Below are 51115 nucleotides of genomic sequence, written 5' to 3'. Positions count from 1 at the left end.
GCCAGCCTGTGAAAAGCAGTGCAAGAGGCGGGCCCTCTCAGTGCGCCTTCCGGGCGCAAGCAGGGATGAGCCCCTTATAGGGGCAGTGCAAACCACCGGCTAAGCCGGTGGTTATGATTTTCGAAAAAATACCGGTTACAGGCTGTAAAAACTGCACAAAAAGTATAAACTTCCTATTATGAGCATATTTCACAAAAATAAAAAAACTTTTTGAATTCTTTTGCAAATAAATGGGAAAAGTAGTAAAATAAGGACAGAATCCTCAGTGAGAAGCTCCTTGTCTGGATATATACCATGGCAGGGAGTTTTCATTAGAGCAATTCAAGGACATTGAAATGCTTACAGAGCACAATAAGACGCCACGATAACAGAAGAAAAAGCAAAAAAATGAAAGGATGTGGAAAAATGTTTGAAACAGGCGAATATGTTGTGTATGGCCGTACCGGAATCTGCCAGGTGACGGGAGTTACTACAATGAAGATGGACGGTTCCTCCTCGGAGAGACTTTATTATGTATTAAGGCCGGGAGGGGAGACAGAAGGAAAGATCTTTACACCGGTAGAAGGCGGGAAACAGGTTCTCCGTGGAATCATCACGAAAGAAGAAGCAGAGAAGCTGATCGACGAAATTCCTTCTATAGAGACACTGAGTATTGAGAACGAGAAATTCAGGGAAGACAGTTACAAGAACTGTATCCGCACCTGCGAATGCAGAGATCTTCTACGGATCATCAAGACAATCTATATTCGCAAACAGGCCAGATTATCTCATGGCAAAAAAACAACCGCTACAGATGAACGGTATCTGAAACTGGCAGAGGATCATCTCTATTCTGAATTTTCCATGCTACTGGATATTCCCAAAGAACATATGGCAGGTTATATTGAACAGCGGATGCGTCAGCACAGAGAAACAGAAGAACAGGCCTGCGCTGTTTGACAAAGCGAGGCGTATCTGCTATGGTATTTCCGGTAACCTTTCGGGAAATCCTACATTCTGAAAAACTACAGGAAATGGATGCAGGATTGGCCTGAATGCTGTAAAGAAAAGGAGATGCCAGAAGAATGAGAGAACAGCTTACCCGCAAGGATGTTGAAAAAATAGAGCAGGAGATCGAACACCGCAAACTGGTAGTCCGTAAGGAAGCCATCGAGGCAGTTAAGGAAGCACGTGCCCAGGGAGACTTAAGTGAGAACTTTGAGTACTATGCAGCCAAGAAACATAAAAACCAGAACGAGAGCCGTATCCGTTATCTGGAGAGAATGCTGAAGACAGCATCCATTGTATCCGATGATTCCAGATCTGACGAGGTGGGAATGGACGATATCGTAGAAGTGCTTTTTGAAGAAGACAATGAAATAGAAAAGTACAAGCTGGTCACTTCCATCCGTGGAAATTCCATGGAGAACCGCGTCAGCATTGAATCCCCTATTGGAAAAGCGCTTCGGGGACATCGTGTTGGTGACCGGGTTGAGGTGAAGGTTAATGATGACTACAGTTATTACCTTGTGATTAAATCCATTGATAAAACCGGCTCCGAGGATGAGGAGATTCGCGGATTTTGAGAATCGAAGGCAGAAGACCTATAATCAGGTCTTTTGCCTTATTTTTTTACATAGATTTTACATTCCGGTGGGGAAAACTTTACAAAGTGCCGCTATTATGAAAAACGTTGAAATGAGAAAAAAGGAAATCAAACATATCAAAAAGAGAAAGTGAAGGAGAGTATTATGGACTTTTTCAGCGTACTGGCATTGCTTGGCGGCCTTGCCATTTTCCTTTATGGAATGAACTTAATGGGAGACGGACTTGCGAAAGTCGCAGGTGGAAAACTGGAACGTATTTTGGAAACTCTTACATCCAGCCCGATCAGAGCGGTTCTTCTGGGAATGGGCGTAACTGCTGTGATCCAGTCTTCATCAGCAACCACAGTTATGGTTGTAGGTTTTGTAAACTCAGGGATCATGAAACTTTCCCAGGTAGTGGGAATTATCATGGGTGCCAACATCGGTACCACAGTAACCTCCTGGATCTTAAGTCTTACCGGAATCCAGAGTGATAATTTTATTATCCGCCTTTTCAAACCAACATCATTTTCACCGATTCTTGCTCTGGTTGGCGTAATCCTGATCATGTTTACAAAGAGCCAGAAGAAAAAAGATGTGGGAACTATTTTTGTAGGATTTGCAATTCTGATGTATGGAATGAGCGCTATGAGCGGAGCCGTTGAGCCACTGGCAGATGTGCCGGAATTTACCGGGCTGCTTGTGAAATTTTCCAATCCTCTGCTTGGTGTTGTGGCTGGTGCGGTACTTACTGCGATCATTCAGTCATCTTCCGCATCTGTCGGTATCCTGCAGGCCCTCTGTCTTACAGGAATGGTACCGTTCAGTGCGGCGCTTCCGATCATCATGGGACAGAATATCGGAACCTGTGTCACGGCCCTTCTTTCTGCAATCGGTGCGAATGTAAATGCCAAACGTGCGGCAATGATCCACCTGTATTTTAACCTGATCGGAACCGTGCTTTTTATGGCAGTATTCTATACCGTAAATACGGCAGTGCATTTTTCATTTATGCCACAGGCTGCAACACCGGCGGGAATCGCGATTCTGCACAGTACCTTTAATATTACAGCAACACTGGTTCTGCTTCCTTTTGGAAAATGGCTGGAGAAACTTGCCTGTCTTACCATCCGGGACAAAAAAGAAGAAACCGAGACAGCTGTGGCAGCAGATCCGGATTTCATGATCCTGGAGAGCCGTTTTCTGGAAAAGCCTTCATTTGCAGTTGAGCAGAGCCGAAATGCCGCAAAAAAAATGGCAGAGGATTCCCACAGAACTCTGTTTACAGCTCTGGATCTCCTGAAGCATTTCAGTGCAGACGGAAAGAAGGCAGTTGAAGAATCGGAAAAAAAGGTGGACCGTTACGAGGATGAGCTTGGAACCTATCTTGTAAAACTGAACCAGAAAGATCTTTCTGTGCATGACAGCCACAGCATTTCCATTATGCTTCACTGTATCGGTGATTTTGAGAGAATTTCCGATCACGGCGTGAATATTATGGAATCTGCCCAGGAGCTTCATGAAAAAGGACTGAAGTTCTCCGAAAAAGCTCTGGAGGAACTTCGTGTCATGGAACATGCGGTGGAGGATATCGTGGATATCGCCTATAAGGTTTACGAAAATCAGGATGTACAGCTGGCCCGTGAGATCGAACCTCTGGAAGAAGTGATCGATGAGCTGAGCAAGGAGCTGAAATACCGTCATATCCAGCGACTTCGCGCAGGAGAATGTACCATTGAAATGGGATTTATCCTTTCTGATGTGACTACCAGCCTGGAGAGGGTGGCAGACCACTGTTCCAACATCGGCGTCTGTGTAACCCAGGTGCATGAAGATTCCTTTGATACGCATCAGCACCTGAAACAGATCAAGCACAGCCCGGATGAAACATTCTACCGGGAACTGGAGCTGATTCGCAGACAGTATCAGCTTCCAACATTATCCGAAGAAATAGCAAAGGATAAAACAGTAACCGCTGGTGCATAAAAAACAGAATCATAAAAGGCTGATAGAAATGTCGGCTTTCATATGCCCTGGCTATCCGCAAAAGTGTGGAGAACCAGGGCTTGTGCAGTAAAAGGAAAATAGTTATACTGAAAACAGAAAAAATAAAAATACGGCTGACAAAAAAACAGCCGGTGTAACGAACGGAGAGGGATGTGGAATGATCTACTGTGTGGAAGATGAACGAAACATCCGGGAGCTTCTTGTCTATACCCTGGAGACAACCGGATTCGAGGCAGAAGGGTTTGAGACAGGAGTGGAGTTTGACGCAGCGATGAAAAAAAGCCTGCCGGAACTGATCCTTCTGGACATTATGCTCCCGGGAGAAGATGGATATAATATTCTGAAACGGCTGAAAAGCGATACCAGGACCAGGGATATCCCGGTGATCATGGTCACTGCCAAAGAAGCGGAATTTGATAAGGTGAAAGGTCTGGAGGGCGGTGCGGATGATTATATCACGAAGCCTTTTGGAATGATGGAATTTGTAGCCAGGGTAAAAGCAGTTCTCAGGCGCTGCGCAAGACAGAACGAGGAGCGGGAACTGCACTGCAAAGACCTCCGGGTTAATGTAGCCCGTCATGAAGTCAGCTATCAGGGCGAATTGAAAGAGCTTACCAGAAAGGAATTTGAACTGCTGGAGTATCTTCTTGAGAATAAAGGCCTGGTTATGTCCAGAAATCAGATCCTGTGTCATGTCTGGGGATATGATTTTGACGGTGAGACAAGAACGGTGGATGTACATGTGCGAACCCTCCGGCAGAAGCTGGGGGAGGCAGGAAATCTGATCGAGACTGTGCGCGGAGTCGGATACCGGATCGGAGATCACTTATGAAAAAAAAGATCCTGAATCATACAAGTATTATGATCGTCCTTGCTGTCCTGATCACCTTTCTGGCAGCAAGTGTAGTCACTTACAGTAAATTCAACACTTACATGCAAAATGGGGTCCGCGAGGAGGCCAGGTACATCTGCCTTGGCATGGAAGAATGTGGAGATACGTTTCTCTCAAAAAGACTGCGGGCAGTATCCTCCAGCCGTGTAACACTGATCCAAAAAGACGGAACCGTACTTTTTGATTCCCAGACATCCCCGGAAAAACTGGAAAATCACAGCAACCGTCCGGAGTTTATGGAAGCGGAAAAAGACGGAAAAAGTGAAAGTATTCGTTATTCCGAGACATTTGCCAAAAAGACTTTTTATTATGCGGTGCGGCTGAATAACGGGAATGTCTTAAGGGTAGGAAAGACGGTAGATTCTGTATATTCTACCTGGATTTCAAGCCTTGCGGTTCTTGGAATCCTGATGGTACTGGTCCTGATCCTGGAGTTTGCGTTTGTCGAGAGGCAGACCAGGGAGCTGATCAAACCGATCAATGATCTGGACCTGGAGCATCCGCTGAACAATGTGTGCTACGAAGAATTACGCCCCCTTCTTGTGCGGGTGGATGAGCAGAACCGTCAGATCCGGCAGCAGGTAAAAGAGCTGAAAGAGGCCGAAGAAATCCGGAAAGAATTTTCGGCCAATGTATCCCATGAGCTGAAAACACCGCTGATGTCCATTTCCGGATATGCGGAGCTGATGATGAACGGAATGGTTCCGGCAGATCATGTCCAGGAATTTTCCGGAAGGATTTATCATGAGGCGGTACGTCTTTCCAATCTGGTAGCAGATATCATACAGCTGTCCAGACTGGATGAAAGCAACAGTGAAGTTCCTTTTGAGAAAGTGGACCTTTATGAGCTTGCGGAAGATGTACAGAACAATCTCCGTCATCCAGCGGAAAAGAAAAATATATCCCTGGAGCTTACAGGAAGTTCCGAGAAGATCCAGGGTGTCCGTCATGTGCTGTATGAGATGTTTTTTAACATTGCGGATAATGCGGTGCGCTATACAGAACAGAATGGTCATGTGCGTATCATGGTCGGAAACCGTAAGGGAAATCCGTTTTACTGTGTGGTAGACGATGGAATCGGCATTCCGAAAAGTGAACAGGGCAGGATCTTTGAGCGTTTTTACAGGGTGGACAAAAGCCATTCCAGACAGACCGGAGGAACAGGACTTGGCCTTTCCATTGTAAAACATGGTGCAACGCTTCATCATGCACAGATCCATGTGGAAAGTGAGCAGGGCGAGGGAACCAGAATGGAGATCGTTTTTCCGGGAGAAGATCAGGCTCAGGGATAAAGTGGAAAGAATCAGTAGGATTTCCCGGGGAAGTGTAGTATAATAGAACAAGGTTCAAAGGCCGGCCGGATGAGAATCTGACCGGCCCGAACTATGTATGGGAAAAAATCCCTGAATCTCTAAAAATATCAGGAGGAACAAGATTATGAAAGAGCCGGTTCTGGTAGTAATGGCAGCAGGAATGGGAAGTCGCTACGGCGGACTGAAACAGATCGATCCGGTAGATCAGGAAGGTCATATCATCATGGATTTTTCCATTTATGATGCAGTACGTGCAGGTTTTAAAAAAGTAATATTTATTATAAAAAAAGAAAACGAGCAGGATTTCCGCGATGCCATCGGCGACCGTTTAAGCGATAAGGTGGAGATCGTTTATGTACATCAGGATCTGAATAATATTCCGGAGGGCTTTCAGGTTCCGGAAGGACGTGTGAAACCGTGGGGAACGGGACATGCCGTATTAAGTTGTGCTGAAGTTATTGACGGCCCGTTTGTGGTGATCAATGCAGATGATTATTATGGAACACATGCTTTTAAGATGGCATATGATTTTCTGGCCCAGGCACAGGAGGATACCGTTCCTGCCCAGTATATGATGGTAGGCTACCGTCTGGAAAATACACTGACAGACAACGGCTATGTATCCCGTGGGGTCTGCGAGACAGATGCGGACGGTTACCTTGCGGACATCAATGAGAGAACTCATATCGAGAAACGTGACGGCGGAGCAGCCTACACAGAAGACGATGGAAAAACATGGACCAGCCTTCCGGGAGACACACCGGTATCCATGAACATGTGGGGCTTTACCGGCGGTTTTATGAAAGAGCTGGTAAACCGTTTTCCTGTATTTCTCCAGAAGAATATTCCGGAGAATCCTCTGAAATGTGAATATTTCCTTCCGTTTGTAGTGGATGAACTTTTAAAAGAAAAGAAAGCAACCGTCAAAGTCCTTACCACACAGGACAAATGGTACGGAGTCACCTATAAAGAAGACAAACCGGTAGTGGTTGCGGCAATCCAGAAACTGAAAGATCAGGGACTTTATCCGCAGGGACTTTGGGATTAACCGGAAATTTCTGAGAAACTTTCAAAGATATGGGAAAAGTCAGGTAGTAAACCTGGGTTTCAGCTATTGTGGAAACAGTGGAACAGTGCTAAAATAAACAGGAACAGTTAGATCCAGTAGAGGAGGAGAAAAACTATGGCAATTTTAGTAACAGGTGGAGCAGGATACATTGGAAGTCATACCGTTGTAGAACTGCAGAACGCAGGATATGATGTTGTAGTAGTTGACAATTTATGTAATTCCAGTGAGAAGGCTCTGGACAGAGTATCCAAGATCACAGGAAAACCGGTGAAATTCTATAAAGCAGACATCCTGGACCGTGACGCAATGAATGAAGTTTTTGACAAAGAAGAGATCGACTCCTGTATTCATTTCGCAGGACTGAAAGCAGTAGGTGAATCCGTTGCCAAGCCGTGGGAATATTATGAGAATAATATCGCAGGAACCCTGACACTTGTGGATGTGATGAGAAAGCATAATGTCAAGAATATTATTTTCTCTTCCTCAGCGACCGTATACGGAGATCCGGCAATCATCCCGATCACAGAGGAGTGCCCGAAAGGACAGTGCACCAACCCATATGGCTGGACGAAATCCATGCTGGAGCAGATCCTTACAGATATCCAGAAGGCAGATCCGGAGTGGAATGTAGTTCTTCTTCGTTACTTCAATCCAATCGGTGCTCATAAGAGCGGAACCATCGGTGAGAACCCGAACGGTATCCCGAACAACCTGATGCCATACATCACACAGGTTGCAGTAGGCAAACTGAAAGAGCTCGGCGTATTCGGAAACGATTACGATACACCGGACGGAACCGGTGTCCGTGACTATATCCACGTAGTAGACCTTGCAAAAGGCCATGTAAAAGCCCTCAAGAAACTGGAAGACAAATCCGGATTAAGCATTTACAACCTTGGAACAGGTAAAGGCTACAGCGTTCTCGACATTGTTAAGAACTTCGAGGCAGCTACAGGTGTTAAGATCCCATACGTGATCAAAGCACGCCGTCCTGGAGATATTGCAACCTGCTACTCCGATGCATCCAAAGCTGAGAAAGAACTTGGCTGGAAGGCAGAGAACGGGATCCGCGAGATGTGTGCAGACTCCTGGAAATGGCAGAGCCAGAATCCGAATGGATATGAGGATTAAAAATCGGTAAATACATAAAAAAGTGATATAATGGCAGACAGCTTTCCGGGTTGTCTGCCATCTTTTTGTGTAAATGTCTGCTTTCCTCAAGGGTTAAAAAAGAATACTTGCCAGACATACAGCACAGGTGTTAGAATAATCACATCAAATAACAAGGAGAAAACGAAATGTACGATTATCTTATCGTAGGCGCCGGACTCTACGGTGCTGTCTTCGCTCATGAGGCGAAGAAGGCGGGCAAATCTGTTCTCGTGATCGACAAACGCCCGAATATTGCAGGAAACGTATACACAGAGAAGGTTGAGGGAATCAACGTACATAAATACGGAGCACATATTTTCCACACCAATAATAAGAAAGTATGGAATTATATCACACAGTTTGCGGAGTTCAACCGTTTTACAAACAGCCCGGTTGCAAACTATCATGGAGAGCTGTACAGCCTTCCGTTTAATATGTACACCTTCAATAAAATGTGGGGTGTTGTAACTCCGGAGGAAGCTGCGGATAAGATCGAAGAGCAGCGTAAGGCAGCCGGAATTACAGAACCGAAGAACCTGGAAGAGCAGGCAATCAGTCTTGTGGGAACCGATATCTATGAGAAACTGATCAAGGGTTACACAGAGAAGCAGTGGGGCCGTCCATGCACAGAGCTTCCTTCCTTTATCATTAAGAGACTTCCGGTTCGTCTGACTTTTGATAATAACTATTTCAATGCTCTTTATCAGGGAATTCCGGTTGGCGGTTACACGAAGATGGTAGCCAACCTTCTGGATGGCATTGAGGTTCGCCTGAACGAGGAGTATCTTGAGAAGAAGGCAGAATATGACGCAATGGCTGAGAAAGTCATCTACACAGGTGCAATTGACGCATACTTTGACTACAAGCTTGGAACACTGGAGTACCGTTCTGTCCGTTTTGAGAATGAGACTCTTGACAAACCGAATTTCCAGGGCAATGCAGCAGTAAACTACACAGACGTTGAGACACCGTGGACACGTATCATTGAGCATAAATGGTTCGAGTTCGGTAAAGATGAGGAAGGCAATGATCTTCCGAAGACCGTAATCAGCCGTGAGTACAGCTCCGAGTGGAAACCTGGAGATGAGCCGTATTATCCGGTTAATGATGAGAAGAACGGACAGCTCTATGCACAGTATAAAGAGCTGGCTGAGAAGGAGCCGAAAGTAATCTTTGGCGGACGTCTCGGTGAGTACAAATATTATGACATGGATGCGGTTATCGCTTCCGCACTGGATATGTGTGAGAAACAGCTTGCATAAAAACATGGCCAGGTAACATAACAAATGATAAAATCCTCTTATATTTCACATCAAAATCAGAAAAGAAATATAGGGGGATTTTGCATATCAGAAAAACAAAGAGGTACAACTGGGAGATGGAGGAGTATGATGAAAGGATTCATAAGGCTGGCTGCTGCCGGGGCACTGATCTTGAGTTTAAGTGTTCCGGTATATGCAGATAAATCCGCAAAAACGGAACTGCCGGCGGAAACCACGGATTATTATATGACGGTGGATTCCGGCGGAGTGGGAGTGGATATCTATCCGGAAACAGATTCAAAAAGTGAAAAACTCAACGGAACAACCATAGAAGACGGAACGGTTCTTCATATAGAAGGAGAAACGGAGAAGAACGGAGAAAACTGGGGATATACAGAATATAAAGGCGGATATGGTTATGTGCCGCTTGATGAGCTGAGACCGTCCAAGGATGAAGAACTTGCCCAGGCCGAAAAAGAAACAGCAGAAGAACAGCAGACCCCATCCGCAACAGAGACCCCGTCCGCAACAGAGACTCCGTCCGCAACAGAGGCTCCATCGGCAACAGAAAATTCATCAGCAACAGAAACTCCGTCAGAGACACAGATTCCATCAGTAACACAGGAACCGTCCGTAACACAACAGGTAGTAAAAATTTCACCGGTACCTTCTGAAGACGCCGCACAGAAAGAATCCAAACCTGTAAATGGAACAGCGGCAACATCCTTTAAAGAGGACAAAAACTGGTATTCCAGCCCGTTTCTGTGGATCGGGGTGGTAACAGTACTTGCGATAATTGGAATTTTTGGATACCATCTTAAAAAACGTTAGAGAATACAGGAGGATCAGGTGAAGTACTTACAGCTCATAAGAAAAAAGTTACTGCCGCTGCTTCTGAGTGTGGCAGTTATAGGAAGCCAGGTTCCGGTTATGGCCGGAGAGTTTGACACAGAAGAAACAAAAGAAAGTATTGCCGCGGTATCTTCCGGAGAATCTGAGGAAGAAGAGAAGATTTCCGAAAGTGAAGTTCCGGAAATTACAGAGGAAGCAGACGAAATCGAAGCGCCTTCTCCGGACAGTGAGCTGGAGCTTTCCGAGGAGGGGACAGCAGAAGAGTTTTCTGATTCCAAAGATGATACATTCGGAGACGGAAACAGTGAAACTGATGAAGAGGGAATCGAATATATCAAGGGACGCCCTCTTACAGAGGAAGAAGAGCAGGAACAGCTGGCTCCCTTCGATAATCTGCCCGCCTATTCCAAAGCCGTTGAGATTGGCAATGATACTTCGGAAATCCCTATGGGAAGAGCTGTTTCCTATCCATCTTATTATAATGCGGCACAGCAGGGGTATGTAACCTCCGTCAAGGATCAGAATCCATATGGAATGTGCTGGGCATTTGCGATGGCTGCTGTTCTGGAAACTTCTCTGCTGACACAGGGAGCTGGCTCTTACGATCTGTCTGAGGAACATCTGGCATATTTTTTTGCAAACAGAAACAATGACCCGTTGGGAAATACTGCCGGTGATGTCAATCATCATTACGGAACCGATGATTATGGAAATGTGGACTATCATGAAGGGGGAAATGATCTCCTGGCATCCATATTTTTGAGTACCTGGTCAGGAATGACAACGGAGGAAGACGTTCCCCTGGCAACAGATTCCACACATACCCAGAAAACCGGAGTAATTCCGGATGCCTCCAAGGAATATGATGCAGTGGCATATTTGAAAAATGCATATTTTTCAGATTACTCCGTGAACGCATTGAAAAGTCTTCTGACAGCCAACAAGGCAGTTGCTGTGATGTATAATGCACAGAATGCTTATTATAATGCAAATACAGCTGCATATTCTTATCCGGAGGAAACCGATGATGTGAATCATGTGGTTACGGTTGTGGGATGGGATGATAATTATTCCGCAAAGAATTTCAATGCGTCCTCCAATGTGAAGAACAACGGCGCATGGATTGTAAAAAACAGCTGGGGAGCGAACTGGGGAAAAGACGGCTATTTTTATATGTCCTATGAAGATGGTTCTCTCTGTGAACTGGTTTCTGCTACTGCGTCACGGAATCCGGAATATTCCAATAACTATTTTTATGACGGATCCTCCGGTCTTACAAGTATGAAACTGTACGAAGGGGAAAAAGTTGCGAATATTTATAAAGCCACTGCAGGTAACGGAAAGGCGGAACAGCTTGGAGAAGTAACTCTCGCAGCGATGTCAGGCAACAATTCCTATACCATACAGGTGTATACCGATCTTCAGGATTCCGGTGATCCCACCAGCGGAACACCGGCTTATGCAACGCCGTTTTCCTGTACACAGTCCATGGCTGGAGTTATGACGGTTCAGATTCCGAAAGTTGTGATCCGACAGAACAGTCTGTACTCCATTGTGGTGACAAACGCAGGAAACAGTATCGTGCAGTACTGCGTGGAAGCAAGTGCAAATTATGAATGGTGTAAATTCGAGGCATCCGTTCTGAAAGGCCAGGGATTTATTTATTATACGGACGATAATAGCTGGGATGATACTTCTATCTACAGCAGACCGTTGACACCAAGAATCAAGGCACATACCAGAACTCTGAATAACGAGGCCGAAATACAGCTCTCCAAAACATCCATGGAAATGTATGTAGGAGATATGGAAACTCTTACAGCTACTGTTACAAATTCAGAAATGACAGCTTCCGGAATCAGCTGGAAGAGTTCGGATACCAATGTTGCAATTGTCAGTGCAACAGGAACCATTACAGCGAAGCATCCGGGAACGGCAACCATATTCTGCAGTGGCAACAATGCCAAAGGAATCAAAGCCTCCTGCAAGGTTACCGTGAAGCTGAAACAGACCACCGGCCTGAAGGTTTCCTACAGTGCCTACAACAAAATAAAAATAACCTGGGATTCAGTATCCGGTTGTAACCGGTATGTGATCTACCGGGGAGAAAACGGTGGAAAAAAAGTAAAACTGGCAACCATTAAATCCGATACACCAGGCTATACGGATACCACAGTAAAAACAGGAAACGTATATGACTATAGTGTCAGGGCAGCATATGTCTATACCGGAAAAACAACGCTTTACGGAGCTTTTTCCACAACGGTATCCGGAAAGGCGGAACTTGCAAAAGCAGTGGCATCTGCCACAGCAGCCAGCGGACCGAAGAATACAGTTTCCTGGAAAAAAGTCGCCGGTGCCAGCGGATACCGGGTTTACCGCAAAATCAAAGGAAAAAACTGGGAGCGTCTTGCAAAAGTAAAAAGCAATGTGACCAGCTATCAGGATTCCAAAGTACAGGGAATTACAACGTATACCTATTCTGTGCGTGCATATCGCATTGTTGATGGAAAAAAGGTTTTCGGGGGATATCAGGCAAGTGACTATCTTCTGTCCTATCCTGCAACACAGAAGATATCCAGTGTGAAAAAAACTTCCAAGGGACTTAAAATCTGCTGGACTCCGCAGAAACGTGCGACAGCTTATGTGGTATACCGGAAGACAAAAAACAGTACATGGAAGAAAATTGCAACACTTTCCGGAGGAAACAAATCTTCATTTGAAGATAAGACGGCAAAGAAAGGTGTCACCTATTATTACGCAGTGCGCGCCGGAGTGAGAAATTCTCAGAAAAAAGTTCTCTGGGGAAGTTACGTGGCAAAATCCGCAAAAAGATAAAAAATAAAATAAACACAAAAATATAAAACTCCCGGTTTCGGCCCTTTCAGGTATGGAAACCGGGAGTTTTGGATGAATATGTGTATATGATATATCAGGCAGTTCAGAAGAAAAATCAGTCGTTGTTGATGACAACGCCTTTCTGAAGCATTACATTGGCATAAAGTGCTTTCTCACTTGTGGAGATGATGCAGTATGCAGTTTTTGCTTCGTCATAGAATGCAAAACGCTCGATATTTCCGATGGCTTTCTCGCCACGCTCGTCATGTTTGGAAACGATCTCTTTATAGGTATCCCAGATCGGTGTCTCCACATCATCACCAGGCATTACTTCCATCAGGTTTACCGGGTGCTCTACATAAGTATCCAGTGGGAAGAGTTTCAGGATGGCATCCAGGATCTCCGGAACGCCATGTCCGTCACAGCGGATTGTGATGGCATTTTTTCCCATGGATTCTACAGGGAAGTTTCCGTCAGCGATTACAAGACGGTCACTGTGTCCCATCTCACATAAAACTTTCAGTAATTCTGGTGATAAGATTTCAGGAATTCCTTTTAACATAATTCATATCCTCCTAAGATTATTGTGTACTTAATCGTGCCGGTAGTATCAGACGGACCTGCCCGGCCACAGGTTTGTATTGCTTTTAATTATTAATCTAACGGTATTTGGTCTTCTTTTCAAGGTAATATTTTCCTGTAAATGATGAAAATTTTATAGTTGACAGAAACGTTTCGGCGAGTTATGATGAACTCAAACAGAAACGTTTCGGTTTCTAAACCAAATGCAGAAATAATACAAAAAATAAACACAATAATTCCAAGGAGGAAAAGATTATGCCACTGGTTACATCTAAAGAAATGCTGTTAAAAGCACAGAAGGGCGGATATGCGGTAGGAGCTTTCAATGCAGAGAACATGGAAATGGTGAAAGCGATCATCCAGGCAGCTGAGGAGCTGAAAGCGCCGGTTATGATCCAGACAACACCATCTACGATTAAATATGGTACTGTTGAGACTTACGCAGCAATCGTAGCAGCAGAGGCAGCCAAGGCTTCTGTTCCGGTATGCCTTCATCTTGACCACGGCAGCAGCTTTGAGCTTGCAATGCAGGCAATGCATGCAGGTTACACATCTGTTATGATCGACGGTTCCAAACTGGATTTTGAGGACAACATTAAAGAGACCAAGAGAGTTGCAGACGTAGCAGCAGCTCTGAATATCCCATGTGAGGCTGAGCTTGGTAAAGTTGGCGGTAAAGAGGACGACCTTGAGGCTGAGGCAGATACCAACACAGATCCGCAGGAAGCAAAGGAATTCGTAGAGCGCACAGGTGTTACTTCCCTGGCAGTTGCCATCGGAACCGCACATGGCTTCTATGTAGGAACACCGGTTCTTGACAAAGAGCGTTTAAGTGAGATCCGCGAAGTTGTAGATATCCCGCTTGTTCTTCACGGAGCATCCGGACTCAGCGATGAGGATGTCAGCGACTGCGTAAAACGTGGTATCTGCAAAGTTAACTTTGCAACAGAGCTTCGTGCAGCATACTCCAAGGCAGTGAAAGAGACATTTGCAGAGAACGAGAACACCATCGACCCGAAAGCATACGGAAAGAAAGCTATCCAGGCAGTGAAAGAACTAGTTGAGGCACGTATGAAAGTCTGCGGCTGCGATGGCAAGGCAGAATAAGGAATTTCTGTAAAAAGCAGAAACGGAGTGATCAGTATGGCAGCTACCATGAAAGATATTGCCAGGAGGACGGGACTTGGGCTTGCAACGATTTCCTCTTATTTTAATGGCGGAAACGTAAGAGAAAAAAACAGAGTAAAGATCGAGGAAGCCATCGAGGAACTGCACTATGAGGTTAATGAGGTGGCCAGGGGTCTGAAGACCAACGCCACCAAGACCATCGGGGTCGTGATCCCGGAGCTGAACAGTATCTTTTGTGCGGAAATCATCACAGAGATGGAGGATGTGTTAAGGAGTCATGGATATGCCACCATCGTCTGTGACTGCCGTACGGATAAGAAACTGGAGCGGGACGCAGTGGAATTTTTAAGCCGGAAACGTGTGGATGGGATCATCAGCATGCCGGTGGACGCCGAAGGTAATCATCTGAAAAAATTCCAGAAAACAGGGAAGCCCATTGTGCTCATTGACCGTAAGATCCAGGAACTTTCCTGTGACAGTGTCCTTGTGGACAATGAGAAAGCTGCCGAAGATGCCATGAGAGTCTTTTTTAAGGCCGGGCACCGTAAAATCGGGATCATCGGCGGCCCAGAGGGAATTTCCACAGCTCAGGAACGTCTCCAGGGGTACCGAAGCGCATATGAAAAAGAAAATCTTCCGGTGCGGGAATCTCTGATCTATCACGGCGACTATACCATTCAGGGCGGCGTGAGAGGAATTGAGAAACTTGTGGCGGACAATCCGGATATGACAGCCGTATTCGTTACCAACTATGAGATGACCATGGGGGCGGTGATCGGAATGAATGAGCTGAATCTTAAAATTCCGGAACAGCTTTCCATGATCGGTTTTGACAATCTGCAGTTTGCCAGAGCCTGCAATCCCAAACTTACCATTGTGGCACAGCCTACACCGGGCATTGCCAGGGAAGTGGCAGGGATTATGCTGAAACGTCTGGAAGAGGCAGAGAGTGAAGAAACGGAACCGATCACAGAGAAGCTTGGCGCGGAAATTATTATGGGGAAATCCGTGCGTGTGCTAAAGGAGAAGGAGAATTCATAATGAAACCATATTTACTTGGGATTGATATCGGCACCAGTGCCTGCAAGGTTGCGGTTTTTGAGAAATCAGGAAACGTAGTGGCAGCAGCCAATGGTGACTATCCGGTATATTATCCGAAAGAAGGCTGGGCAGAGCAGAATCCGGAAGAATGGTGGAGTGCTGTCTGTCAGGCAGTAAAAAAAGTGATTGAAAAAGCGGGTATCGCACCGGAAGAGATCGCAGGTATCGGTATTGACGGCCAGAGCTGGTCGGCCATCGCCATGGATAAGGACGGAAATGTTCTTACCAACACCCCGATCTGGATGGATACCAGAGCACAGTCCATCTGTGACAGACTGAACGAAGAGATCGGAGCAGATCAGATTTTTGAAGTATCCGGCAATTCCCTTCAGCCATCCTACACAACCGCAAAGATCCTCTGGTACAAAGAAAATCTCCCGGAGGTTTATGAAAAGATTGACAAGATCCTGCAGTCCAACAGTTACATTGCATACAAACTGACCGGTGTGATGAGTCAGGATGTTTCACAGGGGTACGGCCTGCATTGCTTTGACATGAGAAAAGCAGCCTGGGATGAAGACATGTGCAAAAAACTTGGAATCCCTGTAGAATTTCTTCCGGAGATCTGTGACTGTGACCATGTTGTGGGAACGGTTACAGAAAAAGCAGCAGAAGAATCCGGTCTTGCTGTGGGAACACCGGTTGTTGCCGGTGGTCTGGATGCAGCATGTGGAACACTGGGGGCCGGAGTAATCCATCCAGGTGAGACACAGGAACAGGGCGGACAGGCTGGCGGAATGAGTATCTGCATGGATGAGTACAAGGCAGATCCGAGACTGATCCTTGGTTATCACGTTGTTCCAGGACAGTGGCTCCTTCAGGGCGGCACAACCGGCGGCGGTGGTGTCATGCGCTGGTTTGAACGTGAGTTTGCAGATTATGAGCGCTCTGTAGCTGAAGAAAAAGGGTCTTCCCTGAATCAGCTCAATGAGATCGCGGAAAAAATTGCTCCAGGCAGTGACGGTGTGGTATTCCTTCCCTATATGTCCGGCGAGCGTTCCCCAATCTGGAACCCGAACGCAAAAGGTGTATTCTATGGACTGGATTTTGCCAAGACCAAGGCTCATATGGTACGTGCCTGCATGGAAGGCGTGGCACTTTCCCTGAAGCACAACCTTGAGGTGGCAAAAGAGGCAGGAGCAGATGTGGAAGTTCTCCGCGCAATGGGTGGATCCGCCAACTCTCTTCTCTGGACCCAGATCAAATCCGATATTACCGGCAAACCGATCGTAGTACCGTCCTCCGATACAGCCACAACCCTTGGCGCAGCCATCCTGGCAGGTATTGGCGTTGGAATGTATCAGGATTATGATGAAGCCATCCGCCTTACCGTAAAAGAAACAAGAAGACATGAACCGAACCCGGATAACAGGGCCGTTTATGAGAAAACCTATAAAACCTATTTAAATCTCTATAAATCTCTTGAACCTATGATGAGAAATGAGGAGGAAAAATAATCATGAAAGCAGCAGTAGTAGTAGCAAATGAAGATGTCCAGTACCAGGAAGTGGAAGAACCACAGGTAACTCCGGGTCACATAAAGATCAAAGTAAGATATTCCGGAATCTGTGGATCTGATATCCCGCGTGTATTAAACCACGGCGTACATTTTTATCCGATCGTACTTGGACATGAGTTTTCCGGTGATGTAGTGGAAGTCGGAGAAGGCGTTACCAAGGTAAAAGTCGGCGACCGTGTATCCGGTGCACCGCTTCTTCCATGTATGAAATGTGACGACTGCCAGAAAGGTAATTACTCCCTCTGCAAACATTACAGCTTCATCGGTTCCAGAGAGCAGGGAGCAAATGCGGACTATGTAGTAGTTCCTGAGAAAAATGCCGTACCGTTTGCAGACAATGTTCCATATGAGCAGGGCGCTATGTTTGAGCCTGCAACCGTAGCCATCCACGGTGTATTCCAGAATGATTACCACGGCGGTGAGTATGTGGCAATCCTGGGCGGCGGTACCGTTGGTATGTTTACCATGCAGTGGACAAAGATCTTCGGCTCCAAGAAAGTCGTAGTTTTTGATATCAGCGATGAGAGACTTGCCCTTGCAAAACGTCTCGGCGCAGATGAAGTCATCAACACAAAAGAAGAAGGCTACATGGAGAAAGCTATGGCCATCACAGGCGGCAAAGGATACGGCTTCGTATTCGAGACAGCCGGACAGGTTCCGACCATGCACATGGCATTTGAGCTTGCGGCAAACAAAGCACATGTATGCTTTATCGGTACTCCTCATGAGAACCTTACTTTCACACCGAAACAGTGGGAGAATATGAACCGTAAAGAGTTCAAACTTACCGGTTCCTGGATGTCCTACAGTGCACCATATCCGGGACGTGAGTGGGATCTGACCGCGCATTACTTTGCAACCGGCCAGCTGAAATTTGATCCGGGCTTCATCTACAAGAAGATCCCGATGAGCCAGGCACAGGAAGCATTCCAGCTGTTCAAGACCCCGGGCCTTGTAAAAGGAAAGATCCTTCTTTCCAATGAGGAAGACTGATATGATCCTGACTGTAACGTTAAACGCTGCCATTGACAAGCGTTATGTAGTGGATGATTTTAAAGTGGGCGAAGTGAACCGCGTGCGTGAATGTACCTATGTTCCCGGCGGAAAGGGACTGAATGTCTCCAAGCCGGCGTCCATTTACGGTGCCGAAGTGGTTGCCACAGGTTTTGTGGGCGGCCACGCAGGCAATTATATTGAAGATGCCCTGAAACCTTTTGGCATCAAGAGCGCTTTTTACCATGTGGACGCGGAGAGCCGTTCCTGCATCAATATCTGGGATGAAGTGAATCACGTGCAGACTGAATTCCTGGAGCCGGGATTTACACTGACAGAGGCAGACTTTGAGGGATTTGAGAAAAAATTCCGCCAGCTTGTAAAAGACGCTTCTGTTGTGGCAATGTCCGGAAGCGTACCGAAAGGTCTTGACGGAACTGCATACCAGCGTCTCGTGAAGATCGTCAAAGACGCTGGAAAACCGGTGATCCTGGATACCAGTGGAAAGCTTCTGGAAGAAGGAATCAAGGCAGCACCAACACTGATCAAGCCCAATATCGATGAGATCCGAATGCTCACAGGAAAGCACTGTGACGACATCAACGATATCATCGAGGCTGCAAAAGCCATCCATGCCGGTGGTGTGGAGATTGTGACGGTTTCTCTTGGCGCAGATGGTTCCCTGGCAGTTGGAGAAGAGGGAATTTTCCGTGCGGTAGTTCCGAAGATCGATGCAGTAAATACGGTAGGATGTGGAGATTCCATGATCGCAGGCTTTGCCCTTGGATTAAGCGAGGGACTTTCCCTGGAAGAGACCTTGCGTAGGGCCAGTGCGATCTCAGCAGCTGCAGCCATGCGTGAGGAGACAGGATTCTTTGTAATGGAAGATATGGAGAAACTCCTTCCACAGATTGAAATTAAAAAATTATAGAGGCCGTAAAACAAGTTTACAATAAGAAAAATTTTTCATAAAAAAGGAGATGTAAAGATGGCAGAAGTTATCAATCCGGCAATCGTGCCGAAAGTGACACTTCCTTCCGGCGAGCAGGTTCCATGCGTCGGAATGGGAACCTTCGGTTCCGACCGTGTATCCGCAGAGGATGTATCCGCAGCTGTTGCAGGTGCGATCCGCAGTGGTTACCGTATGTTTGACTGTGCTGCATGTTACGGAAACGAGCATGAGATCGGCCAGGTATTTAAGGACGCTTTTGACGAAGGTGTTGTAGAACGTAAAGATCTCTTCATCATGACAAAAGTATGGAACGACATGCACAGAAGAGTCGAGGAAGCCTGTGACAAGAGCATCAAAGACCTTCAGTGTGACTATGTGGATATGTACTACATCCACTGGCCATTCCCGAACTATCATGCACCGGGATGTGATGTAGATTCCAGAAATCCGGATTCCAAACCGTTCAGTGTTGAGGAGTTCATGGATACATACCGTCAGTGTGAGGCACTGGTAGAAAAAGGAAAGATCCGCTACATCGGTATTTCCAACATGACCATTCCGAAACTTGAGGCAGTTCTTCCACTTATGAAGATCAAACCTGCAACCTGCGAGCTTGAGCTTCATGTATGCTTCCAGCAGCAGGAGCTTTATGATTACCTGGTAGCACATAACATCCAGCCGGTAGGTTACATGCCGATCGGTTCCCCACGCAGACCTGAGAGAGATATCTGCCCGGAGGATGTTGCAGATCTGGAAGTACCGGAAATGCAGGCAATCGCAAAAGCACATGGTGTTCACCCGGCTCTGATCGCTCTGAAATGGGCACATCAGAGAGGAGAGATCTCCATTCCGTTCTCTGTCCACAACTATGCAAGCAACCTGAAATGTGTCACAGAGGATCCGCTTACAGATGAGGAAATGGCAACTATCGCAACCCTGGAAAAAGGCAACCGTCTTGTAAAAGGACAGGTATTCCTGTGGCATGGTGCAAATGACTGGCATGACCTCTGGGATGAGGATGGCGTTATCGTAAAATAATAAAAGTACTGCAGTAAGATCCCGTGTCCCATATGTCGGATGCGGGATTTTTTTGTATTTAATTTGGACTAAGAAACTCCGTTGTAAATTTTAACCAAACATGTTACCATATAGAAAGAATTAACAGTTATTGTTCACAGAAAGAACAGTAATCTTTACCAATGAAAATGACAGAAACGGGGGGAGGATCTGTCAGGGGGATGTGCAATAAAAACAACAGAAACTGATCAGAGGGGGACGACAGAAATTATGTATCGTATTTTACTGGTAGATGATGAGATACTTGTTCGAGATGCGATCCGGGAGAATATTGACTGGAAAGCAATGGACTGTGAGCTGGTAGGAGACTGTGATAACGGGAAAGCAGCAGCGGAATTTGTACAGAACCATCCGGTGGATATCGTGCTTACAGATATCCTTATGCCATATATGGATGGTATGGAACTGAGCCGTTTTCTCCATGATAATTATCCGGACATCGTGATCGTGATCTTCAGCGGATTCGGAGAATTCGAGTATGCCAAGAAGGCGATCCAGTATGGTGTCAGTGAATATATGCTGAAGCCGGTGACAGCCATGGAACTCAGAAATGTTATCGGAAAAATGAAGGAGAAGGTGGACCAGCAAAGAAAAGAAAAAGAGAAGCTGGAACGTCTGACACAGACTTCCGAGAATTATCAGAAAAACGCCATTGTGATCCGTTCCAGAGCGCTGCAGGGCTTTGTGGATAATATCAAGACACGGCAGGAAAGTCTGGAAGAGCTTGCAGCACTGGGAATCGATCTTGAGGCAGCATGCTATCGTGTGGCTGTTTTTGATCTGGATCTGTATTCGGACGGCAGTCAGCTTACTGCGGAGAAACGCCAGGAGAGTGCACTGATGTCTTTTGTCCTTTTTAATATCAGTGATGAGATCATCAGCAAAGAAAAAGCAGGAGTGGCATATCAGGCCGGAAATAACAAGGTCGGTGCTCTTTTCATGGGAAACCGTACCAGAGAGTTTGAACACAAGATCATGGAGATCTGCAGGACGATCCAGGATAAGCTGAGGGAACTGATGTCGCTGGATGTTTCTATCGGTGTGGGAAGCTGGGCCAGGACCCAGCAGGAGCTTCGGTTATCTCATGAGCTTGCGGAGAAAGCGATCGAATACCGTTATCTTCTTGGTGGAAACCTTCTTATCAGTATGGAGGAACGGCCGGAGGAGAACCGTCTTTCCATCAAAAATCTTGTGGAGAAGCTGGTAGCTGCTCTGAAAGCGGGTAAAAAGGAAAACGCAGAGCATATTCTGGAACAGATTTCTTCTGAGATCAAGGAAGCGCGGGTGGATAAAAGTCGTGCCTGCGTGTATCTTCAGCAGATCATCCGTGCAGCAGATGAGACCTGTGAGGATATGGTTCCGGACAACAGGATTTTTTCCAAAAGAGAAGCACTTCTGCAGCAGGTTACGGAGCAGAATTCTTTTGACAGTGCTGTTGAACTGGTCAGGAATCATATCGGAGAGATTTTCCAGACACTTTCCGATGCAAACAGCTCCAGCGGTCAGCGTCAGGCAAGACTTGCCCTGGATTATATCCAGAAGAATTATATGGATCCGGATTTAAGCCTGAACAGTATCTGTTCTTATCTGAATATCAGTACCAGCTATTTCAGTACGATCTTTAAGGAGCTTACAGGAGAGACATTTACAGAGGTTCTGATACGTACTCGTATGGAGAAGGCGAAGGAGCTTCTTGAGAATACAACTATGAAGAATTATGAAATTGCCGAGAAAGTCGGATTTGCAGACCCTCATTATTTTGGTATCTCCTTCAAAAAAATGACCGGCTGCACACCGACAGAATATGCGAGGGAGAAGCGTAAATGAGAGATATCCGTTTTGCGGCAAAGCTCATAGGGAAATTCAAAAGCATCCAGAGTGCGATCTTTGCGGTAGTGACGGTGCTGCTTTTAAGCGCAGTGCTGGTCATAACAGGCGTTTCCATGAGATATACCCGCAATTCTATTTTTGAAAATTCCTCAGTCTACACCCAGAATATCGTACAGCAGATGAATCAGAATATTGATTCCTATATTGATTATATGGAAAATATTGCATATATGATCTCCAGTAACGAAGACGTACAGCAGTATCTTTTTGGCGACAATGTGGATGATGGAACAAGAGAGCGTCTGATCAATCAGTTCAAGACTATTCTGGACGGGCGAAGTGATATCCGAAATCTTGGGATCATTGGAATCAATGGACGGAAGCTGATCAACGACGGCAAGCAGTCTGTGAATCCGGATCTGAAGCTCTCCACCCAGAAGTGGTATCTGGATGCTTTGCAGAAGCCGGAAGGTCCTCTTCTTACATCTTCCCATGTACAGCACATCATCAGCGGAGAGCGTCCGTGGGTGATCACTTTAAGCAGGGGAATCCGTAATTTTTCCAACAGTGGTGAGAAAGAGGGAGTCTTTTTTATTGACCTGAATTACAGTGCCATCAGTGAACTCTGTGATCAAAATACCATTGGGAAAAAAGGATACGCATTCATTCTGGATGAAAGCGGAAATATCGTTTATCATCCCCAGCAGCAGCAGCTTTACAATGAACTGCAGACTGAGAATATCGACCTGATCGTGGAATCAAAAGAAGATACGGTGCGTACCGGAAAGGGAAACAGAGGAAAGCTGTATTCCATTTCCAGATCCAATAAAACCGGATGGACCGTTGTGGGCTGTATGAGCGTCAGCGAGCTTCTGCGAAAAAGTAATCAGGCGCAGAGTATTTATGTACTTATATCTGCACTTCTGATGATCGTGGCGCTGCTTTTTTCAAGATTTCTGGCAAAGAGTCTTACCTATCCCCTTCAGCGTCTCAGGGATTCCATGTCCAGGGTTCAGGAGGGGCATTTTGACGGAGCAGATGTGGAGATCGATTCGGAGAATGAGATCGGTAGCCTGACGAAGTCTTTCAATGTGATGACACACAGGATACAGGATCTGATGGAGCAGAATGTGAAGGAACAGGAAGCAAAGAGAAAAAGTGAGCTGAAGGCTCTTCAGTCTCAGATCAATCCGCATTTTCTCTACAATACTCTGGATTCGATCATCTGGATGGCAGAAGGCAAAAAATATGAGGAGGTTGTTCTGATGACAGCATCCCTGGCGCGCCTTCTTCGTCAGAGTATCAGTAATGAGGATGAAGTAGTTCCTGTGGCAAGGGAAGTGGAGTATGCTAAGGGTTATCTTACGATCCAGAAGATGCGTTACAAGGACAAGCTGGAATTCGAGATCGACGTAGAACCTTCTATATTAAATATCCCGCTGATCAAGCTGGTTCTCCAGCCGATCATTGAAAATGCTATCTATCATGGACTGAAATATAAAGAAAGTAAAGGACTTTTGCAGGTAAAAGGCTTTATGAAGGACGGGAATGCGGTCCTTCAGGTGATCGACAATGGTGTAGGTATGGATGAGGAAACACTGGCACATATTTATGATAAGCATAAGGTAAATTATCATTCCAATGGCGTGGGTGTTTATAATGTACAGAAACGTCTGAAGCTTTATTATGGAGAAAATTACGGGATCACTTATGAAAGCGAAAAAGGTGTCGGAACCACTGCCACGATCATTATTCCGGGAATACAGGAGGAATCAATATGAAAAAGCATAGAAAGCTCCTGACCTTTGGAGTGGTCATCTGCCTTGTGGCAGGACTTGTAGCCGGAATATTCTATTATAAACAGGCAGAAGAAGAGAGAAGATTGTCGCTGATCTATATTCCGAAGGTTGTGGACGGTACCAACGATTTCTGGACTTCACTGATCCAGGGAGCGGAGATGGCTGCAAAGGAATATAATGCGGATATCCGCGTATGGGCACCTGAGGAGGAGAATGATGTAGAGGGGCAGAACAAGCTGATCGAAAGGGCGATAGAAGAAAAACCGGATGCGATCCTGATCTCGCCGTCCAGCTTCACTGAATCCGACCAGCTTTTGAAGAAGGCAAAGGAACAGGGAATACATATCGCATTTATTGATTCTTACACACAGGAAGAGGTCCAGGATCTTACCGTTGCGACCGATAATCTGGAAGCGGGACAGATCCTTGGCAGGTTTGCGAAGGATCTTGTGGGAACGGATGATCAGATTGCGATCGTTTCACATGTAAAGGGTGTATCTACAGCAGTTGAAAGAGAAAAAGGTTTCCGGACAGGACTTGGCAGTCTGAAGGATAATATCGTAGATGTGGTATACTGTGATTCTCAGTATGACAAGTCCTATGAGCTTACAAAAGAGCTGATGAAAAAATATCCGGATCTCAAGATGATCGCGGGAATGAATGAATATTCCTCTGTAGGTGCTGCAAGAGCAGTAAAGGCAGCAAAAGCAGAGAACCGGATCAGGGTGGTGGGAGTAGACAGCTCACAGGAGGCCGTCCAGCTGATGGAACATGGAATCTTTCAGGGAATCGTTGTACAGAAGGCATTTAAAATGGGATATGTGGGTGTTCGGGAAACTGTTAAGATGCTGCGTGGAGAAGACTATAAGAAGAATATTAATTCCGGGTGTCAGCTGGTGACACCTGACAATATGTATACCAGTGAGATCGAAAAACTGCTTTTCCCGTTTAATACGTTAAAAACATATGGTGCTCTTACACCGTAAATAGTCATAAATGCACAAAGAAAAAGGTTAAATATTTACCATACAGTAAATATTTAACCTTTTTTTGAAAGATATTCTATTACAATTATTGAATTTTGACGGTATTATAATAACCAAGAAAACACAAGATACGTGCAAAACGTGAGGAGGGTAAAAATTGGAAAACTTAAAACAAAATCCAATCGTTAAGAAGCTCGGATTGAACAGAATACTTCTTGTCTGTGTTCTGATTCTCATGTTCCTGGTTTTTAAAGTAGTTCTTGGAAACAAGTTTCCGGCTGTTGACAGTATCAAGTCTACTTTGAACTATGTGTACTTCCTGGGCTTTTTGTCACTTGGCGTTACATTCGTAATCGCTACAGGAGGAATTGATTTCTCCATCGGACCTGTAATGTTCTGCTGTGCACTGGTATCCGGTTACTGCATGACATCCTACAAGGTTCCATGTGCAGTTGCTATGATCCTTTGCATTCTGATCGGTCTCTGCTTTGGCATTTTCAATGGCTGGATGGTTTCTTACATGTCAGTACCGCCATTCATTATTTCCATGGCATCCATGAACATTGCAAAAGGTATTGCTTCTGTATTCACAAAAACACAGTCAGTAAGCTGGCCGGCAGCTGGCGATGCAAACGGCTGGTTCCGTAATATCGTTTCCGTAAACGGTTTCCCTGTAGGAATTATTATTTTCCTGGTAATGGCAGTTATCTGCGGTATCGTTCTTTACAACACAAAGCCAGGACGTTACATCCTCTGCCTTGGATCTAACAAAGAGGCTGTCCGTCTTTCCGGTGTTAACACAAAGAAATGGGAAATGCTTGCTTATGTGATCTGCGGATTCCTGGTAGGTATTGCAGCACTCTTCTTTGTAGCTACATACACAACTGTTCAGCCAGGTTATGGCGATCAGTACAACAATGAGGCTATTGCAGGCTGCGTTATGGGTGGTACATCCATGGTTGGTGGACTTGCTTCCATCGGCGGTACTGTAATCGGCGTATTCATCATCTCTCTTCTTCAGCAGGGCATCATGGCATTTGGTCTTGGTAAAGGACAGCAGATGATCATCACAGGTATCATCGTTATCGTTGCAGTTTATATCGACGTTTCTGCAAGACGCAGAAAGAACTGATCTTAGAGGGAGGATGCGACAATGGGTGAAGTTATTTTAACTATGAAGGACATTGATAAGTCCTTTCCTGGAGTTCATGCTCTGGATCACGTTAATTTCGAAGTAAAACGCGGCGAAGTACATGCACTTATGGGAGAAAACGGTGCCGGTAAATCAACACTGATGAAGGTTCTTACCGGTATTTATCAGAAGGATTCAGGTTCCATCGTTTACAAAGGACAGGAAACAGAATTCCACAATACACGTGAGGCACAGGATGCCGGCGTTGTAATCGTACATCAGGAGCTGAACATGGTAGGTGATCTTACCGTTGCTCAGAACATCTTCATCGGACGTGAGCCGAAAAAAGGTTTCCGCATTGATGACAAAAAGATGATCGAGGATTCAAAGAAGCTTTTCCAGGATCTGAACATTGAGATCAATCCGAAGGAAAAGATGAAAAACCTGACAGTCGGAAAACAGCAGATGTGTGAGATCGCAAAAGCAATCTCTCATAAAGCTGAGGTCATCATCTTCGATGAGCCTTCCGCAGCACTTACCGAGAAAGAGATCGCGGATCTGTTTGAGATCATCCGTGACCTTCGTAAGAAAAATCTTGGTATCGTGTATATCTCACACCGTATGGATGAGATCAAAACGATCACAGACCGTGTAACAGTCATGCGAGATGGTGGTTACGTAGGAACCCTCATCACAAAAGACAGTACAAAAGAAGATATCATCAACATGATGGTTGGTCGTGTTATTTATGAGGATCCGAAGCAGGAGAGTGCAGTTCCGGCAGATGCACCGGTAGTTCTGAAGGTTGAGCATCTGAACGCAGGCAAGATGGTTCAGGATGTAAGCTTTGAGCTGAGAAAAGGCGAGATCCTTGGCTTCTCAGGACTGATGGGTGCAGGACGTACCGAAACAGCCAGAGCACTGTTCGGAGCAGATCCGAAGCAGAGTGGTAAAATCTCCGTTATGGGTAAAGACGGTCAGCTTCATGAGGTGACCATCAACAGCCCGCAGGATGCTGTTAAATGTGGTATCGGTTATCTGTCAGAGGACAGAAGAAGATACGGTGTTGTTGTACAGAAATCTGTAACAGAGAACACAACACTTGCTACAATGGAGAACTTTACAAACGGTCTCTTCATTAATAAAGCAAAAGAAAAAGAAGTTACTGAGAAATATGTAAAAGAGCTTGCAACAAAGACACCTACAACAGATCAGCTGGTAGTAAACCTTTCCGGTGGTAACCAGCAGAAGGTTGTTATTGCAAAATGGCTGACACGAGACAGCGATATCCTTATTTTCGATGAGCCGACAAGAGGTATCGATGTTGGTGCCAAGAACGAAATCTACAAATTAATGAACAGACTGGCAGCAGAAGGAAAATCCATTATCATGATTTCTTCTGAGATGACGGAAGTTCTCCGAATGAGTGACCGTATCATCATCATGTGTGAGGGTAAAGTTACCGGATGTATTGATATCTCCGAGGCAACCCAGGAAAACATCATGGACAAGGCCACACGGAATATCGATTAAGGAGGAAAGTCATGACTAAGAAGAAAAAAAGTATTTTAAGTGATCAGAGATTTATTGTTTTGCTCGTTATCATTGTCCTGTGTGCAATATTCTCAGGCTTGAGTAAAGAATTCAGACAGTACACCACGATCCTGAGTATGCTGGATTTCTCATATTACGATCTTCTTATGGCGATCGGAGTTACATTCCCGCTTATCACTGGTGGTGTTGACCTGTCAATCGGAACTGGTATGGTAGCATACGCACTGATCGCCGGAACACTGATCAGAAACAACAATTGCCCGGTAGCTCTGGCAATGCTGATCTGTATTGTTCTTGGTATCGCAGTCGGTGCACTGAACGGTGTACTGATCGGTGTTATGAACCTGCCGCCATTCCTGGCAACACTTTGTACCTGTATGATTACCCGTGGTGCTGGATCTCTTTGCAGTGCGACACCTTGGCCGGGACTTACACAGCCGGGCGGATGGTTCCATACCATCTTCAAGGTAACAGTTGGTACAGGAAGAAGCGCTTCCCGTTATCCACTTGGTTTCCTCTGGATGATCATCCTGGTACTGGTTATGGAGTACATCCTGAACCACACAAAATTCGGTCGTTACACAATTGCAATCGGTTCCAACAAAGAGGCAGCAGCCCTTTCCGGAATCAATACAAAGTTCTATCACGTAATGGTATACGTTGTCTGCGGTCTGTTTACAGGTCTTGCAGCAATCGCATACGCAGCAGTAACACCTACTGTACAGCCTGGTACTGGTGCCGGACTTGAGATGGATGCTATCGGTGGTGTATTCGTTGGTGGTGTAGCAGCTACCGGTGGATATGGTTCCGTAATCGGTACATTCGTTGGTATCTTCGTCATCATGCTTCTGAAAACAGGTCTTCCATACATCGGCCTGCAGGCAAACTGGCAGCAGATCATCACCGGTATCGTTCTGATCGTAGCCGTTCTGATCGATATCCTGAAAGAGAAAAAAGCAGCACACTAATATTAAGAAGTGTGGTACAATAAGCAAGGGTGCTGTTCACAGAGAAATGTGAACAGTATCCGATAATCAAAGATGTGAAACGCCAAGGGGTAGCAATGGCGTATGAACATAAAAAAACTATATAATATATTTTAAGGAGGAAATATTATATGAAAGCAAAAAAGGTTATGGCATTAATGCTCTGTGCAGCAATGGTAACAAGCATGAGCGCAACAGCAGCTTTTGCAGCTGAGGAGAAAGAAGATGCAGCAACAGAGGAATCCGCAGATTCCACAGCAGCTGAGGATCCTACCGCACAGTTCGACGGACTGAAAGCAAACGAAGCTTATGAGTTCCCGATGATGGTTAAATCTTTCCAGTCCACATACTGGGATGCAGCTCAGGAAGGTATGAAAAAAGCATCTGAGGAGCTGGGCGTTACTTATAAACCACAGGGACCGAACAGTGAGTCCGATATCGCTGACCAGGTTAACATGATCAACACAGCTATCGCTTCCAATCCTGTTGGATTAGGACTTGCAGCTTGTGATACATCTTCCGTTACAGATGCACTTAAGACATGTGCAGAAAAAGGAATCCCGGTTGTAACATTCGATACAGGTATCGCTGATGCTCCAGAGGGATCTGTAGTATGCGAGGTTTGTACAGACAACGCACAGGCTGGTGCAGTAGCAGCTGAGAATATGTACAACAGCATTAAAGACGTTGTTAAAGATGCTGAGGGACAGGTTGTAATCGGTGAGGTTAACCAGGATGCAACAGCTCAGAACATCCAGCAGCGTGGTACAGGATTCATCAACAAGATGATCGAGCTTCTTCAGGCTGATGGAAAGACAGTTGCAGTAAGCGGCAACGAGTTCTATGTAAACGCAGCAGAGGGTGCTGACGCAGACGCTAAAGACGCTGACGTTGTTATCCAGGTAGCTGTTCCGGCACAGACAACTGTAGAGCTCTGCTCCACAGAGGCACAGGCAATCCTTTCCCAGGAGAACTGTATCGCAGTATTCGGTTCTAACCAGGTTTCCGCAGAGGGTGTTCTTGCAGCAAATGCTAACCTTAACGTTCTTGGTTCTGACCCGGCAAACGGTGATGTAGTTGGTGTTGGTTTCGATGCTGGTTCTATCATCAAAGCAGCTGTTAAAGATGGCACATTCATCGGTGCTGTTACACAGTCTCCTCTTATGATGGGATACTATGCAATCTACGCTCTGACAGCAGCAGCAAACGGCCAGGAGCTTCAGGATGTTCCTACAGACGGTTACTGGTATGATGCAACAAATATGGAAGACGAGGATATCGCTCCTAACCTTTATGACTAATCATATAATCGATTAGATCGTGAAGTTGTAATGAACGCGGATTGCGTTCACGAACGTAAAAATAAGAGATCCGCTGGCTGATTCAGTCAGCGGATTTTTTAAACAAATAATGCAGTAGTTCATAAATAATCGCTGTATTATTTGCAAATAAAGACACTTTTTTTGACAAAAGAGGTTCTTATCACCGGAAGGATCCTGATGTATGATAAATACAACATCAGATATGAAAGTGATCAGAAGCTTACATATTGAGGAGGATTTAAAAATGGCAACATATTATTTAGCAGTAGATATCGGAGCATCCAGTGGACGTCACATTCTGGGACATATGGAAAACGGAAAAATGATCCTGGAAGAAATCTATCGTTTTGAGAACGGTATGGTTAAGAAAGACGGAGAACTCTGCTGGGAGTTTGACCGCCTTTTCAACGAGATCGTAAACGGTCTTAAGAAATGTAAAGAGATCGGCAAGATCCCGGTAAGCATGGGGGTTGATACCTGGGGTGTTGACTTTGTGCTTCTTGACAAGAACGACAAGGTTCTTGGCAATACAGTAGGCTACCGTGATCATCGTACAGAGGGAATGGACGAGGAAGTTTACAAGACAATTTCCCTGAAAGATCTGTATGCAAGAACCGGTATCCAGAAAGCAATCTTCAACACTGTATATCAGCTGATGGCAGTTAAGAAGAAACATCCGGAGTATCTGGAGCAGGCGGAGACACTTCTCCATGTACCGGATTACTTCCATTTCCTTCTTACAGGAGAGAAGACCTGCGAATATACAGAGGCAACAACAGGACAGCTTGTATGCCCGACAACAAAAGACTGGGATTATGAGCTGATCGACATGCTGGGATATCCGAAAAAGATCTTCCAGAAGCTGATCATGCCTGGTACAAGCATCGGACATTTAACAGACGCAGTAAAAGAAGCAGTTGGCTTTGATCTTGAGGTTGTAGCACCGGCTACCCACGATACAGGATCTGCAGTACTTGCTGTTCCTGCAAATGACGACGATTTCATCTACATCAGCTCCGGAACATGGTCTCTGATGGGAATCGAGAGAGTAGAGGCAGACTGCTCAGAGAAGAGCTGTGAGATGAACTTCACAAACGAGGGTGGATACGCAGGACGTTTCCGTTACCTGAAGAACATCATGGGTCTCTGGATGATCCAGTCTGTACGTCATGAATTTGATGACGCATACAGCTTTGCTCAGATCTGTGAGATGGCTGAGGAAGCAAAAGATTTCCCGTCAAGAGTAGATGCAAACGATGAGTGCTTCCTTTCTCCTGAGAATATGACAAAAGAGGTTCAGGACTACTGCCGCAGAACAGGACAGAAGGTTCCGGAAACTCTTGGTGAGATCGCAACCGTTATCTACACAAGTCTTGCAGAGTGCTATGCAAAGATAGCCAAAGAACTTGAGGAGATGACAGGAAGAACCTACAGCCGCATCCATATCGTAGGCGGTGGTTCCAATGCAGGATACTTAAATGAGCTGACTGCAAAAGCTACAAAGAAAGAAATCCATGCAGGCCCTGGTGAGGCTACTGCAATCGGTAATATCACAGCACAGATGCTGAAAGCCGAGGAGTTTAAAACGATCGAGGAGGCTCGTACAACCATCCATGAGTCCTTCGGTATCAAAATATACAAAGCATAAATAAAAATAATTGGAGGTTTTATTATGTTAGTTAACACAAAGGCAAAAGTTGGTGTATTTTCAATTGCTTTAGGCGCATATCTTCCGCAGTTCCCGTCACTGGTGCCGGAATTTGAGGCACAGTACGACGCGTTCAAGAAAACGATCCCGGATACAGTAGAGATCGTTGACGGCGGAATGGTGACAACAAAAGAGCAGGCAATGGTGGCAGGAGATAAATTCCGTGCAGCAGATGTTGATCTTGTATTTCTTCAGATGCTGACCTATGCAACATCCTACAACATGCTTCCTGCAATCCGTGATCTTGATGTTCCGGTCGTTCTTGTGAACGTTCAGAAATTGAAAGCGCTGGATTATGAGCACACTGACATTGCCTCCTGGCTGGGTGAAGGCTATGCATGCGGTGCTGTAGGCGAGGCAGTTGCTGACCTTGAGAGAGCAGGCAAGAGACATGCGGTTATCACAGGCGTTGTAGAAGGCGGAGATCCGGCAGTTCAGGCTGAGATCGAAGACTGGTGCAAGGCTGCTCAGGTAAGAAGAAGATTCCGTGAAACTAACATTGCACAGATCGGAAGACCATACCCGGGTATGATGGATCTGTATATTGATGAGACAAACCTCTATAACAGAATGTTCCTCTACACAAAACAGTTTGACTGGGAGAAGATGTGGGCGATCGCTGATGATATCACAGACGAGGAAGCAATCCGTGTAAAGGCACAGGATATCCTTGATACATTCGATATTGAGGGCGGCGGCACGATCGAGAAAGTATGGGATATGGCTAAATACGTTGTTGCTTTTGAGAAATGGGTAAAAGACGAGCATCTTGGAATGATCGCTTCCCATTACGACGGATTTGCACAGGGTAAAGCGGGTGTCCTTGACAGTATGCTGATCCCGGCATTCTCCATGCTGATCAAACAGGGTACTGCATGTGCGGTAGAGGGTGACATGAAGGTTGCCATGGCAATGAGTATCTTAAAGACAATTTCCGGTACAGGTCAGCTTTCTGAGATGTACTCCATCGACTTCAACGATGATATCTGTATTATCGGACATTCCGGAAGTGGAGATGCTGACATCTCCGACAAGAAACCAACCATGAAAATCGTGCCGGTATTCCACGGCAAAACAGGCGGCGGATACCTGACACAGTTTTATCCATACACAGGCCCTGTAACCTACCTTGCGATCACTCAGGATAAAGACGGAAACTTCAAATTCGTTGTAGCTGAGGGCGTAAACGAGGAGGGACCGATCCTTTCCTTCGGTGATACAAACATGAGAACACGCTTCACATGCGGAGCAAGAGAGTTCGTTAACCGCTGGAGCGAGGCTGGCCCGACACATCATATGGCAGCTGCTACAGGAAGACACATCGATACAATCCTGAAAGTTGCAAAAATCTTCAACGTACCGGTAGATATCGTAACAAGATAATTATCAGTACCATAAAAAACGATAAATTCTTTCTTATAACCAACCTAAAACATATTCAAAAAAAGGAGACTGCAAATGCGGTCTCCTTTCCTTTTTTGATGGAAAATTTCTTATTTCTTATGCATCATTTTATGCTCTTTTGTAAGTTCGTCATGGAGCTGAATGGAAGACCAGTGCTGGGTCACAGGGGTGAGCATGGCTTTTAACGAAACCGAAGGAATCGCTTCTTCCCGGAAAAAAGCCAGGAACGCATCCATCTGCTCACTGGAAAAATTGTTCAGCACCATCATCTCATCACTGAAATTTTTGCCCAGATTAAACTGTGTGGAGGGCTGAAATCCCGGAAGTTCAAAGAGATAACCCAGAGGATGCAGAAACTCCGGTGGGGTGACGATCCGCACGTTTACTTTCTGACGGTTCAGATAGCGGCGGATGATCCGGAGACGGTCCGGATCATTGAAATTATATAGAAGTACTGTTGGTTGTGTATTCATAAGTAGGATACCTCCTGTAAATTACTCTTCTCTGTGTGCTGGAAAACGGATCTCCACTTCTGTCCCTTCGCCGGGATTGCTGGAATAGATAAGCCCATAATCCTTTCCATAAAGGATCTGAAGGCGCCGGTGTGTATTGTAAACGGCAATGTTGGTACCGCCGGACTGGCTGTTTCCACTTCCGGAGAGAATTGTTGAAAGGATTTCAGGGGAAATCCCCACACCGTCATCGGAAATCAGAAGAACGATGTCTTTGTTTTCCATCCATCCGGTAATGACAATGGTTCCGGATTTTGACTCTTTTTCCAGGATTCCGTGGAGAATGGAATTTTCCACAACCGGCTGAAGAGTCAGTTTCGGAATCTGATATTCCGACAGCTCATCCGGAATATCCGTGATCAGTTCGATGCTGTCATGATAGCGCATATTCTGGAGCTGTACATAAATCGTCACATGTTCCAGTTCCCTTGCAATGGTAGAGATTCCTTTTTTCCGGCTTAACGTCAGTTTGTAAAAACGGGAAAGACTCTGTACCGCATGGCTGATTTCTTCCGTCTGTCCCTGCAGTGCCATCCAGTTGATCATATCCATGGTATTATAAAGAAAATGGGGATTGATCTGTGCCTGGAGGGAATTAAACTCCGCAATCCGGAGATCTTCTGCAGATTTTGCCTGCTTTTTCATCAGTTCATCCATTTTTCGGGTCATATAATTGTAGGTATCAATCAGATCACCGATCTCATCGTGGGCTTCCGGGCTTTCCATGGGAGTTGGTGGTCCGTGGCGTACGGTCTGCATCTGCCGGATCACAGAAGAAAGTCTTCCGGTGATGGAGTGTGCCAGTATATTGGCAAAAATAAGGGCCAGAACAAGAAAACCTGCGTAGAGCAGTGCAATCTGAAGCATCAGATGATTGCTTTCGTGGATCAGCGGCGGGGCAGGAAGAATTGTAACCATAAACCAGTCTGTATTGGAAATACTGTAAAAGCCGGCATAAACCTTAGTGTCCAGAATGTTTCGCTCAATAAAGTTGTTGGATGACATGAAGGAATCTTTGATGGTGTCGTAATCCAGCCGGTAGATTCCGGACAGTGATTGATCAGAAGTTGCAACGATGGCATCACGTTCATTTACAATATAGGACACGCTTCCCTCCAGAGAAAGATTGTCGGATAAAATATTGTTCAGCTTATCATCGGAAAAGTAAACAGCCAGATAAGCTTTGTAGGCGGTACTGTGGTAGTAAAGGCTCAGGGGACAGATATATGCCATATCTCCGTAATTCTGTTTTTCCTGAGAACCGAGATAGAAGGAAGGGCAGAACATTTCCTGCGGCTCCCGGTTTCCCTGGAAGATACCATACCAGTAAGTACCCTTTGCCTGACTTAAAGGTGCCAGGAGATCTTCTGTATTGGGATAGGCGTTCAGCGATTTCAGATCATCCGGGAAATCCACATAGATCCGCACATCGGTAACAATGGAATCCGTGGTCAGACGCTGAACGGCATTTTTGAAATCAATGGCATGATTGGATGTGGCAAGTTTTTCAGATGAATCGCTGACCGGCATGTAAAAAAGTTCCTGAAAAAAATTCTGGCCGGTGATATTCCGTGTAGTAGCCAGAATCGTATCCATGGTCCGCTCGATGAGAGGCGCAGTCTTTGCGGAGGCATCCTGTTCCTGCCGGATGGTATTGGACACGACCATATTGTACAGTCTTCCGTAAAAAAGAAATACGGTAAGAAATGCGGGAAGCACCACAATACTGATCAGCGCAATGGTGAATTTGGTCTGAAGGCTTAAGTTAAGATAGCCGTTTTTGAAACGGCGCCAGAAGTCCCTCATGACATTTTCTCCCGGTATTCGGACGGGGAGAAACCGGAGTATTTTTTGAAGCTTTTACCAAAGTAATTGCCGTCTGTATAACCTACTTTGGAAGAAATCTCAGAAATTTTGTATCTGGGATCAGAAAGCAGCTGTTTGGCTTTTTCCATGCGGTATTCCGTCAGATACTGATTGAGAGTCTGGCCAGTTTCACTTTTGAAAAAGGTGCATACGTAGGAAGCGGAAAGATATACATGGCTGCTGATATCCTTTACGGAAAGGGTATCATTCATGTAATTCCGGCTGATGTAATCCTTGATCATAAAGATGGTGGAATTTTCCGGCTGGGAATTCCTTGCATCTTCAAAATACTGAGCGGTTTTTTCTTTCAGAGATTCATGAAGCTCTTCGTAGGTAAAAGCATTGTTCAGGGTGTCCATGATCAGATCCTGTTTTTCGTGAAGCCCGGATTCTACCTGATTTTTTTTTCGGGAAGAGGAAAGCGCATTAAACAGCTGATAATAAAGATCACGGATCTGGTTGGGCATAAATGTGTGATTACAGCTGTAATACCGGAAAAGTTCCTCAAGAAACTGAACACAGTGTGTTTCCTCTCCGGCAAGGAGGTATTTGGAAAAAGTATTTTCCGGAGACTGCAGGGAATCCGGAACCGGTCCTTTTGGGGAAAGCTGTTTTATGGTGTTTTCTGTAAGAAATGTTTTTTCCGGAAAGAAAAAGCAATTCTGTAAAAGGATCACGGCGGAAGCGTAGGACTGATAAACTCTGGAAATATCAGTTACCGTATTGCCGGCAGCGATCAGATGTTTTCCACAGCAGTCATATTGCCTGGAAATATAGCTTCCTACGGCGGAAAGTGTAGTCGGGGAAGGCGCATTGCTTCCATATATATGGTGGACCAGATACTGTACTCTTTTTTCCACAAAGAGACATTTCAGGTGATAATGTTCCAGAAAACAGGAAATATCATTCAGGATATCTTCCAGAAAAATACCGGATGATTCTACTCCACTATTGAGTTTCACGATTATGGAAGTAAAATTCATGTCGGGATCAAGAAGCTCCGGCTGTCCGAGTTCCAGACAGAGATCTGCGATCTCACTGTTGTCGGAGGGCGGAAGGGTCAGTTTCTGTGCAAGCCGGGTGGCTGTTTCCTGAGAGTGCAGGGCTTCTCCACGGTGGGAACGAAGCTTCTGCCTGTAAAGAGACTGGGCCTCCAGCACTGCATCCCGTACTTCTTCGGGATGAAGGGGCTTTTCGATATAATTAACAGCTTTTAATTTAATGGCGGCTTTCAGGTATTCTTTATCTGAGTAGCCACTCATGAAGATAGGTACACAGTCCGGCAGAATCTTTTCCAGTCGTTCCAGCATGGCGATGCCGGTCATTCGTGGCATCCGCACATCACAGAGAATGATCTCGGGTTTATGAAGTCTGGCCATTTCCAGCCCGTTCACACCATCGTCAGCCTGAAGGATTTCGGTGATCCCCAGAGAATCCCAGTCGATAGATGAGATAAGTCCGGTACGTGTAAGTTCTTCGTCATCAACGATCAGTAATTTCATAGATAGTTCTCCAATTGGATATAGTTCATAGCCTTGTAAATCAGACATTTACGGTTCTGTTTATATTCACAGAAAACAGAAACGTCAGCGCTATCATTATAGCATAAAATATATAGAAATACGAGAATGCGGTATTGGTTTATGGGTAATATTTTACATAGAAAAGAAGAATATTTTACCCTTATCCAAAAATATTCCCATTATCAGCCAACAGGTGGGATGATAAAATAAAATCATATCAAAGGAAAGGGAGGAGAAAGAGCCGTGTCAGAATATGTTCTTGAATTAAAAGGTATTACGAAGATATTCCCCGGTGTCAAAGCTCTGAATAATGTACAGTTCCAGCTCAAACCTGGCGAAGTTCATGCGCTGATGGGTGAGAACGGTGCTGGTAAATCTACGTTTATCAAGGTTATTACCGGAGTACATAAAGCAGAAGAAGGTGAGATGTTCTTAAACGGACAGAAGGTTGACTTCAAAGGTCCGAAGGATGCCCAGGAAGCAGGTATCGCAGCCGTATATCAGCATCCGACATCATATCCGCACCTTACAGTTGCAGAAAATATTTTTATGGGTCATGAGATCATCAAACATCATATGATCCAGTGGAAAGAAATGAATCAGGAGGCGAACAAATACCTCAAAGAGCTGGATGCAGATTTCGATGCAACCGCTGAGATGGGTACCCTTTCTGTTGCACAGCAGCAGATGGTAGAGATTGCCAAGGCACTTTCCACAAATGCGAAGATCATCATTCTGGATGAGCCAACAGCAGCACTTACCAGAAACGAGTCCGAGAAGCTTTACACACTGGTTGACAAGCTGAAAGCAAATGGAGTTTCCATTATCTTTATTTCTCACCGTTTTGAGGATATGTACCGTCTGGCTTCCAGAGTTACCGTATTCCGTGATTCCCAGTACATTGGAACTTATGATGTAGACGGAATCACAAACGCAGATCTGATCAAAGCTATGGTAGGCCGTGAGATCAATGATCTGTTCCCGAAACCGGAAGTTGAGCTGGGAGATGAGATGCTCCGCATCGAACATTTTTCCAGAACAGGATTTTTCAAGGATGTTTCCTTTAATGTACGTGCAGGCGAGATCGTAGGTCTTACCGGTCTGGTTGGTGCAGGACGTACAGAGGTTGTGGAAGCTGTCTGCGGAATCACTCGTCCGGATGAAGGAAAAGTTTTCCTTGAGGGAAAAGAAGTTTACATCAAGACTCCTTCCGAGGCAATGGAAAAAGGTGTCATCCTTCTTCCTGAGGACAGACAGAAGGAAGGCCTGATTATGAGCTGGGGACTTGGAAGAAACGTAACACTTCCGATCATCAGCAAATATGCAAAATCCGGATTCAACGATGAGAAGGCAGAAAGAGAACTTTCCAAGAAACTTCTTGAGGAAGTTGATACCAAGGCGGTTGATATCTTCCAGCCGGCAAGCTCTCTGTCCGGTGGTAACCAGCAGAAAGTTGTAGTTGCCAAGGCACTTGCTCAGGAAATGAAAGTTGTTATCATGGATGAGCCGACCAAGGGTGTTGATGTTGGTGCAAAAGCTGAGATCTATGCGATCATGGGAGATCTTGCTAAAAAAGGATATGCTATCATCCTGATCTCTTCCGAGATGCCGGAGATCCTGGGTATGGCGGACCGTATCGTAGTTATGTGTAACGGCCGCAAGACTGGTGAACTGAGCAGAGATGAGGCAACACAGGAAGGAATCCTTGAGCTGTCCATGGAAAAGAGCACTGGAAAGGGGACTAAATAATGGAAAAGAAATCTGTCATCAAGAAGATTACAGGCTCCCGAGAGGCTCTGCTGGCAATTATCGTAATCGTGCTGTTTGCAGTTGTCACAGCGATCAGCCCGTCATTCCTTACGCCGAAGTCACTCATGGAGATGCTGAAAAATAATGCAGTAACAATGGTAATGTCACTTGGTATGTTATGTGTCATGCTGGTAGGCGGAATCGATATTTCCATCATGTCAACTCTGGCACTTTCCGGTATGTCCATCGGTATGCTCCTGAAATACGGACATATCACAAGTACATTACTTGCTTTCATCATTGCAATGGCAATCGGTATTGCCTGCGGACTTGTTGTAGGTCTTGTAATTTCAAGAGCAAACGTTCCGCCGATCATTGCAACCATGGGCTTTATGTACATCTACAGAGCAATGGGTTATCTTGTTTCTCACGGTGGTGAGTGGGCAAGTGCCGCAGCTCTTGGTGAGTTTAAGAATTTTGCAACAACCAATTTCCTTGGAATCAACAAGGTTATCTGGGTAATCATCGTATGCTATGTAGTATTCTTCTTCTTTATGAAATGGACAAGAACAGGACGAAGAATCTACGCAGTAGGAAGTAATGCAAGTGCAGCACAGGTTTCCGGTATCAATGCAAAGAATATCAACCTTCTTGTATATGTGATCATGGGATTCCTCGCAGGTCTTGGCGGAGCACTTCAGGTATCTGTTTATGCTTCTGCAATGCCGGATATGCAGTACGGCGGTGAGATGGATGTCATCGCAGCCTGCGTTATCGGTGGTGTAAGCATGAGCGGCGGACGTGGAACCGTAGTTGGTGCATTCCTTGGTTCCATCATCCTTGCAACCATCGCAAAAGCTCTTCCACTTGTAGGTATCAGTTCCCTGTGGCAGAACATGATCAAGGGTGTCATTATCCTGGTAGTAGTTGTGATCAATGTTGTCCTGCAGAGAATCGCAGACAAAAACGCATTAAAGGGAAGGGAGATGTAAATCATGGCTGGAAAATCTGGAAGAAGTATTAACAATGTGCCGGAAAATCCGATGAAACACATCATATTCAGTTGGGAAGGCATCCTGGTCATTCTCTTTATCCTGGTAAATATTTTCTGTGCATCATTTTCTGAATTTTATAACCTGAAGAGTGTTCTTCGTCAGATGCCGGTTTACCTTGCAGAGGTATTCATGATGTTCCCGATGGCGTACATCCTGGTATTAGGCGAGATTGATATTTCCGTTGGTGCGATCGTGTGTCTCTCCGCAACATTAAGCTGCATGGTCTGCAACACAAACGCTCCATTCATCGTAGTAGCAATTACAGCACTGGTTGTTGGCGGTCTCTGTGGTGCGGTTAACGGATTCATCCTTACCCGTTTCAAAGAGCTTCCTCCAATGATCGTAACACTGGCAACACAGATTATCTTCCGTGGTATTGCAGAGGTAACACTTGGTTCCGGCGGAAGTATTGCAGTTACAAATACAGATGGTTTCCGTGCCATCGGTGGAAAAGTCGGACAGGTTCCGTACATTCTTTTCCTGGTGCTGATCCTTGGTGTTCTCTTTGCAATCTTCCTTGGAAAGAGCACATTCGGACGTCGTACCTACGCAATCGGAACAAACCGTGTGGCAGCTTATTATGCAGGAGTTCATGTAGAGAAGATTCGTTTCATTATCTACACAGTTATGGGACTCATGTCTGGACTTTGTGCACTGTTCCTGGTATCATCTTCTTATGGTGCCAACACAACAACCGGTAACGGATTCGAGATGGATGCTATCGCAATGGCAGTATTCGGAGGCATCTCCTCCACAGGTGGTAAAGGTAACCTGGCCGGCGGTATCATTTCCGCATTCATCATCGTATGCTTACGAGTTGGCCTTGGACAGAGAAACGTAAATGCACAGGTAATCCTTCTCATCATCGGTGTACTTCTGGTAGCAGCAGTAGCTCTTCCGAACATCATCGGCGATGTAAAAAAAGCAGTCGCAATGAAGAAAAACTAAATATCACTTTTTGAACGCAGGTCGCGAAACGACTGCGTTCATGAGCAAGTAGCGAAGCGGATTGCGAATATCCGCTTTACACCCCATATGATTGTTAGCTGTCTCCATCGGTGTAGCGGAGGCAGCAGCATATAAAAAAAATTATATTTTTATAGGGAGGAACAAAAATGAAAAAAAAGGTAATTAGCGCAATCCTTTGTGGAGCAATGGTTCTTGGTACAGTTAGTCCGGTTCTTGCAGCAGATGACAAAAAAGACGATACTAAGACAGAAGCAGCAGCTGGCGATTCCGCAAAAGGCAAGAAGATCGCTCTGGTTGGTAAAGCAGCCGGCAACGCATTCTTCGAGATCGCAGCAGAAGCTTTCAAATCAACAGTAGAGGCTGAAGGTGGCACAGTAGAGACTGTTTATCCTGAGACAGCTACTGCTGATGCACAGATCAAGGTTCTTGATAACCTGATTTCCCAGGATTTCGATGCAATCTGTATTTCCGCAAACGATGTTAACGCTCTTCAGGCTAAACTTGAGGAAGCTATGGATGCAGGAATCAAAGTATCTTCCTTCGACTCCGCACCGAACAAAGACAGCCGTGAGATTTTCGTAAACCAGGCTGGTACAAAAGAAGTTGCTCAGGCACTTATGGATGCAGTTCTTGATATTTCCGGTGGTGAGGGACAGTTCGCTATCCTTTCCGCTACATCTCAGTCCGCTAACCAGAATGCATGGATCGACGCAATGAAGACCATCATGGAAGGCGACGACAAATACAGCAAACTTGAGCTTGTAGACGTTGTATATGGTGATGATGAGCCACAGAAATCTACAGACCAGACAGCAGCTCTTCTTCAGAACTACAAAGATCTGAAAGTTATCTGTGCACCGACAACTGTTGGTATCGCAGCAGCTGCTAAATACCTTCAGGATAACGGATCTGAGTGCAAACTGACAGGTCTTGGACTTCCGTCTGAGATGCAGGAGTACACAGGTGATGATGCAGATCATTCCTGCCCATACTTCTATCTGTGGGATATGCAGGGCCTTGGAAAACTCAGCGCTTACACAACAATCGCTCTGATCAACGGTGACATCACAGGTGCCAAAGATGACAAGTTCACAGCTGGCGACCTTGGTGACTACACAATCACAGACGCTGATGACGGCGGTACAGAAGTTGTACTTGGCGCACCTCTGAAATTCGATACAAGCAACATCGAAGAGATGGCTAAACTGTACTAATCAGAAATCTGATTAACGGATTGACATTTTTATATGATAAAGTCCTTTTAAAAAGAGGTTGCTGTACTGTTCTGACGGTATGGCAGCCTCTTTTACTGATACTTGTCAGAGGAATCCAAAGGTGACAGAAAAAGAGACAGGAATAGCAGAAAAGACCTGCTTCAGATGGGTTTACAGATAAAATTGGTTATGGTAAAATATAACAGAATATACAATACGGAGGAGATTTGCCATGAAACAGTCAGATTCATGCAAAATCTATAATAAACTCTGTAATAACAGCCGCAGTGATAACAGATTTCTGACCGGGGCTGTTTTTGTATTATCCAAAAGTATTGAACTTAAGAAGGAGATGAAAAAATGAATTGTGAAAAAGCACCTACAGGAAAACCAAGCGAAGATCGTCGTTGGATGCAGTATTATCCGGAAATGATGCTCAAAATGATTCAGAAACCAGAGTGTACCTTATGGGAATACCTGGAACAGCATTGTCCTGGACCAGATGTGGTGGCAATCCATTATTATGGAGAAGATATCACCTGGAAAACTGTTTTCGAGGAATCCGAAAAATGTGCGAGATCATTGAGGGCGATGGGATTTGGCGAGGGAGATCAGATTCCTGTATTTTTCAGATTGGTTCCAAACTTTGTATTCCTTTTACTGGCAGCAGAAAAAATCGGTGCTTCTCTGTTATGCAGAGATAACACACTTCTGGAAAACGTTGAGGCAGTCAGCAAAGCCGATGCAAAAGCAATTTTTGCACACGATTTCCTTGCACCGAAGGAACTGAGAACTTATTGTGAGGGAGCAGGCGTAAAGAAAGTAATTCTTCTGAATCCGATGTACTATGGAGATGAGAGTACACTTCCGGATTACATAAAAGAATCTCTGGATGAAAATTATCCGCGGGTAACGGCATCCGGAGAGAATACCATGACCTGGGATGAATTCCTCTCCATCGGTAATTATTACGTAGGAAAAGTAGAAGCGGAAAAAGATCTCAACAGACCGCTGTTCCGTGCTTACACAAGTGGTTCCACAGGCCCATCCAAACAGGTTATTCACTGTGCGAATAGTATGCTCGGTACTGTATGCCAGATGAATTTCTATGGTGGATCCGATGATGTCCGTCCAACCTGGATGGTAACCTGTCTGCCACCTGCACTGGTAGCCGTTGTTGTTTCCATGGTACTGCTTCCATTATCCTCAAATAAACTTCTGATTATGGATCCGTTTGTTGATCCGGAGGATGTAGACCTCGAGATGATGCGTTACAAACCAAACGGCTGGCCGATGATTCCGATGTTTATTGAAGCGGTTATGCGTAATGGCCGTGTTCCGGAGGATTACGACATGTCCCATCTTCTGGCAGCAGGAGCCGGATGTGAGGCAGTAAACAACAACCAGCTTGACCGTGTACAGGAATTTCTTCATAAACATAACTGTAATGTACGTTTTACAGTAGGATACGGAAGCAGCGAAGGTGGTTCCAACCTGACCTTCCAGATGGCTCCGAAATCTGTTCATAACGGAAATGTGGGAATCCCGATGCCGCTGAACGACATGGGCGTTTTCAAACCTGGAACACAGGAAGAACTTGGATATAACGAGATGGGCGAGATCTGTACTGTAGGTCCTGGAAATATGCTTGGTTATGACAGAAGAAGTGCCACAGCAAAAACACTCCAGAGACATGCGGACGGCAAGATCTGGCTTCATACCGGAGATATTGGTTATGTAGATGAGGATGGCGTTTTCTACGTACTGAACCGTGGTGCCGCATTCCGTTACGGTGGTGGTGAGCTTGCAGTACTTCCTATGGAGAACCGCCTTGCAGATGCCAAGATCAAAGGAATTAAAGATGAATTTTTCGTACTGATCGAGGATGAAGATCATGACGGATACTTTGTTCCATACCTCTATGTTGTTCTGGAGGACGGATACAAAGTTGATGATATCATTAAAGACGTACAGTCTTGTCTGGAACCATACATGTTTCCAGTTGAAATACTGGCAATTGATGAGAGACCTTTCTTCCACTTTAAGACAAATCGTATTGAGTTGTCCAAAGAGCTGAAGAAAAAGAATCACGATTGCTGAAAACCTGGTACTGTAAAAACAGTAAAAACCAGATGAAGCTGTAAAACAAAAAAAGAAAGAAGGAGAGAAAAATGAGTACAAAATTACACTCAGGTCTGAAGCGTACTCTTGCATGGTTATTGACAGCTGCAATGCTTGCACAGGGATGCTTCGTTGTATCTGCGGATGATTTTTCAAGCGAGCCGGCGGCAGCGCAGGAAACTCAGGCAGATACACAGTCTGATGCGGAAGCAGTTGATTTTGACACAGATGCTGTTGAAACAACAGAATCATCAGACGATGTTACGTCAGAGGAAGATGAAATTGCTGCCCCAGACGTACAGCAGGATGCTGATGTGGAAGATATTTCACAGGAGACAGACAGCGAGGAGTTAACAGCTCCGGAACAGACCACAGATGACAGTGCAGTTGCTGAGCAGGACGCATTTGATGACGGCAGCGCAGTTGCGGCATTTTCTGATGGTACAGATGCACAGGATGACGCAGACAATGCAAATCATGAATCAGGTTATATTGATATTGCTGATGGTCAACAGTACAGTTATACTCGCGTTTATCAGCAGACCGATACTAAGCGCAGCATTCGATATCTGCTCGGATGCTATCCTGCAAATAACAGTGAGATTACAATGAATCTGAAAGACCAGAGATATGCTATCTGGCACAGAGTTGCCTATACAGACTCAACATATGTTGCTAATCCGTGGGATGTAAGATCAATAGACTGGGATAATGGAGCCACCTCAGCCAGTAGTAAGTATGGCTCTTATGTTAACTGGACAAGTAGTGATCCTGACACAGTACAGGTAACCAAGGATGGTACAAATGGTTGTAAGGTGAAGCTTACCGCTTTAAAGGAAACTACAGAACCGGTAACAATTAGAGCAACCTGGGAGGATACAAAATACAAAACAGGTACGGTTACTAATACTTTTAAGGTTAATGTAAAGCCTGAACGTAAAATTGTAAATGCTGGTGATGAGTTTGAAATGGAAGCTTCTATCAGCTCTCCAAGTGGTAAGTATTATAGCGGTAAGAGAGAGTATGATTTGACAAAGTTCTGGCCGGTAGGTAACGTAGGAGGTTCCAGTTCCAATGGATATGTGCCGGAGGCGGATTTCGCCAGGGATGAGAATGGAAACGCTAAAGTTACAGGTGCAGGATTCCAGAAAGCTTCTCTGAAGTATGTCAAATGGCGTTCAGAGGGAACTATCCTCCATCGTTATATCATAGACTTCGATGAGATGGCCAATGATCTGACTAATCCAGAAAACAAGAAAAATAAGAAACCGGGTGATTATACTTCTATATTCAGAATTGAGTCAGATACAGAGTCCTTATACCAGCCGATGGTATCTCCGGCAGACGGCATTTATCTCAGAGGTGATGTCGGAGCTGACACGGATGTAGAAATGATCGATGGCAATGTAGTATTTAAGAGGGTTATGCCGAACTCTTCTATTTACGTATATGCTTATGGCGTAAAAGACGGACAGAAGATTAAAGTTAAAGATATTACCTGGGAATCTAGTGATCCATCTGTCGTAAGAGTATATAATACTAATTCAGATATTCAGATTCAGTTAAGAAGTGACAAGGTTGGCGGAGCTGTTATTACAGGTACTTATCAGCCAAAAGATGGAGAGGGAAATCCGGTCGGTGATCCGCTGACTATGAGTTTCCGTGTTTTTGTTAAAGGTTTCTATATTACAGAGCCGGTCGGAAGTGACGGAACAACAAAAACTATTGAATTATCTCTGGATGAAGAAGACAAGAAGCAATCAAAAGCAATTGATTTCAAAGTAATTGATGGTCATGGTGAAACCGGTGAGGCAGTTGATACAGCGGGAGTCTCCTGGAGTACCGACAAGCCAACGGTTGCAGTTGTAGATTCCGATGGCAAGGTAACAGCGAGAGCAGCTGGAGAAGCTACCATAACAGCATCATATGGAAGCTCTGAGGATACAGTCAAGGTCATTGTTAAAGGATCAGGAAGCCTTGCTTTTGATGCTGCAGAATATAACATTAAGAAAAACGGAACTGCTACGATCAAAGCGACTGCAAAATCCAACGATTCTACTGTAAGAAATCCTGAAATCACATGGTCAGTTGACGATGACAAGATTGCAACTGTAAATGGCGGTAAGATTACAGGTGTCAGTGAAGGTACAACAACAGTAAGAGCATCCTGGACAGCTGCCAATGGCAAGACCTATAAACAGAGTGCAACAGTAAACGTTGTATACGATGGTCTGTATTTATCTGACAGACAGAATGAAGTAACTCTGGCACAGGGAAGTACACAGGAAATCGTATGGCAGCTCCTGAATATGGGCGAATATTCTAAGGGATCCACCGGAGAGGGATATAATGAGTCTTCAGATGTAACCTGGAAGTCAGCTGACGAAGCTGTTGCAACAGTAGATTCTGTTGGTGTTATCACTGCGAAGGATCTTCCAGAAGGTCAGACAACAGCGAGCACAACTGTTACAGTAAGCTACAACGGAACAAAAGTAAAAGATATTAAAGTAAATGTAACCGAAAACCAGAAAGTTGTTGTAAAAGGTGAAGCTGTAGAAATTACCGGAACTAAGGGTGAAACCAAAACCAACAATGCCGGTGAAGATATTACAGATACCTGGAAGATCGGTTATTTTGAAAACGGTCATGGAAGTCTGAATGCCCAGTTTTATGGTAACGGTATTTATAATATTGATATTGTAAAGCAGGCAGGAGAAAAAGTAAGCGTTACAGGAAAGACTCCATACAGTGGATATATTTATTTGAGCCATAAATATTATGTACCGATGGAAACTGGACAGCTTTATGGTGTATGGCAGAGTATCGCCATTAAGGTTAATGGTGAAGCAGGACTGTATCTGAACAAAAACTCCTTATCTATGAAGATGGGAGAATCCGGTACAGCAACAATCCTGGGTACCTTTATTAAGGAAGATGGAACAGAACTGGAACGAAAGTTCTGGGCAGATAAGAGTAATCCGAAGCTTTCAAAACTTGAGATGGTTGAAGGCGATACAAATATCGTTACAGCAAAAGCAGATCCGGAAGATGGAAGAATGCTGCATCTTACAGCTGTTTCTCCTGGAAAGACTACGATCACAATCAAATGTTATCCGTTTGATCCTACAGCTACCTGTGAGGTAGAAGTAACATCTGACGCAAGACTGGTTCTTACTCCGGCAGATAAGCTGAGAGTAGTACAGGGCGATACAAATACAATTGAAGCGAAAGCATGGGATGGAACTCAGTATGTTGAGAATCCGGAAATCACATGGGAGAGCTACAATACTGGCATTGCAACTGTAGATAAAGGTGTAGTTACAGGTGTTAAAAAAGGTAACGTCGGTGTAGTTGCAAAATGGAATAATGTTACATCCGACCCGGTACAGGTTACCGTAGTTCCAAGTAGAACACTTAATGTAACAACTACATGGGATGATGACAACAACCGTGATAACAAACGTCCGGAAAAAACAACACTTCAGCTGACAACAACAGATGGAGAAAAAGTTGGTGATCCGGTAGAACTCAACGCAGAGAATGAGTGGAAATATACATGGAAGAATCTGGCATCCGAGGATGAAGACGGACAGCATATTTCCTATCTCGTAACAGCTGTTGAAGATGACACACTGACAGCAAACAACTATACAGCAGAAGTAACAAGAAGCTCTTCTGATGATGAATTTGTTGTTACTTACAAACACGAAATCGAAAAAACAGGTATCACCGCAAACGTAACATGGGATGATGCAGACAACCAGGATGGAATCCGTCCGAAGGAAGTAACCTTACAGCTCAAAGCTGACGGCGAAGCAGTTGGAGATGCCATCACTGTAAAAGCAGACAGCAATGGTAACTGGACAAAGACCTGGTCAAACCTTCCGGTAAATAAAGCTGGTGCAGTTGGTCAGGCAATTGTGTACACTGTAGAAGAATCCGGACTTCCGGACGGATACGCATCTGCAGTAGTAACTGATGAAGAAACAGGAGCTATCACAGTTAAGAACTCCCACACACCGGCAGTAAAAGATCTCACAGTATCCGCAAAATGGGATGACGCAGAGAACCAGGATGGTGTTCGTCCGGCATCTGTTGACGCAGTTCTTTACGCAGGTGACACAGCAACAGACAAGACAGTAACTCTTACAGCAGAAGAGAACTGGACAGCAACCATCAAAGACATGCCTGTATACGCAGCAGGTAAAGTCGGCGAGGCAGTGAACTATTCTCTGAAAGCTGCAAAAGAAGTAGAAGATTATACAAGCGCAACAGACGGACTTACTCTTACATTTACCCATAAGGCAGCCGTTACAGCAGTAACCGCAACCATCACATGGGATGATGCAGAGAACCAGGATGGAATCCGTCCGGATTCTGTAACACTTCAGCTGAAAGCAGACGGTGAGGCAGTTGGATCCAGAATCACAGTTGATGGAACAAACGACAAGTGGACCAAGACATGGGATAACCTTCCGGTTAACAAAGCTGGTAAGAAGGTTACTTACACAGTAGAGCAGACCGGTCTTCGTTCCGAGTACACTCAGGCAACAGCCGGAGACGCAGCAACAGGCTTCACAATCACAAACAGCTACACACCAAAGGGTGTTGATATCGCTGTATCTGCAAACTGGGATGACCAGGACAACCAGGATGGAATCCGTCCGGAGGCTGTAGAGGCTGAACTTTATGCAGACAACGTATCTACAAACAAAAAGGTACGCCTTACAGCAGATACTGACTGGAAGGCAACCTTTGAGAAACTTGCAGTAAACAAAAACGGTAAACCAATCAACTACACACTTCAGGCAACCAAAGTTGAAGGATATGATCTGACAACAGAGGGAAGCGGAGCAGACGGCCTTGTTCTGAAATATACACACAAGGTAAAAGCAGTCGATGTAACAGCAACTGTAAAATGGGCAGATGGTGAGAACCAGGATGGAATCCGTCCGAATACTGTAACCTTACAGCTGAAAGCAGATGGCGAGAATGTTGGCGATGCAATTGTTGTTAATGCAAACAGCAACTGGACCAAGACATGGAGCGGACTTGCTGAGTACAAAGCTGGTAAGAAAGTTGTTTATACCGTTGAGGCACCTGGAATCAGATCTGAGTATACAGTAGAGATTACCGGAGATGCAGCAACCGGATTTACAGTTACAGCAACTCATGTACCTGAAGAAGCAGAAGTAAAAGCATCTGTTGTATGGGATGATGCAGAGAACCAGGATGGAATTCGTCCGGAGGCTGTAGAGGCAGAGATCTATGCAGGAGATGTATCCAACAGTAAGAAAGTAAGACTTACTGCAGATAACAACTGGACAGCTTCCTTCGGTAAAATGGAACTGAAGAAAGACGGCCAGGAAATCAAGTACACTCTGGTAGGAACCAAAGCAGATGGATATACTTACACATGCACCGGAAGCGGAGCAGCAGGACTTGTTCTGACATACACTCACAAACCGGAAGTGGTAAGCGTTTCCGTAAACACAACATGGAATGACAAGAACAATCAGGATAATCAGCGTCCGAAAGCTTACAGTGTCCAGCTGAAAGCAGACGGTGAGGCTGTTGGCGATGAGATTACTCTGAGCAGCAACAACAGCTTTGCAAAAGTATGGAAGGATCTTCCGAAATACAAAGCAGGCAAAGTTGGCGTAACAGTTAAATATGAGGTCGCAGTAACAGATCTTGATTCTGAATATGAGACAAGAACAGAAGCTGATGGCAACACATTTAATGTGATCAATACTTACATCCCGGGAACAGTTCAGATCCCGGTAAGCGTAAAATGGGATGATGCAAACAACCAGGATGGCAAACGTCTTGATTCTGTAGAAGCAGAGCTTTATGCAGAAGGACAGGCAACAGGAAACAAAGTAACCTTAGATGAGAAGAACAGCTGGAAAGCTTCCTTCAAAAAGGTTGATGTCAAGAAAGACGGAAAGAGAATCAACTATACCGTTAAGACAACCGAAAACAAAGATTACACCATTACAACAACAGGTAATGTCCTGGATGATAATGGAGTTGTAGTTACTTACAAACATGTACCGGAGACAGTAAATGTATCCATCAAGAGTGCATGGAATGACGCAAACAACCAGGATGGAATCCGTCCGGCAACCATCAGCGTACAGCTTATGAAAGATGATAAAGAAGAGGGAGATAACATCAACCTGAAGATTGATTCTTTCAAGACATGGAATAATCTTCCGAAGTACGCAAACGGAAAAGAAATCAAATATGCGGTTGCAATTTCCGATGTATCCGGTTATACTAAGAAAGTGACTGGAAGCGTTGCAGACGGCTATGTTGCAGCATTTACACACAGTGTTTACAAGACATCTGTAGTCGTACAGAACACATGGAGTGACCTGGACAATGCCCTTCTCACCCGTCCTTCCAGCTTAACCGTTCAGATCTATGCAAATGGTAAAGCAACCAGCAAGAAAGTAGTACTGAACAGTGCAAACAAGTGGAAAGCAACTGTATCAGGACTTAACAAGAATTCAGCAGGCAAGAAGATTGCCTACTCTGCAAAACTCGTTAAGACACCGACTGGTTACAAGGTAACAATTGGCAGCATCAGTTCCAAGGGCACAATTGCCATCAAGAATACATACACCAAGTTTACCAAGAAACTTACAGTTAAGATTTCCCCGACTAAAGTTACCTACAACGGAAAGACACGGAAACCTGCTGTGAAGTCTGTATACTATGGAAAGACTAAACTCAGCTCCAGCTACTATACAGTAAGCTTCAAGAACAACAAGAATCCGGGAATCGGTTCCGTAATTGTAAAAGGTAAAGGCAAATATGCTAAATATGCAGGTTCTGCAACATTCAGCATTCTGCCAAAAGCTCCGACAGGTTTAACTGCCAAGAGTACAGCCAAGAAACAGGCTACAGTAACTTGGAAGGGAAGCACAGGAGCAACAGGATATCAGATTATGATCAGTCAGAAGAGTGATTTCAGAAAAGGTACAACAAGAACCTTCACAATTAGAGATTCTAAGAGAAGAAGCGGTGTACCGAAACCGATGACCAGTGGAAGGACTTATTATATCCGTATCCGTA

The 51115-nt window shown here is 45.1% G+C and carries 36 protein-coding genes (1 of these 36 running past the window's edge); 32 read left to right on the top strand and 4 right to left on the bottom strand.

Annotated features, from left to right (window positions below):
* Positions 1–405 precede the first annotated feature (405 nt).
* The 10 genes from KQI39_RS09885 to KQI39_RS09840 all read left to right on the top strand — a co-directional run bounded on the left by KQI39_RS09885 (position 406) and on the right by KQI39_RS09840 (position 12950).
* A complete protein-coding gene (locus KQI39_RS09885; protein WP_244092611.1) occupies positions 406–939 on the top strand; it encodes a CarD family transcriptional regulator in 534 nt (177 codons plus the stop codon).
* A 125-nt stretch (positions 940–1064) separates the two neighbouring features.
* Positions 1065–1565, top strand: coding sequence for a transcription elongation factor GreA (greA, locus tag KQI39_RS09880; protein ID WP_215707585.1), 501 nt, complete (start codon positions 1065–1067; stop codon positions 1563–1565).
* Between the two features lie 165 nt (positions 1566–1730).
* Positions 1731–3551 (top strand): Na/Pi cotransporter family protein, encoded by a 1821-nt coding sequence (locus KQI39_RS09875; RefSeq protein ID WP_216418134.1) that lies wholly within the window; start codon positions 1731–1733, stop codon positions 3549–3551.
* Between the two features lie 178 nt (positions 3552–3729).
* Positions 3730–4404: a winged helix-turn-helix domain-containing protein gene (locus tag KQI39_RS09870; protein ID WP_021977828.1), complete on the top strand. Its 675-nt coding sequence runs from the start codon at positions 3730–3732 to the stop codon at positions 4402–4404.
* The gene (locus KQI39_RS09865; protein ID WP_216418132.1) at positions 4401–5756 is read left to right on the top strand and encodes a sensor histidine kinase; all 1356 of its coding nucleotides are present in this window, start codon (positions 4401–4403) and stop codon (positions 5754–5756) included. Before KQI39_RS09870 ends, KQI39_RS09865 begins: the two co-directional genes overlap by 4 nt.
* Positions 5757–5901: 145 nt before the next feature.
* A complete protein-coding gene (locus KQI39_RS09860; protein ID WP_021977830.1) occupies positions 5902–6825 on the top strand; it encodes a sugar phosphate nucleotidyltransferase in 924 nt (307 codons plus the stop codon).
* Positions 6826–6960: 135 nt separating this feature from the next.
* Positions 6961–7977: a UDP-glucose 4-epimerase GalE gene (gene galE / locus KQI39_RS09855; RefSeq protein WP_173761825.1), complete on the top strand. Its 1017-nt coding sequence runs from the start codon at positions 6961–6963 to the stop codon at positions 7975–7977.
* A gap of 167 nt (positions 7978–8144) precedes the next feature.
* Positions 8145–9260, top strand: coding sequence for a UDP-galactopyranose mutase (gene glf / locus KQI39_RS09850; RefSeq protein WP_216418130.1), 1116 nt, complete (start codon positions 8145–8147; stop codon positions 9258–9260).
* A gap of 126 nt (positions 9261–9386) precedes the next feature.
* Positions 9387–10091 carry a hypothetical protein gene (locus KQI39_RS09845; RefSeq protein ID WP_216418128.1) on the top strand — a complete coding sequence of 235 codons (705 nt, stop codon included), beginning with the start codon at positions 9387–9389 and terminating at the stop codon, positions 10089–10091.
* A gap of 18 nt (positions 10092–10109) precedes the next feature.
* A complete protein-coding gene (locus KQI39_RS09840; RefSeq protein ID WP_216418126.1) occupies positions 10110–12950 on the top strand; it encodes a C1 family peptidase in 2841 nt (946 codons plus the stop codon).
* A 115-nt stretch (positions 12951–13065) separates the two neighbouring features.
* Here KQI39_RS09840 and KQI39_RS09835 read toward each other — a convergent pair whose 3' ends face one another.
* On the bottom strand, positions 13066–13512 hold the full coding sequence (locus KQI39_RS09835; RefSeq protein ID WP_021977839.1) for an RbsD/FucU family protein: 447 nt from the start codon (positions 13510–13512) through the stop codon (positions 13066–13068).
* Positions 13513–13787: 275 nt separating this feature from the next.
* On the opposite strand from KQI39_RS09835, the gene KQI39_RS09830 reads away from it, so the two are divergent.
* The 15 genes from KQI39_RS09830 to KQI39_RS09760 all read left to right on the top strand — a co-directional run bounded on the left by KQI39_RS09830 (position 13788) and on the right by KQI39_RS09760 (position 33002).
* Positions 13788–14639 (top strand): class II fructose-bisphosphate aldolase, encoded by an 852-nt coding sequence (locus KQI39_RS09830; protein ID WP_118061953.1) that lies wholly within the window; start codon positions 13788–13790, stop codon positions 14637–14639.
* A 36-nt stretch (positions 14640–14675) separates the two neighbouring features.
* Positions 14676–15701, top strand: coding sequence for a LacI family DNA-binding transcriptional regulator (locus KQI39_RS09825; protein ID WP_216418124.1), 1026 nt, complete (start codon positions 14676–14678; stop codon positions 15699–15701).
* Entirely contained in the window at positions 15701–17218 is a 1518-nt protein-coding gene (gene xylB, locus KQI39_RS09820; RefSeq protein WP_216418114.1) for a xylulokinase, read from the top strand. Before KQI39_RS09825 ends, xylB begins: the two co-directional genes overlap by 1 nt.
* Before the next feature lie 2 nt (positions 17219–17220).
* Positions 17221–18273 carry a galactitol-1-phosphate 5-dehydrogenase gene (locus KQI39_RS09815; RefSeq protein ID WP_216418112.1) on the top strand — a complete coding sequence of 351 codons (1053 nt, stop codon included), beginning with the start codon at positions 17221–17223 and terminating at the stop codon, positions 18271–18273.
* 1 nt (position 18274) lies between these two features.
* Complete coding sequence (gene pfkB / locus KQI39_RS09810; protein ID WP_216418110.1) at positions 18275–19204, top strand: 1-phosphofructokinase; 930 nt, start codon at positions 18275–18277, stop codon at positions 19202–19204.
* Positions 19205–19261: 57 nt separating this feature from the next.
* The gene (locus KQI39_RS09805) at positions 19262–20263 is read left to right on the top strand and encodes an aldo/keto reductase (protein WP_118061951.1); all 1002 of its coding nucleotides are present in this window, start codon (positions 19262–19264) and stop codon (positions 20261–20263) included.
* Positions 20264–20512: 249 nt separating this feature from the next.
* Complete coding sequence (locus tag KQI39_RS09800; protein WP_216418107.1) at positions 20513–22129, top strand: response regulator; 1617 nt, start codon at positions 20513–20515, stop codon at positions 22127–22129.
* Positions 22126–23913, top strand: coding sequence for a cache domain-containing sensor histidine kinase (locus tag KQI39_RS09795; protein WP_216418106.1), 1788 nt, complete (start codon positions 22126–22128; stop codon positions 23911–23913). Before KQI39_RS09800 ends, KQI39_RS09795 begins: the two co-directional genes overlap by 4 nt.
* On the top strand, positions 23910–24917 hold the full coding sequence (locus KQI39_RS09790; protein WP_216418104.1) for a substrate-binding domain-containing protein: 1008 nt from the start codon (positions 23910–23912) through the stop codon (positions 24915–24917). The genes KQI39_RS09795 and KQI39_RS09790 overlap by 4 nt, the downstream gene beginning before the upstream one ends.
* A gap of 157 nt (positions 24918–25074) precedes the next feature.
* Positions 25075–26049 (top strand): ABC transporter permease, encoded by a 975-nt coding sequence (locus KQI39_RS09785; RefSeq protein ID WP_216418102.1) that lies wholly within the window; start codon positions 25075–25077, stop codon positions 26047–26049.
* A gap of 21 nt (positions 26050–26070) precedes the next feature.
* Positions 26071–27582 carry a sugar ABC transporter ATP-binding protein gene (locus KQI39_RS09780; protein ID WP_059086071.1) on the top strand — a complete coding sequence of 504 codons (1512 nt, stop codon included), beginning with the start codon at positions 26071–26073 and terminating at the stop codon, positions 27580–27582.
* 11 nt (positions 27583–27593) lie between these two features.
* Positions 27594–28571 (top strand): ABC transporter permease, encoded by a 978-nt coding sequence (locus tag KQI39_RS09775; protein ID WP_118061946.1) that lies wholly within the window; start codon positions 27594–27596, stop codon positions 28569–28571.
* Between the two features lie 149 nt (positions 28572–28720).
* Positions 28721–29890 (top strand): substrate-binding domain-containing protein, encoded by a 1170-nt coding sequence (locus tag KQI39_RS09770; RefSeq protein ID WP_148444944.1) that lies wholly within the window; start codon positions 28721–28723, stop codon positions 29888–29890.
* Positions 29891–30155: 265 nt separating this feature from the next.
* Positions 30156–31559, top strand: coding sequence for a rhamnulokinase (rhaB, locus tag KQI39_RS09765; RefSeq protein ID WP_216418100.1), 1404 nt, complete (start codon positions 30156–30158; stop codon positions 31557–31559).
* Between the two features lie 24 nt (positions 31560–31583).
* Complete coding sequence (locus KQI39_RS09760; protein WP_216418098.1) at positions 31584–33002, top strand: arabinose isomerase; 1419 nt, start codon at positions 31584–31586, stop codon at positions 33000–33002.
* 110 nt (positions 33003–33112) lie between these two features.
* On the opposite strand, the gene KQI39_RS09755 is transcribed toward KQI39_RS09760, so the two are convergent.
* From KQI39_RS09755 to KQI39_RS09745, 3 genes are read right to left on the bottom strand one after another with little or no spacing between them, the layout of a single operon-like run.
* Positions 33113–33496: a DUF3783 domain-containing protein gene (locus KQI39_RS09755; RefSeq protein ID WP_148444941.1), complete on the bottom strand. Its 384-nt coding sequence runs from the start codon at positions 33494–33496 to the stop codon at positions 33113–33115.
* 21 nt (positions 33497–33517) lie between these two features.
* Complete coding sequence (locus KQI39_RS09750; protein WP_216418096.1) at positions 33518–35341, bottom strand: sensor histidine kinase; 1824 nt, start codon at positions 35339–35341, stop codon at positions 33518–33520.
* Complete coding sequence (locus KQI39_RS09745; protein ID WP_118061941.1) at positions 35338–36903, bottom strand: response regulator transcription factor; 1566 nt, start codon at positions 36901–36903, stop codon at positions 35338–35340. The genes KQI39_RS09750 and KQI39_RS09745 overlap by 4 nt, the downstream gene beginning before the upstream one ends.
* Before the next feature lie 264 nt (positions 36904–37167).
* On the opposite strand from KQI39_RS09745, the gene KQI39_RS09740 reads away from it, so the two are divergent.
* The 7 genes from KQI39_RS09740 to KQI39_RS09715 form a co-directional block, all read left to right on the top strand.
* Positions 37168–38673 (top strand): sugar ABC transporter ATP-binding protein, encoded by a 1506-nt coding sequence (locus KQI39_RS09740; protein ID WP_148444938.1) that lies wholly within the window; start codon positions 37168–37170, stop codon positions 38671–38673.
* Positions 38673–39665: an ABC transporter permease gene (locus KQI39_RS09735; RefSeq protein WP_174095557.1), complete on the top strand. Its 993-nt coding sequence runs from the start codon at positions 38673–38675 to the stop codon at positions 39663–39665. Before KQI39_RS09740 ends, KQI39_RS09735 begins: the two co-directional genes overlap by 1 nt.
* Positions 39666–39668: 3 nt before the next feature.
* The gene (locus tag KQI39_RS09730) at positions 39669–40676 is read left to right on the top strand and encodes an ABC transporter permease (RefSeq protein ID WP_216418094.1); all 1008 of its coding nucleotides are present in this window, start codon (positions 39669–39671) and stop codon (positions 40674–40676) included.
* 167 nt (positions 40677–40843) lie between these two features.
* Positions 40844–41911: a substrate-binding domain-containing protein gene (locus KQI39_RS09725; RefSeq protein ID WP_216418092.1), complete on the top strand. Its 1068-nt coding sequence runs from the start codon at positions 40844–40846 to the stop codon at positions 41909–41911.
* Positions 41912–42143: 232 nt separating this feature from the next.
* Positions 42144–42275: a hypothetical protein gene (locus KQI39_RS17570; protein WP_256442549.1), complete on the top strand. Its 132-nt coding sequence runs from the start codon at positions 42144–42146 to the stop codon at positions 42273–42275.
* Entirely contained in the window at positions 42272–44011 is a 1740-nt protein-coding gene (locus KQI39_RS09720) for a class I adenylate-forming enzyme family protein (RefSeq protein WP_173761840.1), read from the top strand. The genes KQI39_RS17570 and KQI39_RS09720 overlap by 4 nt, the downstream gene beginning before the upstream one ends.
* A gap of 71 nt (positions 44012–44082) precedes the next feature.
* Positions 44083–51115: the 5' portion of a Cna B-type domain-containing protein gene (locus KQI39_RS09715; protein WP_216418090.1), read on the top strand. Its footprint extends 74 nt past the window's final position; only the first 7033 of its 7107 coding nucleotides appear in the window; it begins with the start codon at positions 44083–44085; the stop codon falls past the right edge of the window.

Origin of the sequence: Blautia sp. MSJ-36 (genome assembly GCF_018917985.1) — a bacterium.
Taxonomy (GTDB): Bacteria; Bacillota; Clostridia; order Lachnospirales; family Lachnospiraceae; genus Blautia_A.
The sequence above is the reverse complement of the archived record's forward strand: the minus strand, read 5'-3'. Positions and strand labels throughout refer to the sequence as shown.

Excerpts from the sequence above, each read along its gene's own strand:
- KQI39_RS09885 (WP_244092611.1), top strand. The coding sequence starts at position 406 with ATGTTTGAAACAGGCGAATATGTTGTGTATGGCCGTACCGGAATCTGC.
- greA (WP_215707585.1), top strand. The coding sequence starts at position 1,065 with ATGAGAGAACAGCTTACCCGCAAGGATGTTGAAAAAATAGAGCAGGAG.
- KQI39_RS09875 (WP_216418134.1), top strand. The coding sequence starts at position 1,731 with ATGGACTTTTTCAGCGTACTGGCATTGCTTGGCGGCCTTGCCATTTTC.
- KQI39_RS09870 (WP_021977828.1), top strand. The coding sequence starts at position 3,730 with ATGATCTACTGTGTGGAAGATGAACGAAACATCCGGGAGCTTCTTGTC.
- KQI39_RS09865 (WP_216418132.1), top strand. The coding sequence starts at position 4,401 with ATGAAAAAAAAGATCCTGAATCATACAAGTATTATGATCGTCCTTGCT.
- KQI39_RS09860 (WP_021977830.1), top strand. The coding sequence starts at position 5,902 with ATGAAAGAGCCGGTTCTGGTAGTAATGGCAGCAGGAATGGGAAGTCGC.
- galE (WP_173761825.1), top strand. The coding sequence starts at position 6,961 with ATGGCAATTTTAGTAACAGGTGGAGCAGGATACATTGGAAGTCATACC.
- glf (WP_216418130.1), top strand. The coding sequence starts at position 8,145 with ATGTACGATTATCTTATCGTAGGCGCCGGACTCTACGGTGCTGTCTTC.
- KQI39_RS09845 (WP_216418128.1), top strand. The coding sequence starts at position 9,387 with ATGATGAAAGGATTCATAAGGCTGGCTGCTGCCGGGGCACTGATCTTG.
- KQI39_RS09835 (WP_021977839.1), bottom strand. The coding sequence starts at position 13,512 with ATGTTAAAAGGAATTCCTGAAATCTTATCACCAGAATTACTGAAAGTT.
- KQI39_RS09830 (WP_118061953.1), top strand. The coding sequence starts at position 13,788 with ATGCCACTGGTTACATCTAAAGAAATGCTGTTAAAAGCACAGAAGGGC.
- KQI39_RS09825 (WP_216418124.1), top strand. The coding sequence starts at position 14,676 with ATGGCAGCTACCATGAAAGATATTGCCAGGAGGACGGGACTTGGGCTT.
- xylB (WP_216418114.1), top strand. The coding sequence starts at position 15,701 with ATGAAACCATATTTACTTGGGATTGATATCGGCACCAGTGCCTGCAAG.
- KQI39_RS09815 (WP_216418112.1), top strand. The coding sequence starts at position 17,221 with ATGAAAGCAGCAGTAGTAGTAGCAAATGAAGATGTCCAGTACCAGGAA.
- pfkB (WP_216418110.1), top strand. The coding sequence starts at position 18,275 with ATGATCCTGACTGTAACGTTAAACGCTGCCATTGACAAGCGTTATGTA.
- KQI39_RS09805 (WP_118061951.1), top strand. The coding sequence starts at position 19,262 with ATGGCAGAAGTTATCAATCCGGCAATCGTGCCGAAAGTGACACTTCCT.
- KQI39_RS09800 (WP_216418107.1), top strand. The coding sequence starts at position 20,513 with ATGTATCGTATTTTACTGGTAGATGATGAGATACTTGTTCGAGATGCG.
- KQI39_RS09795 (WP_216418106.1), top strand. The coding sequence starts at position 22,126 with ATGAGAGATATCCGTTTTGCGGCAAAGCTCATAGGGAAATTCAAAAGC.
- KQI39_RS09790 (WP_216418104.1), top strand. The coding sequence starts at position 23,910 with ATGAAAAAGCATAGAAAGCTCCTGACCTTTGGAGTGGTCATCTGCCTT.
- KQI39_RS09780 (WP_059086071.1), top strand. The coding sequence starts at position 26,071 with ATGGGTGAAGTTATTTTAACTATGAAGGACATTGATAAGTCCTTTCCT.
- KQI39_RS09775 (WP_118061946.1), top strand. The coding sequence starts at position 27,594 with ATGACTAAGAAGAAAAAAAGTATTTTAAGTGATCAGAGATTTATTGTT.
- KQI39_RS09770 (WP_148444944.1), top strand. The coding sequence starts at position 28,721 with ATGAAAGCAAAAAAGGTTATGGCATTAATGCTCTGTGCAGCAATGGTA.
- rhaB (WP_216418100.1), top strand. The coding sequence starts at position 30,156 with ATGGCAACATATTATTTAGCAGTAGATATCGGAGCATCCAGTGGACGT.
- KQI39_RS09760 (WP_216418098.1), top strand. The coding sequence starts at position 31,584 with ATGTTAGTTAACACAAAGGCAAAAGTTGGTGTATTTTCAATTGCTTTA.
- KQI39_RS09755 (WP_148444941.1), bottom strand. The coding sequence starts at position 33,496 with ATGAATACACAACCAACAGTACTTCTATATAATTTCAATGATCCGGAC.
- KQI39_RS09750 (WP_216418096.1), bottom strand. The coding sequence starts at position 35,341 with ATGAGGGACTTCTGGCGCCGTTTCAAAAACGGCTATCTTAACTTAAGC.
- KQI39_RS09745 (WP_118061941.1), bottom strand. The coding sequence starts at position 36,903 with ATGAAATTACTGATCGTTGATGACGAAGAACTTACACGTACCGGACTT.
- KQI39_RS09735 (WP_174095557.1), top strand. The coding sequence starts at position 38,673 with ATGGAAAAGAAATCTGTCATCAAGAAGATTACAGGCTCCCGAGAGGCT.
- KQI39_RS09730 (WP_216418094.1), top strand. The coding sequence starts at position 39,669 with ATGGCTGGAAAATCTGGAAGAAGTATTAACAATGTGCCGGAAAATCCG.
- KQI39_RS09725 (WP_216418092.1), top strand. The coding sequence starts at position 40,844 with ATGAAAAAAAAGGTAATTAGCGCAATCCTTTGTGGAGCAATGGTTCTT.
- KQI39_RS17570 (WP_256442549.1), top strand. The coding sequence starts at position 42,144 with ATGAAACAGTCAGATTCATGCAAAATCTATAATAAACTCTGTAATAAC.
- KQI39_RS09720 (WP_173761840.1), top strand. The coding sequence starts at position 42,272 with ATGAATTGTGAAAAAGCACCTACAGGAAAACCAAGCGAAGATCGTCGT.